The sequence below is a fragment of the Paraburkholderia graminis C4D1M genome, assembly GCF_000172415.1.
Lineage (GTDB): Bacteria > Pseudomonadota > Gammaproteobacteria > Burkholderiales > Burkholderiaceae > Paraburkholderia > Paraburkholderia graminis.
In genome coordinates this window covers 57,672-115,342 of record NZ_ABLD01000019.1, presented here as the reverse complement: position 1 = coordinate 115,342, position 57,671 = coordinate 57,672, and the positions used below count along the sequence as shown (strand labels likewise).

At 58.4% G+C, this 57,671-nt stretch carries 45 protein-coding genes and 2 pseudogenes (2 of these 47 cut by a window edge); 20 read left to right on the top strand and 27 right to left on the bottom strand.

Translation table 11 applies throughout. The annotated features are described in order from the left end of the window. On the bottom strand, positions 1-18 hold the 5' end (the start) of the coding sequence (locus BGRAMDRAFT_RS24525) for a DUF485 domain-containing protein (protein ID WP_006051563.1). 402 nt of this gene lie to the left of the window's left edge; only the first 18 of its 420 coding nucleotides appear in the window; it begins with the start codon at positions 16-18; its stop codon lies off the left edge, out of view. A gap of 156 nt (positions 19-174) precedes the next feature. Between BGRAMDRAFT_RS24525 and kce the strand changes: the two genes are divergently transcribed. The 5 genes from kce to BGRAMDRAFT_RS24500 all read left to right on the top strand — a co-directional run bounded on the left by kce (position 175) and on the right by BGRAMDRAFT_RS24500 (position 6,269). Then, a complete protein-coding gene (gene kce / locus BGRAMDRAFT_RS24520; RefSeq protein ID WP_006051562.1) occupies positions 175-1,107 on the top strand; it encodes a 3,5-dioxohexanoate:acetyl-CoA acetone transferase in 933 nt (310 codons plus the stop codon). Between the two features lie 67 nt (positions 1,108-1,174). Then, positions 1,175-1,756, top strand: coding sequence for a DUF302 domain-containing protein (locus BGRAMDRAFT_RS24515; protein WP_006051561.1), 582 nt, complete (start codon positions 1,175-1,177; stop codon positions 1,754-1,756). A gap of 40 nt (positions 1,757-1,796) precedes the next feature. Then, positions 1,797-2,795 carry a ketopantoate reductase family protein gene (locus BGRAMDRAFT_RS24510; RefSeq protein WP_232292357.1) on the top strand — a complete coding sequence of 333 codons (999 nt, stop codon included), beginning with the start codon at positions 1,797-1,799 and terminating at the stop codon, positions 2,793-2,795. Between the two features lie 102 nt (positions 2,796-2,897). Then, complete coding sequence (locus BGRAMDRAFT_RS24505; protein WP_006051559.1) at positions 2,898-4,085, top strand: thiolase family protein; 1,188 nt, start codon at positions 2,898-2,900, stop codon at positions 4,083-4,085. 549 nt (positions 4,086-4,634) lie between these two features. After that, positions 4,635-6,269 (top strand): MFS transporter, encoded by a 1,635-nt coding sequence (locus BGRAMDRAFT_RS24500; RefSeq protein WP_006051557.1) that lies wholly within the window; start codon positions 4,635-4,637, stop codon positions 6,267-6,269. A 693-nt stretch (positions 6,270-6,962) separates the two neighbouring features. Here the strand turns inward: BGRAMDRAFT_RS24500 and BGRAMDRAFT_RS24495 are convergent. The 4 genes from BGRAMDRAFT_RS24495 to BGRAMDRAFT_RS24475 all read right to left on the bottom strand — a co-directional run bounded on the left by BGRAMDRAFT_RS24495 (position 6,963) and on the right by BGRAMDRAFT_RS24475 (position 11,945). Further along, positions 6,963-7,436: an RES family NAD+ phosphorylase gene (locus BGRAMDRAFT_RS24495; protein WP_044021836.1), complete on the bottom strand. Its 474-nt coding sequence runs from the start codon at positions 7,434-7,436 to the stop codon at positions 6,963-6,965. Further along, on the bottom strand, positions 7,436-7,876 hold the full coding sequence (gene parS / locus BGRAMDRAFT_RS24490; protein ID WP_006051555.1) for a type II RES/Xre toxin-antitoxin system antitoxin: 441 nt from the start codon (positions 7,874-7,876) through the stop codon (positions 7,436-7,438). The genes BGRAMDRAFT_RS24495 and parS overlap by 1 nt, the downstream gene beginning before the upstream one ends. Positions 7,877-8,160: 284 nt before the next feature. Beyond that, complete coding sequence (locus BGRAMDRAFT_RS24485; protein WP_006051554.1) at positions 8,161-9,726, bottom strand: methyl-accepting chemotaxis protein; 1,566 nt, start codon at positions 9,724-9,726, stop codon at positions 8,161-8,163. Positions 9,727-11,495: 1,769 nt separating this feature from the next. Further along, a complete protein-coding gene (locus BGRAMDRAFT_RS24475) occupies positions 11,496-11,945 on the bottom strand; it encodes a MarR family winged helix-turn-helix transcriptional regulator (protein WP_006051552.1) in 450 nt (149 codons plus the stop codon). 1,342 nt (positions 11,946-13,287) lie between these two features. On the opposite strand from BGRAMDRAFT_RS24475, the pseudogene BGRAMDRAFT_RS24465 reads away from it, so the two are divergent. Continuing rightward, positions 13,288-14,487, top strand: a pseudogene (locus tag BGRAMDRAFT_RS24465) (IS3 family transposase). A gap of 130 nt (positions 14,488-14,617) precedes the next feature. Then, positions 14,618-14,963 (top strand): annotated as a pseudogene (locus BGRAMDRAFT_RS36180) (3-keto-5-aminohexanoate cleavage protein). Positions 14,964-15,627: 664 nt separating this feature from the next. Here BGRAMDRAFT_RS36180 and BGRAMDRAFT_RS35580 read toward each other — a convergent pair. The 3 genes from BGRAMDRAFT_RS35580 to BGRAMDRAFT_RS24450 form a co-directional block, all read right to left on the bottom strand. After that, positions 15,628-16,026 carry a hypothetical protein gene (locus BGRAMDRAFT_RS35580; protein ID WP_006051548.1) on the bottom strand — a complete coding sequence of 133 codons (399 nt, stop codon included), beginning with the start codon at positions 16,024-16,026 and terminating at the stop codon, positions 15,628-15,630. 110 nt (positions 16,027-16,136) lie between these two features. Further along, a complete protein-coding gene (locus BGRAMDRAFT_RS24455) occupies positions 16,137-17,525 on the bottom strand; it encodes an amidase (protein ID WP_006051547.1) in 1,389 nt (462 codons plus the stop codon). Further along, the gene (locus tag BGRAMDRAFT_RS24450; RefSeq protein ID WP_006051546.1) at positions 17,522-18,850 is read right to left on the bottom strand and encodes an MFS transporter; all 1,329 of its coding nucleotides are present in this window, start codon (positions 18,848-18,850) and stop codon (positions 17,522-17,524) included. The genes BGRAMDRAFT_RS24455 and BGRAMDRAFT_RS24450 overlap by 4 nt, the downstream gene beginning before the upstream one ends. 195 nt (positions 18,851-19,045) lie before the next feature. On the opposite strand from BGRAMDRAFT_RS24450, the gene gcvA reads away from it, so the two are divergent. After that, positions 19,046-19,987: a transcriptional regulator GcvA gene (gene gcvA, locus BGRAMDRAFT_RS24445; protein WP_006051545.1), complete on the top strand. Its 942-nt coding sequence runs from the start codon at positions 19,046-19,048 to the stop codon at positions 19,985-19,987. Positions 19,988-20,277: 290 nt separating this feature from the next. Here the strand turns inward: gcvA and BGRAMDRAFT_RS24440 are convergent, their stop codons facing one another. Together BGRAMDRAFT_RS24440 and BGRAMDRAFT_RS24435 are read right to left on the bottom strand one after the other, a co-directional pair. Further along, complete coding sequence (locus BGRAMDRAFT_RS24440) at positions 20,278-20,934, bottom strand: GNAT family N-acetyltransferase (RefSeq protein ID WP_052303216.1); 657 nt, start codon at positions 20,932-20,934, stop codon at positions 20,278-20,280. A gap of 334 nt (positions 20,935-21,268) precedes the next feature. Next, positions 21,269-21,868 carry a TetR/AcrR family transcriptional regulator gene (locus BGRAMDRAFT_RS24435; RefSeq protein WP_044021835.1) on the bottom strand — a complete coding sequence of 200 codons (600 nt, stop codon included), beginning with the start codon at positions 21,866-21,868 and terminating at the stop codon, positions 21,269-21,271. Between the two features lie 368 nt (positions 21,869-22,236). On the opposite strand from BGRAMDRAFT_RS24435, the gene BGRAMDRAFT_RS24430 reads away from it, so the two are divergent. Continuing rightward, positions 22,237-23,238 (top strand): LysR family transcriptional regulator, encoded by a 1,002-nt coding sequence (locus BGRAMDRAFT_RS24430; RefSeq protein WP_006051542.1) that lies wholly within the window; start codon positions 22,237-22,239, stop codon positions 23,236-23,238. 217 nt (positions 23,239-23,455) lie between these two features. Here the strand turns inward: BGRAMDRAFT_RS24430 and BGRAMDRAFT_RS24425 are convergent, their stop codons facing one another. The 7 genes from BGRAMDRAFT_RS24425 to BGRAMDRAFT_RS24395 form a co-directional block, all read right to left on the bottom strand. Then, complete coding sequence (locus tag BGRAMDRAFT_RS24425) at positions 23,456-25,063, bottom strand: amidase family protein (RefSeq protein ID WP_232292355.1); 1,608 nt, start codon at positions 25,061-25,063, stop codon at positions 23,456-23,458. Between the two features lie 263 nt (positions 25,064-25,326). Next, positions 25,327-25,728 (bottom strand): response regulator, encoded by a 402-nt coding sequence (locus BGRAMDRAFT_RS24420; RefSeq protein WP_006051540.1) that lies wholly within the window; start codon positions 25,726-25,728, stop codon positions 25,327-25,329. 438 nt (positions 25,729-26,166) lie between these two features. Beyond that, the gene (locus BGRAMDRAFT_RS24415; protein ID WP_006051538.1) at positions 26,167-27,288 is read right to left on the bottom strand and encodes an alkene reductase; all 1,122 of its coding nucleotides are present in this window, start codon (positions 27,286-27,288) and stop codon (positions 26,167-26,169) included. Positions 27,289-28,081: 793 nt separating this feature from the next. Next, positions 28,082-28,663, bottom strand: coding sequence for a TetR/AcrR family transcriptional regulator (locus BGRAMDRAFT_RS24410; protein WP_006051537.1), 582 nt, complete (start codon positions 28,661-28,663; stop codon positions 28,082-28,084). Between the two features lie 26 nt (positions 28,664-28,689). Next, positions 28,690-29,181 (bottom strand): DUF302 domain-containing protein, encoded by a 492-nt coding sequence (locus BGRAMDRAFT_RS24405; RefSeq protein ID WP_006051536.1) that lies wholly within the window; start codon positions 29,179-29,181, stop codon positions 28,690-28,692. A 61-nt stretch (positions 29,182-29,242) separates the two neighbouring features. After that, the gene (locus tag BGRAMDRAFT_RS24400) at positions 29,243-30,709 is read right to left on the bottom strand and encodes an amidase family protein (RefSeq protein WP_006051535.1); all 1,467 of its coding nucleotides are present in this window, start codon (positions 30,707-30,709) and stop codon (positions 29,243-29,245) included. Between the two features lie 595 nt (positions 30,710-31,304). Next, entirely contained in the window at positions 31,305-32,594 is a 1,290-nt protein-coding gene (locus BGRAMDRAFT_RS24395; protein ID WP_157140664.1) for a hypothetical protein, read from the bottom strand. Positions 32,595-33,398: 804 nt separating this feature from the next. On the opposite strand from BGRAMDRAFT_RS24395, the gene BGRAMDRAFT_RS35575 reads away from it, so the two are divergent. The 4 genes from BGRAMDRAFT_RS35575 to BGRAMDRAFT_RS24375 all read left to right on the top strand — a co-directional run bounded on the left by BGRAMDRAFT_RS35575 (position 33,399) and on the right by BGRAMDRAFT_RS24375 (position 36,044). Then, positions 33,399-33,932: a MarR family winged helix-turn-helix transcriptional regulator gene (locus tag BGRAMDRAFT_RS35575; RefSeq protein WP_322789605.1), complete on the top strand. Its 534-nt coding sequence runs from the start codon at positions 33,399-33,401 to the stop codon at positions 33,930-33,932. 203 nt (positions 33,933-34,135) lie between these two features. Continuing rightward, complete coding sequence (locus BGRAMDRAFT_RS24385) at positions 34,136-34,543, top strand: nuclear transport factor 2 family protein (RefSeq protein ID WP_232292354.1); 408 nt, start codon at positions 34,136-34,138, stop codon at positions 34,541-34,543. Positions 34,544-34,555: 12 nt separating this feature from the next. After that, positions 34,556-35,053: a nuclear transport factor 2 family protein gene (locus BGRAMDRAFT_RS24380; protein ID WP_006051531.1), complete on the top strand. Its 498-nt coding sequence runs from the start codon at positions 34,556-34,558 to the stop codon at positions 35,051-35,053. Between the two features lie 22 nt (positions 35,054-35,075). Then, positions 35,076-36,044 carry a quinone oxidoreductase family protein gene (locus BGRAMDRAFT_RS24375; protein ID WP_006051530.1) on the top strand — a complete coding sequence of 323 codons (969 nt, stop codon included), beginning with the start codon at positions 35,076-35,078 and terminating at the stop codon, positions 36,042-36,044. 724 nt (positions 36,045-36,768) lie between these two features. Here BGRAMDRAFT_RS24375 and BGRAMDRAFT_RS24370 read toward each other — a convergent pair. From BGRAMDRAFT_RS24370 to BGRAMDRAFT_RS24350, 5 genes are all read right to left on the bottom strand, one after another. Further along, positions 36,769-38,223, bottom strand: a complete 1,455-nt coding sequence (locus tag BGRAMDRAFT_RS24370; protein ID WP_006051529.1) for an NAD(P)(+) transhydrogenase (Re/Si-specific) subunit beta — start codon at positions 38,221-38,223, stop codon at positions 36,769-36,771. Continuing rightward, entirely contained in the window at positions 38,223-38,552 is a 330-nt protein-coding gene (locus tag BGRAMDRAFT_RS24365; protein WP_006047931.1) for an NAD(P) transhydrogenase subunit alpha part 2, read from the bottom strand. Before BGRAMDRAFT_RS24365 ends, BGRAMDRAFT_RS24370 begins: the two co-directional genes overlap by 1 nt. Positions 38,553-38,578: 26 nt before the next feature. Then, positions 38,579-39,721, bottom strand: a complete 1,143-nt coding sequence (locus BGRAMDRAFT_RS24360) for a Re/Si-specific NAD(P)(+) transhydrogenase subunit alpha (protein WP_006051528.1) — start codon at positions 39,719-39,721, stop codon at positions 38,579-38,581. A gap of 99 nt (positions 39,722-39,820) precedes the next feature. After that, a complete protein-coding gene (locus tag BGRAMDRAFT_RS24355) occupies positions 39,821-40,819 on the bottom strand; it encodes an NmrA family NAD(P)-binding protein (protein ID WP_006051527.1) in 999 nt (332 codons plus the stop codon). Positions 40,820-40,861: 42 nt separating this feature from the next. After that, on the bottom strand, positions 40,862-42,034 hold the full coding sequence (locus BGRAMDRAFT_RS24350) for an iron-containing alcohol dehydrogenase (RefSeq protein WP_006051526.1): 1,173 nt from the start codon (positions 42,032-42,034) through the stop codon (positions 40,862-40,864). Between the two features lie 207 nt (positions 42,035-42,241). Between BGRAMDRAFT_RS24350 and BGRAMDRAFT_RS24345 the strand changes: the two genes are divergently transcribed. From BGRAMDRAFT_RS24345 to BGRAMDRAFT_RS24335, 3 genes are all read left to right on the top strand, one after another. Beyond that, on the top strand, positions 42,242-44,044 hold the full coding sequence (locus tag BGRAMDRAFT_RS24345) for an acyl-CoA dehydrogenase C-terminal domain-containing protein (RefSeq protein WP_006051525.1): 1,803 nt from the start codon (positions 42,242-42,244) through the stop codon (positions 44,042-44,044). A gap of 45 nt (positions 44,045-44,089) precedes the next feature. Further along, positions 44,090-45,325: a CaiB/BaiF CoA transferase family protein gene (locus BGRAMDRAFT_RS24340; protein WP_006051524.1), complete on the top strand. Its 1,236-nt coding sequence runs from the start codon at positions 44,090-44,092 to the stop codon at positions 45,323-45,325. A gap of 77 nt (positions 45,326-45,402) precedes the next feature. Continuing rightward, a complete protein-coding gene (locus BGRAMDRAFT_RS24335) occupies positions 45,403-46,278 on the top strand; it encodes an SDR family oxidoreductase (RefSeq protein WP_006051523.1) in 876 nt (291 codons plus the stop codon). A gap of 1,087 nt (positions 46,279-47,365) precedes the next feature. Here the strand turns inward: BGRAMDRAFT_RS24335 and BGRAMDRAFT_RS24330 are convergent. From BGRAMDRAFT_RS24330 to BGRAMDRAFT_RS24310, 5 genes are all read right to left on the bottom strand, one after another. Next, on the bottom strand, positions 47,366-49,234 hold the full coding sequence (locus BGRAMDRAFT_RS24330) for an AMP-binding protein (RefSeq protein WP_006051522.1): 1,869 nt from the start codon (positions 49,232-49,234) through the stop codon (positions 47,366-47,368). A 74-nt stretch (positions 49,235-49,308) separates the two neighbouring features. Then, positions 49,309-50,445: a thiolase family protein gene (locus tag BGRAMDRAFT_RS24325; protein WP_006051521.1), complete on the bottom strand. Its 1,137-nt coding sequence runs from the start codon at positions 50,443-50,445 to the stop codon at positions 49,309-49,311. A gap of 84 nt (positions 50,446-50,529) precedes the next feature. Beyond that, positions 50,530-50,991, bottom strand: coding sequence for a MaoC family dehydratase (locus BGRAMDRAFT_RS24320; RefSeq protein ID WP_006051520.1), 462 nt, complete (start codon positions 50,989-50,991; stop codon positions 50,530-50,532). Between the two features lie 71 nt (positions 50,992-51,062). After that, the gene (locus BGRAMDRAFT_RS24315) at positions 51,063-53,156 is read right to left on the bottom strand and encodes a 3-hydroxyacyl-CoA dehydrogenase NAD-binding domain-containing protein (protein ID WP_006051519.1); all 2,094 of its coding nucleotides are present in this window, start codon (positions 53,154-53,156) and stop codon (positions 51,063-51,065) included. A gap of 211 nt (positions 53,157-53,367) precedes the next feature. After that, on the bottom strand, positions 53,368-54,063 hold the full coding sequence (locus tag BGRAMDRAFT_RS24310) for a TetR/AcrR family transcriptional regulator (RefSeq protein WP_006051518.1): 696 nt from the start codon (positions 54,061-54,063) through the stop codon (positions 53,368-53,370). Between the two features lie 308 nt (positions 54,064-54,371). Between BGRAMDRAFT_RS24310 and BGRAMDRAFT_RS24305 the strand changes: the two genes are divergently transcribed. From BGRAMDRAFT_RS24305 to BGRAMDRAFT_RS24290, 4 genes are all read left to right on the top strand, one after another. After that, complete coding sequence (locus BGRAMDRAFT_RS24305) at positions 54,372-55,190, top strand: ABC transporter ATP-binding protein (RefSeq protein ID WP_006051517.1); 819 nt, start codon at positions 54,372-54,374, stop codon at positions 55,188-55,190. 45 nt (positions 55,191-55,235) lie between these two features. Continuing rightward, positions 55,236-55,961 carry an ABC transporter ATP-binding protein gene (locus BGRAMDRAFT_RS24300; RefSeq protein WP_044021832.1) on the top strand — a complete coding sequence of 242 codons (726 nt, stop codon included), beginning with the start codon at positions 55,236-55,238 and terminating at the stop codon, positions 55,959-55,961. Between the two features lie 65 nt (positions 55,962-56,026). Then, entirely contained in the window at positions 56,027-57,295 is a 1,269-nt protein-coding gene (locus BGRAMDRAFT_RS24295; protein WP_006051515.1) for a branched-chain amino acid ABC transporter substrate-binding protein, read from the top strand. Between the two features lie 31 nt (positions 57,296-57,326). Then, positions 57,327-57,671 carry the start of a branched-chain amino acid ABC transporter permease gene (locus tag BGRAMDRAFT_RS24290; RefSeq protein ID WP_006051514.1) on the top strand. Its footprint extends 603 nt past the window's final position, so 345 of the gene's 948 nt are visible here — the first part of the coding sequence; it begins with the start codon at positions 57,327-57,329; its stop codon lies beyond the right edge, outside the window.

The window sequence follows — 57,671 nt, the reverse complement described above, 5'->3', positions numbered from 1 at the left end:
GTGACGCGCTGACTTCATTGCGCTGCGTCTCCCGTGTATGCGTTGTACTCGCGTAAACACCGTTGACAATGCGAGTATATACACGCAATATCGCGTCATCAAAGCAATTCGCATCACTTGGTGTAAACACCAACAGGACCTGCGCTGTCAGGTTGCAATCAATCAGGAGCCGCCATGAAAAAGCAGCGTAAAGTCATTGTCACTTGTGCCGTGACAGGCGCGATTCACACCCCTACGCTTTCCGACTACCTGCCGTATAAGCCCGAGGACATCGCAGAGCAGGCGATTGCCGCGGCCCAAGCAGGTGCATCAATCCTTCATCTTCACGCACGCGACCCGGAGACGGGCGCCCCCACCGGCAATCCAGAGATTTTCTCGAAGTTTCTGCCAGTTATTAAGGAACGTACGAACGCCGTCATTAACCTGACAACGGGCGGTAGTCCCGAAATGACAGTTGAAGACCGGCTCGCGGCAGCGCTCAAGTTTCATCCCGAGATGTGCTCGCTGAACATGGGCTCGATTAACTTCTCAATGCATCCGCTCGCTGGGAAGATTTCTGAATGGAAATTTCCGTGGGAGAAGGAATACCTACTGGCGAGCGAGGCATTCATCTTTCGCAACACGTTCCGAGACATCGCAAGAATCTATGAGTTGATGACCGACCACGGCACTCGGTTCGAACACGAATGCTATGACATCGGGCATCTATATAACCTCGCGTATTTTCTCGATAAGGGACTCGTTAAACCGCCCCTCTTTATTCAGAGTGTGTTCGGCATCTTGGGCGGAATTGGGCCTGAGGCGGACAACGTTGTATTCATGCGACGTACCGCGGACCGTCTTTTCGGTACTGACTACATCTGGTCCGTTCTTGCTGCGGGCCGCCATCAGATGCCGGTGGCAGCACAGTCGGCTCTTATGGGAGGAAACGTCCGCGTGGGGCTTGAAGACAGCCTGTATATCGAACGAGGCCAGCTTGCGAGAAGTAATGCGGATCAAGTTGTCAAGATAACGCGCATGCTTAACGAGTTCTCGCTGGAAGTCGCAACGCCGGACGAAGCGAGGGAGATGCTGCACCTGAAGGGCGGAGACAACGTTAGCTTCTGAGCAAAGCATCGCCTGTCGCGTAAAAAAATTAGGTACTCGAACCATCATCAGTAAGGAGATATTTATCATGCAGTCAACCGTCAACGTCGCGCGCCGATTGGCCACCCTTTGCCTGTCTGCATCCTTCTTCGCGAGCATGTCCGCCCACGCGGCAACCGTGGACGTTTCGGAAACGTCGATGGTCGTGCAACACGTGACTGTCTCTTCGAGCAAGCCTTACCCGGCGGTGATTGCGGACATTGAGGGCAGTCTCGAGAAGCTCGATGACCGCTATCGGAAAATGGCAAAGGAGAAGCGTACAGATGAACTTCAGACCGAACTCCAGAAGGCGGCGGGAAAATACGGCCTGATGATCCATTACACAGGCTCCTTCACCAACTGGTTGGCGCTTAAGGGTGTTCAAAAACGTGGAACTGAGTACTTTACCGGCAACATTTTGACGGCCGTGGAGATGACAAGTCAGAACATGGGTGCCGGTCTATATGCACCATTGCGCATCATGGTCTATGAAAACTCTCAGGGCGGCACGACCATCGAGTACGATAAGCCGTCGACTCTGTTGAGTCAGTACCACAGCGCTGCAATCGACGTACAGGGTCGGTCACTCGACGAGCGCCTCGCGAAACTTTGCAACGCAGTGCTTCAATAAACGGTTTCTGACGCACCTCTATCCGCCATCGGAAGGTGAAATGGCGGGTGTTATTCCTCGCGAGCGCGCGATTAACCCGCGCGATTGCCAATGTCTTCACGATGGTGATGAGATGCGAATTCTAGTGCTGGGAGCAGGCGCGCTGGGTGGATATTACGGTGCTCGGCTTTTAGAGGCAGGAGCCGATGTGACCTTCCTCGTCAGGCCCAAGCGCCAGGAGGTCCTACAGGCCAACGGGATTGCCGTGAAAAGTGTCTCCGGTGACACCCTGTCAAACGTCAAAACTGTACTCGCAGAGGATGTAGACGCCCGGTATGACCTAGTGCTTCTCACCTGCAAGGCCTACGACCTCAAGTCGGCTATTGCCTCCATTGCGCCCGCCGTTGCAGAAAACTCTGTCATCCTTCCCTTGCTTAACGGACTTGCGACTTACGACGCCCTCGACCGCCACTTCGGTCGTCACCGCGTGCTTGGTGGTATCGCCTACATCGCCACAAAGTTGTTGCCGAATGGTGATATCGCTCATCTGAGTCCTTTCGACAAGTTGATTATCGGGCCGCGCGATCCGGTCCAGACGGATGCGGCCCGGAAGATCTTCGAATGTTTTTCTCGGACCGCGGGGGATCGCACGCTGTCCGAACGGATTGAAGCCCAGCTTTGGGAAAAGTGGGTCATGGTTTGCGCAGGCGCCGCAGCGACTTGTCTGATGCGCGCGACGATCGGCCAAATCATGCATACGGCCAGGGGCGAGCACCTGATTCGGGCGTTGATCAGCGAATGCCAGCAAGTTGCACGCAGATCGGGATTTGCGCTTGAGGATGCCGCTGTCTGCAGCTTAGAAAGTTCTCTGCTTGATCCCGACTCAGCGTGGGCGGCTTCGATGATGCGCGATATTGACATTGGGGCGCAGCAGATTGAGGCAGACGCCATCGTTGGCGATATGATCCAGCGCGCAAAGCAGCACTCGATCGACACCCCTTATCTAGACGTCGCTTATTCGCACCTTCAGGCATACGGACTTCAGCGTACCGCATCGTAAATCGGCGCGACGATGCAGTCCGTTCCACGCCTCCAATAGGTTTGACGCACGCAAGAGCGTGCGTCGCTGTCAGCGCAGATATGCAGCACACGGAGAAATGATATGTTCAAAGACACGGAAATTGTATTGACCGCACCGGTTCGCACGGCGATTGGCGCGTTCAACGGCTCTCTGAAGGGCGTACCCGCCACCGACTTGGGTGCCTCAGTGGTGAAGGAGGTCCTTCGTCGAACCGGGTTGCCCGCTTCGAAGGTGGACTCTGCCGTCCTCGGCAACGTAATTCAGGCTGGTAACGGCATGAATCCGGCGCGCCAGGCATCTATTAAAGGCGGCCTTCCGGTGTCTTCCCCCGCCCTCACGGTCAACCGCGTATGCGGCTCTGGTGCGCAGGCCATCGTAACAGCCGCTCAGGAAGTGGCCCTTGGCACAGCCGCGGCTGTGATTGCCGGGGGGATGGAGAACATGGACAGAGCGCCCTATCTCTTCCCTGACGGCCGATGGGGCAGCCGCATGGGGAATACGTTGATCATTGATAGCATGCTGCGCGATGGCCTGAACGATGCGTTTTCAAACGAGCATTCCGGGTGGCACACTGAAGATCTGGTCAAGGAATACCGTATCAGCCGGGAGGCGCAGGATCGTTGGGCAGAACGTTCGCAGACCCGCTTTTCGAATGCCCAGGCAGAAGGAAAATTCAAAAATGAGATCGTCCCCCTTGAGATATCCCTCGGGAAACGACTCGTCGAGTTTTCTGTCGACGAACAGCCCCGCCCCGATTCGACGTTCGAGACCCTCTCGAAATTGCGGCCAGCCTTCAGGCCGGACGGCACCATTACGGCAGGCAACGCGCCAGGTCTGAACTCCGGCGCGGCGGGCATGCTCGTCTCTACCCGGGCCTTCGCTGACAAGAACAATCTTGAGCCTGCAGCGAAGCTGGTTGCATTTGCAGTATCTGCGGTCGAGCCGGGCATCTTTGGTATCGCGCCTGCTCCCGCAGTCGGGCTGTTGCTTGAGCGCGCGGGATGGCGCCTGACGGATGTCGATCGAGTCGAAATCAATGAGGCTTTCGCCGCTGTCCCGCTAGCCGTCATGAAACAGATTGGTCTGCCAGACGAAATAGTCAACGTGGATGGTGGCGCGATCGCACATGGTCACGCGATCGGCGCAACGGGCGCTGTACTCACGACCCGCCTGCTTCACTCCTTAATGCGCGATGGCTTGAAGCGTGGCATCGTCACGCTGTGCATTGGGGGTGGCCAAGGTATTGCGCTTGCGGTCGAACTTCTTTGACCCCTTCATGAGCAGCAAAGGATCACCGACTCGTTGACCCGACCGGGCAAACGACGCTGACGCGGGCATAAGACGGTAGCCGCAGAAGCCCCGTCAATGACTATTGCACGGTCTTCCTTTACGTTGACTTTCATGTTTCCCGCGCCCGTTGGAGTCCAGCCTTTCCGCCGCTGGGTGAGCGGGCGCTAGGGGTCTCCAGGATGAAGCGCTCGGAGTCCTGGTGTGGGAGCAGCCGACAACTCATATTGACGGACTTCCCGTTTTCATCGATCAACGGTGCAATGAACGTTGTCGGGTGGGCGAACGGAGGGCTCGGTCGATCCCTGGTCCCTTGCCTGCATAAGAATTCCAGCTCGCAGGGACTCGCTGAACATCGAGCACAAGGGTCGCCTTTAGCGGTATGTGCAAATACGCCGAACATTGGCGACGCAAACAATGGATGACCGGTTGGAGCCGTTGATCGTTGAACGTCGATCTGATTCATCAGCATCAGCATCAGCATCAGCAGCGGTTCGGAGGCGTCTATAAGTCGGGATTGGAGCACCTCATATGGATGAAAGATCACCTGCTCTCGGCGATTCCGCCAAAAAAGACCCGCTGAATAGCGCTCGCCGCGCAGGACTGAGGCACTGGTTGTCGACGCGAAATGCTCGAGTTCTGCTTTGCACATCTGGCGTATCTTTTATGATCATGCTGGATTCCAATATTGTCGCGGTATCGCTATCGACGATAGCTAAAGATCTTAACGCTAGCTTTACAGACATCGAGTGGGTCGTCAGCGCATACATTTTGCCGTTTGCGGCGTTCCTCATGCCTGCGGGAGCGCTCGCTGACCGATTCGGACGGCGCCGTTTGTTACTGACGGGCATGTTGCTCTTTACGGCTGCGTCCCTTGTTTGCGGCTTGGCGCCCAATTCAACCATTCTAGATGCCTCACGTGGGCTGCAAGGTGTTGGATCGGCAATCCAGCTCAGTGCCGCTCTGGCAGTGTTGGGTCATACTTTTCGCGGCGCCGAGAGGGCTCGAGCTTTCGCATTTTGGGGAACGCTCGTCGGAGTAGCTGTAGCGATAGGCCCTCTAATTGGCGGCTTTATCACGTCTACCGTCGGCTGGCGATGGGCGTTCCTAGTCAACGTTCCTGCTGGGGCCGCGCTGATCGCCGTCGGATTCTCGTCAGTCGACGAATCACGCGACCCGCACTCGCGAAAGTTGGATCTGGCGGGGATAACGTTTCTCGGAGGCGGACTGTTTTATTTGGTTTGGGGGCTGATAAACGCCAACGTTGACGGCTGGCCCAGCAGGCTAACTCTCGGCAAGCTGTCCGTCGCGACTGCACTGCTGTTTTGTTTCGTGGTCGCAGAACTGGTTCAAAAGCGCCCCATGGTTGATTTTTCGTTGTTTCGCAGGCGGACGTTCTTGGGCAGCAGTATTGCCATGCTTGGATTTGCGTCAGCGGCCCAAGTCATGATGACGTATCTGCCTTTGTACCTGCAGAATAGCTTCGGCTTCAATCCGGCTTTGGCTGGAGTTACCATGATGCCTTTCGCGCTCCCCTTATTTCTTCTTCCCCGTGTCGGGGCGAGTCTCGCTCGCAGCATGTCAGGGCGGGCCATTCTCACGATCGGCTTATGCATTGTTGCTTGCGGCAACCTCAGTACTGCGCTGGTGGTACATTTTGGTGGTTCGCTGAAGTTGCTCTGGATGGGAATGTTGATCACTGGTTGCGGGGCAGGACTGCTCAACGGTGAAACAACGAAGGTTTCTATGACAGTGATCCCGCCCGAACGCAGTGGAATGGCATCGGGAATTGGTGCCACGTTGCGCTTCGTTGGACTCTTACTCGGTATCACATTCCTTGGCGCGATCTTGGCGAGCGAGACAAGACGTCATTTCATACGGGCCGTAGCGAATGAAGGGCTCCCGCAGCTCGATGCGAAGACCATCGAACTGGTTATCTCGCACATTGTCGCCGGGGACACCGAGGGAAGTATCGTCCCAGCTGTGACAGATCAAGTGATTTATGTGGCACGCAACAGCTTTGAGCTTGGCTTTTCGTCGGTGTTGTTCGCTGCAGCCGCTGTTGCTGCAGTCTGCGCAATGCTCACTTACTTACTTGTCGATGTCTGGGAAACCGCTCCCCAACCTATGTCCTTACAAGGCGAATCCTCAACGGTTGTTGACTAACGGCAATCAATCGCGGCATTTTCGTATCACGTCCAATGAAGCGGCGTCCAGATTGCGATTCCATGACCGAAGCGCGTGCTTTCTTGGCCATTCAATGATATTGGCGGTCAGCGCTACGATTCACTTCGACCCGACGTCGTTTGAGAAGACGATGTGATGGATGGCTGCAGCGCACGTCCGATTTAGAGCGCGGAGCGGCCCGCCGAGGGCCCGAGCGCCACCCTTGAGAGGGTGAGCTAAGTTGTTGAATGAGCGTTCACTAGCGACCCATGGCGGGCGTTAGCAAAGGCGTCGAGGAGCAAACCACAACTCGCCTTACGCCGTTGGACGGTGTCCAATCGAGCGTCTGTATCGAGCGGAAATTACGAACTTGAAGGCGACGGACGCGCGTCATGTTTCCTCTCGGTTGGTCTGGCAGATATCCCAGCGCGACGAAAGCTGCCCAGGGACCTACGGGTATCTGACCAAATACATGTGACGCTATCCATTCCCGCTACTGATTCACCGCCAGCATCGATCGAGCTTGAAGGCGCGTTACGCGGCATAGCCGCTCGCCTCATCGTTGCATGTCGTATTGATTGGCGCTAACGCGTAACCGCAACGGCGCATCGGGCTTACGCCTAGTGACCAACACAATCTATGTCAACTCGGAAGGACGGACACCGCTAGATTGTACGCTGACCACCTTCTCGCCTAGTCCCGCGCCTGAGTGTGTCGCAACAGCCGCGTATCGGTCAGCCATTCTTCTCGCGCTCCAATTTCGACATCAACGAAATCGGCATGGTTAGGGTTGAGCAGATAGTTGGTTTCAGCCGGGACGACTGCACTGGGAACCGCCAGCACGGCACTAGTACGCATCTGCGACCATGTGTTCCCGATCTGCTGCAGTTCGCCCCTCGCTGATATCTCCCGCCAGTCGGCGGGCAGGCTGGCGGGATCAATACGTTCCACGAGTCTTTGTGGGAACCTGGCCGGAATCATCACATAGCGGGCGCGCAACGGTGAGTCTTGAACCAGCATCTCGAGGAGCGCCAGCGACTGCGTTTGAGCTGTATATACCATAGCGACGCCCTTAGGATTCCACCGGCCACCGTACAGCCTCGCGCCTTCTCCGGAAAATGCGGTGCTTGCATATCGCTCAGTGACTACCCGCCATACCGTGAGCATCACGCAAACACGCCATGCTCGATGCGTCCGAGCGTGTCCATCACACTGTCGGCGCCAATGTCGGTATCCACGAGGCTAAGCGGCGTCGCACCGTCCAGCGCGGAGGTTGCGGTCTTCAGCCACGCGAGCGCTGGGTCGAGACCGTCAAAAACCTCTGCAGCCCGCGCAACCACGCGCGCAAGCCGCAGCAGTTTCGCTGACTCCTCACGACTCAAGACGCCTTCGCGCTTGCGGCGTGCCAAGGTCCGCTCGGGAATATCGAGCGCCTGCGCCAACTCCGCTTGCGATAAGCCGATCGATCTGAGCATGGCGTCGAGCGCCTGCGACGAAATCCCATGGCGGACCACGTCCACCCACTCCAGACCCGATCGGGGAGCACGCGGGAACACAGTGCGGCCCCCGAGCAGCGAGTCCGCTGACACCCTTCCGCTATAACTCATGATCCACCTCCTGCCATTTGGCGTCTATTCTACACCAAAATGGCAGAACCGGTCCGTTTCATGCCGCCGGGCAAAGCAGTCTGCGTGATCGCCAAGCCAGCCCCGTGGCGATTTTTTTGGCCAACCATTCGCCGCGCTGCCCATTGCGTTGCATCTAGCCGACCTAACGCCAGAGCTAGGCTTTCGGTCGGCGAACCTGACGCGTCGCGGCAGGACCCGCGACTGCGTTGCAACAAGCTGTGCGGCCGCTCCACGATGGCCGGATCTCGGCGTGATAGGTCTGGCTATTTATCGACATCGGGCACCTTGAATACCGACACCACCTCGCGCAAAGAACGCGACTGAGCCGCCATTGATTGAGCCGCCGCCGAAACCTGTTCCACCAACGCCGCATTGCGCTGCGTCACCTCGTCCATTTGCGAGATGGCAACGGTCGCCTGTGCAATTCCCGAATGCTGTTCCTCGGATGCGGCGCTAATCTTTTTCATTAATTCGGCAACCCGTTCTACTGATTCCAGAATCTCACGCATTGTGAGTCCAGTATCTTCGACCAAGGCGCTGCCATCGCTGACCGTTGCGACGGCCTGAGTTATCAGGTCCTTGACCTCCTTGGCAGCCGAAGCGCTTCGTTGCGCTAGCGTACGCACCTCGCTGGCCACTACAGCAAATCCTCTTCCCTGCTCGCCAGCGCGCGCGGCCTCGACTGCGGCGTTGAGCGCCAGAATGTTTGTCTGGAAGGCGATGCCTTCGATCACCGAAATTATCTGCGTCACTTTCCCGGAACTGGTCGATATGTCGCTCATGGTCTCGACGACCCGGCCTACGATCGCCTCGCCGCGGCTCGCGGTTTGGCAAGCCTGCGAAGCGAGCAAATCGCCTTTTCCTGCGTCGTCTGCATTTCGCCGCACCGTCGCCGCTAGCTGTTCCATACTGGCAGCGGTTTGTTGCAAGGAGGCCGCCTGCTCTTCCGTACGCTGGCTCAGGTCAGCATTCCCCGTCGCGATCTCCGCAGAACTGATTGCAATGCTCCCGCTGCCAGCAAACACCCGCGCTACCGTCTCGCGAAGACCTTCGTTCATGCGCCCAAGCGACCCGAGCAGTAGGCTGATCTCATCTTCACCTTCCGCTTGTATCGTTGATGTCAGGTCGCCTTTTGCGACGCGTTCGGCTAATTGCACGGACTGTTGTAGTGGAATAGTAATAGACCGGGTGATGAGGAAGGCGATCGAGACACCCCCGATCAACGCAGCAATCATGAGGACGAGTGTCCATACGCGCGCGCTAACGAACGCCGCATTTGCAGCCTCAACTTCCCGCACAGAGCCCTCATGATTAAGCTTACTGTCCGCGTCTATGAACGACAGAGTAGTCGCAAAGCGCGAAACTCCTTCGCTGGCCGCAAGCTGACGGGCGCTGGACAAATTGGCGTCTGCTGACCCCATCAACCGTTCAATCTGGTCGCTCGTCTCAAGATAACGTGCCCAGGACGATTCGATCCCTTCGTAAAGCCTTCTTTCGTCGTCAGAGGATAGATACCTTTTATAGTTCTGCATCGCAGCCGCAAATCCGATCACGCCTGCCGCGCGACGTGCGTGCAACTCGCTAATCCCTTTTTCGTCTGCCGGAAGCAGTTCGCGCAGCGAAATGCGACGCACGTCATCGGCGCTGCGCCGGATCTCGCTCAACGCCTCTACACTAGGCAGCCAGTCTTCCGAGATGGCGCGTGTCCCGGCGAAGATCCGGGACGATTGCACCAAGCCAATGCAACCGACAGCCGTCATTAGCAGCAGTACAAGTGCAAAGCCGACACCGAGGCGCCGCCCAATCTTCATGTTCTTGATAAACGCCATCTTGGAAAACCTCGAGTTGAACCCATCGTGACCTCGATCTAAGGATGGGTCTTCGATCACTGTTGAGCTAATGCGGCTTCGGCAGCCGCTCGGCTAATACCAATCGGTCATCGAAACCCGTCGCCGGCCCCGTTCCATGGTCGGCGAGCCAGCTCAGATCTGTTCTTGGAAATGCAGCTTTCCGGGCGTTCTCATCAAGGGATAGCGCCGCATCTGCTGCATATAACGCTCACACCATGCTTGCCCTCTCCGCGCTTAAGCTGCGGACGACATACAGATTGCGCACCAGTGATACGTGTATATGCACGCATTATATCGTTAATTCGCCCACACCGGGGCCAGTTTCCAGCGTGAGACATTCCATTGCGATGCGGGCAAACCATGGTTGGCTACCCGTGAAGAGTTTTGCAACGACTGCAGCCGGTACGCGCAATAAGGGATCGCGCTACGACGGTCGCGTCTGCGCATCAGGTCGCGCGCATGCCTGATAACTGACGCGTTAGGGCATTTCTTGCGTCCCGCCGTTGAACTCTTGGCCCGGCAATACTTTTTGACACAGCCCGATGAAGGCCGGCTCATGATCCACCACATTGCTGGCTAGCAGTCGTATGGCCGCGCATCGCTATCTGTGCGCGCGAGCCTTGCGGTCGGCCTTGGGACGTTGCAACGCAAGCTCTAAGGCATGGCCTAAGCAATCACGCCGCACGGTAATCCGCCGGCTACGGAAGGCGCCGCTGCCCAGCCGCCAGGCCGCTAATGCCCTGCAATTTCGCGTTACTGCAGCGGCCGCACCGTAGCAAACTGGTGCCGTAATGAAGGCGCAGAGCACATGGATCTGTCAATAAGCCCACAAGTCCGCCGGCACTATGTCTTTGATAAGAGGATAGAGCAGGTCACGGAAAATCTCGACAGCGGGCAGCGGACGGTAAGCGATTGTCCGCTCCACTAGCAGGCCTGCGGCGTCGTCAACTAATATCTCAATGCTTTCAAGCAAGTGACCCTGTACGGAACCTCGCCATCTCAGAACCGTCGTGGCTGCGTCAATGCGGTATTCCGATACATACTGTCCGCCAATGCCCCGGGCGAGCGCCGACGCTGCCAGTACGGCCGAGACTATTTCTGCGCCCACTAATGGCCGGGTCAGCACCGGGGAATTGAAGACTACATTTGCGGCAAGTATTGCCCTTATATCGTCTGGGCTGTGTGCCCCGGATTCTCTGAGCGCTCGCAGTGCATGCATTTTTGGTCTCCCCACGGTTTGTCTCAAGGCGCGCCTACTTCAACGCAATCCTCGATCACGCACGCCACGAAGATCACCGCAAGTGTGCTTGCCGTCAATACGTTCTGTTACCTATATGTAAGATGCGAGGAGCCTCTTACGTAACACCCGGACGAAGGGGGACGCGTGGGATTCACGGGACGTCGCAACGTGAGCGGCGCTTTGATTTTATGGTCCGTTGCGGTTGCAATAAAGGCGTCGGCCCGGTCAGAAGTGCGCGGAGAGCGCCTGCGAAAACGGTGATGCAAGGTTCGCCACGCCGTCTTGGCCGCTCCATCGACCCCGGGCAGGCACCGTGCCGGCGCGCAACAGCGGTGCGAGAGATCGTGAATCCCATAACGACGGCCGATGCGGGACCAAGCAACCGCTGATTCGAAAGTCCCTCAGGGAAGGATCGCTTCGATTGCCGAGTCATCTGGATAACCGCTTTCTGCGTCGGTACTACCATCCGGTACGGCCCTCATTGTCGCGGCTCGCGCCGTTGCAACGCTCATTGAGGATGGCATGCGTTTTCCGCAGACAACTCTCGACCCACACTTACAAGCCGTTTCAGAGCAAATCGCAACTCTTTGGCTTCACGTTTACCCACCTTTCGCTCAAAACGTTGGTGCACTTGCTCCCACAACGGCAGGGCGCTAGCCAGGGCCTTCGCACCGGCAGGCGTCACGGTGACCAGCCTTTCACGCCTGTCCTCCCCGATGTCAACTTGCACGAGGCCCTCGCGCTCGAGTGGCCGCAGGTTTCTTCCAAGAGTGGTTCGGTCCATCGCCATCAGGTCGGCCAGCTCGCTTAGCGAAATCTCCCCCACCGCTGACGCTCGCGCGAGCATGGAGAATTGCGTCATACGCAAGCCGCTGGGCCTGAGCACCTCGTCATATGCCTGCGTCAGCGCACGCGTTGCACTGCGCAGAAACGAACAGTTACATTGAAGCAATTCCATCGAACGTCTCCGGGTGGTTGTGGCAACTTGGAACAGTATACGCGCATATGCATCCAGTTCGCACGCGTCCGAAAGGACCGGCACTTACGCAATCTCGCCGCCAGGCGGCGCCCCGTTATCTCCGCAAAAAGGCCGCGAGCGAGTCAATCAGATGACATGCCTTCTTGTCAACAGCATCGTCAATCCCTTCGGGGTTGTACCCAAGGTCGGACAGCACTTGTCGGATATGCTCACCAGGGAAGGCCGGGATTCCGAGGTGTTCGAGTGCATCTCACGAAGATTTCCAAGGCTTGCCCCGGTAAGCGAGCTGTACCCCTCGAGTAGTTGTCGCCCTCCCTTATGACGCCCCAGTATCTGGTCCGTTCCGACGGACCGAAGTCCTTGATATGGCGCAGATCCGCAAACGCAAGCTTGGCATAGGTGAACGGAGCACCCAGCGCCTCGACGCCACAACTCGGGATTAAGGAACCGCATATCGCGAGCAAAATGAGCACGCCGCATCGCGCCAATAGAGAGGCGGACCGCGAGGCTATCGATTACTCCTCATGCGACTGTGATCTTCCTTTTCGTACTCTCCTGAAGGATGGCGAGATCGGCGCCCTCCCCAACCGGGATGGCTCGCGCCCACATCGAACTTTGAGCTGGCCGCGATCTCATAGGCAGGCAACATAGTCGGAATTTATAGCTTGCTGTCTTAAACGACGCGGTTGATGTCATACATCGTCCGAGCGTTGAGGCGTCGCGCCGACGCCTCAACAACTCGGGCTCCTGGCCGAGCAACTTCTACGCGATCAATTAGGTTCCGAACGCCCGCGGTAAGCAGGTGAGCGCCGGGCGTCGCCGCTCCGATAAAGCTCTTGAAGATGCAGCCGCAACGATGAGATCGGAAGCGAAGGCAATTTCCAACTGCCCACCACCGACCGCAATCCCTGGAACGGAAGTGATAACCGAGATCGGCAACTGGTCGATTGGTCCACAGTACGAAAAACACCGACGAAATTTACTTCAGGCTTGAAGCCTCCCCGTCGACTATGAACACCTCCGTCCCGGGCGAAAATCGCCTTGAGTTTCTTCTGACTACCGTTGTCCGTGCGCTTTCGGCCTAGGCGCGCAGCACGAACTCAGCAGCACCTTCCACAGCACGATGTCCACCGGATTACGGGGAGCGAATTGCATGGCAATGACGGCGACGTTACATTTTTCTGAACCCACATCGGGTACGTTCTACCTTGTTGCGTCTGAACATTTTGGAGTAGCCCCTTGATTCACAGGACACGCGGCACCTCTTAAAATAAGAGGGAGTCTTGTGACTAGTTTTAAGCCTAGGCAAATAGTGGAAAGCATTGAAGTTTTGAGCGAACCAGAGCGTCGTCGGCGGCGCTCGGTGCAGGAGAGGGTCTCCATCGTCCACGAGACCATGGAACCGGGCGCAACGGTCTCAGCGGTTGCCCGGCGACACGGGGTGAACCCAAATCAGGTATTTGCGTGGCGCAAGCAATATCAGGACGGGAGCCTGGCAGCGGTGAAAGCTGGGGAAGCCGTGGTACCGGCTTCGCAATTGGCCGCAGCAATGAAGGAAATCAGAGAACTGCAGCGTCTGCTTGGCAAGAAGACGCAAGAGGCAGAGATACTGAAGGAAGCAGTCGAATATGGCCGCTCAAAAAACTGGATTGCGCGCTCGCCCTTACTGCCCGGGGACGACCAATGAAAACGGTCTGCGATGTTCTCGGCGTGGCGCGCTCTGCTTTGGCAGTTAGGGAAAGCCCGCCCTTCGGACTGGAAGGATGGCCGTCGCGCTCGGTATATCGACGACACGGACTTGGTTGCTGCAATCCACGAGCATGTGGCCGTCTTGCCCACATATGGGTACCGCAGAATCTGGGCGCTACTGCGACGTAGCCAGGAAATGGCTGGCGCGCCGTGCGTGAACGTCAAGCGGGTCTATCGTGTCATGCGCGACCACCAGTTGCTGCTGCGACGTCCCGGTCAACGACGTGACACCCGCCGCCATGATGGACGAATTTCGGTTGAGCAAAGCGATGTCCGCTGGTGCTCAGACGGCTTTGAGTTCCGTTGTGACGATGGCTCGCCGTTGCGCGTGACATTTGCACTGGACTGCCATGACCGAGAGGCCATCAGTTGGGCAGCGACGACTGGCGGCCATAGCGGCGACGTCGTGCGTGATGTGATGCTCGCAGCTGTCGAGCAACGCTTCGGCACGGCGCAGGCAAGCTCAACCATTGAATGGCTCTCGGACAACGGTTCTGCCTATATCGACCATCGCACGCGTAGCTTCGCTCGCGAGTTGGGTCTAAAGCCATTGACGACCCCGGTTCGTTCGCCGCAGAGTAATGGCATGGCCGAGCGGTTCGTGAAAACGATGAAGCACGATTACGTCGCCTTCATGGACAAGCCTGATGTGCCCACGGCGCTCGCGCATCTGGCCGCTGCCTTCGAGCAGTATAACGAGCGCCACCCGCACAAAGCTCTGAAATACCGCTCGCCTCGCGAGTTTAGACGGGCTGCGGCCTCATCAACCTAATGGTGTCCGCGTGTCCTGAATTGCAGGGGCAACTACACATTTCATGTCGATCCGTTATCGCCTTCGCTCAACGACGTCCACGTTGATCCGTAGCTAACACCGTTGACAATACGCGTATATACACGCAATATTGCTATCAAAGCAATTCGCGTCACCTAGCAAATATACCCCAGCGCGCTTCCGACTCTTCATGCGCCGCACGGCCGAGCGCCTATTTGACGACGAGCATATCTGTTCGGTACTCGCCGCAGGGCGGCACCAAATGCGTGTCGCGACTCAACCGGCCCTTATGGGCGGAAGCGTCCATGTCGGGCTGGAAGACAGCCTGTATATAGAGAGGACGCTTGGCAAGAAACAATGCAGACCAAGTCCGAGAGATCCGGCGATTTCTCTGCGAATTCTCGCTCGAGGTGGCGACGCCGGAGGAAGCCAGAACGATGCTTTCGCTACAAGGCGCAGGCAACATTAGCTTCTAAGTCCAGGTAGCTCCACAACTATGCTCCGTGGCGAGCACCGAGGTGGATGCTTCTTTGGCTCTCGGAAAGGTCTGCTTCAGATAGCGCAGCGAACGCACACTGCGTGTTGTGACCGTGATGACGTTCTCGGCTGCTATCTCGGAACGGGTGTACGCGGTTCACGCAACATATCGGTAATTCAAAGACGACATCAAATTTATTGGATCGTGACTATGTCGACGATAATCAGAAGGTGCGCGTCAATAGGGCGTTGGACCTTTAGAAGCCGCCCCAGAAATTTCGCCAATCCGCCTGCCAATTCGACCTCAGGTCCGGCGAGTTCGCAAATCCAAAATTTGCATTTCGACGATGCCTGTACCCGCCTCTTTGATGTCTTCTGCGAACGCCGAAGGATTGTCCAGCTTGCTTATCTATTGCGCGCTTGGCCGCTGACGTCGGAGAGCAGCTCGTCAATCAGCGGGCTACTGTCGGCGTTGCATGAACTGCTTCGAGGACACGCGGAGAGCATGGAGACGGATGAGACGGCCCTGCTGGTCCTCGCTATTACGCTAGCCGAGCACAGCGGACTGCCATCGGATGCTTCATCGACAATAGGCATCCGTTAGGCGTCGGCGCAGTTGGTTTCCCAGGCGTGAAACGTTCAGAACTGCCTACATAAAAACGATCACGCCCCCGACCTCTCGTCTTCAGACCACTCCGGGCTGTACCCACCTAGCGTCGGGTGGTACATTTCATCGCCGGCATGCTGAGTAAACTCGACGTTTAGACGGTCCTCGTGAAGCCCGAGGATTTCGATACAGTGCCGACAGAGCGATTTCGCGACTTCGAGCCGCAACTCAGCGGAGCGGCCCCTTCGGATGTCGCACATTAGAACTGCGACAGGTTGTGGGCGACCATCGATCATTCGCCAAACACCACCGTCTCCGCACTCCCTCACCGCGACACTAATGCGGCGGATGTCGACGCTCATCATGCTTGCATACGTTTCGCAAAGAAGCTGCGCAAGCCGGGCCTTCGCCTCTGACGGGTACTGACCGTTTACATCGAGCTGCAAATATGGCATCTGCCTACTTCCTATAAGTTAGGTTGGAGAGAAAGGGAAAACGAAAGCGTGCAGTCGCGAGCATCCCGATCGCCCCGAAGTGCTCGCTTATCTAGAAATTTACTTCATCGTCAAGCGCCCGCAATGATTGATTCGATCGCGTTGGCTACTTTCAGCAGCTGCCAGTCGCCGTCCCTGTGTCCAGCAACCATCAGACCGACCGGAGCTTCGCCTGGGCGGTGCACAGGCAGCGAAATAGAACAGCAGTCGAGAAAATTGAACGGGCCGGTATTCCGTAGCAGTTTCGTCCGGACAGCATCTTCGGCAGCCATACATTCGTCGAACGTCGGAGCGATCATTGAGGTCGTCGGAAGTAACAACGCGTCGAACCCTGACGTAGCGGCGTCGAACTCTCGCATGAGGCGGCGGCGATGTGAAAGCATCGACAGGTAGTCGGCAGCCAGTATCTGTGCTCCACTTCTCACCCGGGCGCTAATGTGGGGATCGTAGTCGGCGCCACGCCGCTCGAGCAATTCCCGATGCCATGCGTATGCTTCTGCTAATTGGATCACGCGATTGCCATTAAGCGCATCGACTTCGCGAAGTGCTTTGAAAGAGACTTGTTCTATCCGCGCCCCAGCTTCGGAGATTCGCGCACAGGCGCGCTCAAACGCGCGCCCAACTTCGATGTCCAAGTCGTCAAGCACTATTTCGCGAGGCACGCCGAAGGTCAATCCGCGGACGCCAACCATATCCAGAGGTACTGCGGCTTCGCCTGAAATGACTGCATGAATCGCGGCGCAATCAGCCACTGATCGGGCAAGCGGTCCAATCGAATCAAGTGTCGGCGACAACGGAACCGCTCCTGACAATGGCACCGTGCGTTGAGTAGGTTTGAAGCCGACAACCCCGCAAAGGGCTGCCGGCACACGAATAGAGCCAACCGTATCAGAGCCGATCGCGGCGGCAACCATGCCGTCAGCCACCGAGACCGCCGCACCGGACGACGAACCTCCCGGGATGCGATCGCGGTCCCACGGGTTTCCTGGCGTCCCAAAATGGGAGTTGAGCCCGACCACCGAGAATGCAAAGGGCGTCATGTTGGTACGGCCAATGAGCACCACCCCCGACGACCGTAGCCGAGATACCACAGGCGCATCGCACGCGGCTACCGGCATATCGTCGAGCGCGAGTGCACCAGCTCTCGTTACTTCCCCTTTAACGTCTAGTAGATCTTTTATAGACACCGGTATGCCGGCGATTGGCGAGGCCCGGTAGCCCGACCGAAGTAGCGTGTCCTGGGCGGCGGCGACGTCTCTTGCTTGCTCGCGCCACACCGTTGTGAAGGTGCGAATTCCCTCGCCCATGGGATCGTCGATCCGGGCAATGCACAGTTCAACTTGCTCCGAGCTGCTTGCCTGCCCGGCTTCCATCGCAGCGGATTGCGCCAATACCGTTGGATATTTACCGTCGTCGTGCGCCCCTCTGGGGGCGCTGATTTTAGATTGATGTTTCGTCATGAGGTTCTCTTGCCGTTGTCCGGAATTTCCGCCCGGAGTGCGTCAGGTGGCACATGAGCGGGCTTACGTTTGACGAATACACCTGGCACCACGGCTAACATCGCGATCATTCCGACGAGCGAGACTAATCCGGCGGCAAAAAACATTGCGTTGTAGCCATTAACCTTGACCAGATATCCGGTGAGCGTAGGAGCCGCGACAGACGAGATGTTCGCAATAAAGTGCGTCATACCGCTAAACGTACCGATGCGGGCGCGCGGGGCGGTATCCAACACGACCACCCAATACACTGCATTTGGCAAGGTGTTCAGTGCGTTCGCGATTGTCATCAGCGCGAGAACACCTGCTGCAGATCCCGCCTTCGGTATCAGCAAAAAGCACACGCCAGCAAGCAACAGGCAGGCGGCCGCGAACTGGCTGCGTGCAATCCGCAAGTCACCCGTTTTTGTCAATATCAAATCCGAGAGTCGGCCGCCGATCAAAACCGCAAGACACGATCCGAGCCATGGGATGACGCCGACGTACGAAAGAGATGAAAGACTATAGTGGAATTGGTTCTGAAGGTACTTTGGCGTCCATGTAAGCAGCAGAAACGTCACGTAAAGGAACGCAAAGTAGCCAATAGCGTTACATACCAATGTGCGACTTGAGAAAAACGAAAGCCAGCCCGGGATTTCTTCGTTCGAGTCCGGGAGGGGCGCTGTCGGCGAGACTGTTGGTCCATCATGCCGAATCTTTTGGAGTTCGGCGGCATTGACCCGGTGACTCTCTTCTGGACTATCCGTGAACACCCACGCAAATACAGCGATCAGGAGAAGACTGCCAGCGCCAAGTATCGCGAATGTCATACGCCAGTTGCCAGTAGCGGTAAGCAGTCCGACAGTGATGGGCGCCGCAAGCATTGCGCCAAACGGTGTACTCGCGAGTGCAAAAGACGAAAGCATTGCACGTTCACTCGGCGCCGCCCATCTCACAATTGTCTTGTTAATGCTTGAGAAGGCGGGGCCCTCACTAAAACCGAAGATGCTCCGCATGACTGCAAATCCGGCAAGAGCGCTGCCTCCGAAGAGGGTCAACCCGAGCTCTCCTGCAATGGCGGTGCCGCCCTCAAATATCGACCAAGCGACTCCTGCAACGATCCAGACCTTCCGGGCGCCCCATCGGTCCAGCAAAACACCACCGATTAGAGCTCCAAACATGTAACCGTATCCGAAAAATCCTAGTATTTCGCCCCACTGTGCGCTGTCGAATCCGAAAGCTCCGATAATGTGTTCTGACGCGAACGACAGCGCACCGCGGTCAACATAGTTCACAGTGGCGATCATGAACAGCAGTCCAACGACCACGAAACGAAAGCGCGTCGGTACTATGGTGCCTCTGCCTCCGGCGTAACTTCTTCCATCGCTTGTTTTCCGCACGAGTTATCCCTTCAGTGTATTGCGCTCCGGGCCCATGATAGGGGGGCTGCGATCACACATCCAACGATAAATATCCGTGCTAAACGTTACTTGAATTCACATATGCCTCGTCCTCATTTACCCTTGTCAGCACTTCGTGCATTCGAAGCGGCGTTTCGCCAACGTGGGTACAGTCGCGCCGCTGACGAACTTGGCTTGAGCCATGGAGCCGTGAGCCATCACATCAAGAGTCTCGAACAATCGTTAGGCGTGAAGTTGTTCCGCCGCGATGGCCATGTCATGGTGCCTACCGAGGCAGGCCAACGGCTGGCGCTACACGTTTCGGAAGGTATGTCGCGCCTTGCGCAAGGTATTGAAGAAGTCAGAGCGCGAAAACTACGCTCAAGGATTGTCACGGTCAGTGTTCTACCTGCCTTTGCTGCCAGGTGGCTCATTCCCCGGCTCGCGAGTTTGCATCAAAGCAATCCGGATATCGAAGTCAATATACGGGCTTCCGCTCTGCTTGCAGACTTCTCGCACGAAGGGGTGGACGTTGGCTTGCGATATGGACCTGGAAAATGGGATGGCCTCACGGCGGAGCTTCTATACACCGAGGACATCTTTCCAGTGTGTAGCCCACAGTTTTTGGAAAAGAACAATCTTAAGGAACCGCGCGACCTGCTGAAGGTGACACTATTGCGGGACCAACGCATACCTTGGTCGGTCTGGTTCCGCCATGTCGGCATGAACGACGATGTGCCGATCGCGGCTGGCTCGACTTATGGCGATGCAGGTTTACTACTGCATGCCGCGGCGGCGGGACACGGCGTGGCGCTCGCTCGCAGTGCCCTGGCAGACAACGACCTTAGCGCAGGGCTGCTCGTACGACCATTTCCCGAGAAGCTCGCCGCTGACTTTGCATACTATCTGGTTTATCCGAGCGACCGTTCTCTAAGAGAACCTGCGGCAGCGTTCCGTCAATGGCTGTTCATGCAACTGGGCCGAGCCCATCGCCGCCAGGATCATCGCGCGAGCTTCCCGTCGAAGGAAGACCGCGGTTTGTAAACACTTCTCGGAGACACAAACGTCCTGTGCACAAGACGGTCGCCGCACCCATGTGCATCGGCGCCGTCCCATCAGTCTTAAGCTTTTCGTTGAATCGGCAGACGGGGGCGCTTATAGAACAGATTCTTGCTGTGTCATCTTCTAGCGCCAACCGATTCTATTTTTTACAGCCGCGGTAGGAGGTCGGCCGCCGCAGCGATGTGCGTTTAGCCGCAAAAAAAACAGCCCTTCAGCGCCCTATCTCCGGGCTTTATCAATCACTATCAGAAGCCAACCGTCACTTTAGCTGCTCACGCTTTCTCTGACAGGCTTACAGCAACAATGGGCGTGACGCATCGCTCCGCAAATCCGAGTCGGCTATAGAGTGACACAGCTCGGCGATTGTCCTGGCGGACGTGCAGGAAAGCTGTATCCCCGCGCGCCACTATTCCTGCAGTGATCGCAGTTGTTACCATTTCCGCGAAACCTTTCCCCGAGTGCGCCGGATCCGTACACACGCTCGCTACCTCGACGTATCCCGGAAATGCGAGCCTTTCACCGGCCATAGACGCCAGTTTCCCACCCGATTTAATCCCAACATAGCGTCCCATGTCTATCGTACGACGTTCCATCGGCCCCGGCTTTGCGGCGCTGACCAACTGCAGCATCGCGCGCGTATCCATCTCCGTGAGTGTCAGCACGTCGGCCGTGTCGCAACTGCCGCGAAAGGTGTCAACCGTGCATGTCATTTGCACAAACGGGAAATACCAGTGAATCGTCCATCCATCAGGGAGCAGTTCCGGCGCAACCCCAACCAGACCGACGACTCCGTTAGCGGCAAGTCTGCCAAGCGCAAGCCATCCCCGCTCATTGGCAACATCAGCAAGTGCGGCGATTGGCGATACGTCAGCCAGGTAGCGCCGCGCGCACTCATGGCCCACCGAAATCGACCGGTGGTTGGTGGTCATAGCATGCCAGGCCGGATTATCCAGCACATGAGCCAAAATTAAGTCTCCCTTCAAACAGGCATACTGCGCCCCGCTTCATCGCTTCCAAAAAGCGCTGCCGTCGGCCAGTTGCCCTTTCCGTGGTCCCGAGCTTGCATGGACACGGGCCGCGGAGACAGCCTAGTGATGACAAGCGCGCCTCCTCAGCAGTGGCGGCGACGAAGGCTAGCGGTTAGCTCCCTCGACTACGGCGACCTTTGGCACTAATCCACTGCTCGTTTAAGTAAGGCACTAGCCGCGTTGCCGTCGATGAGTTGAACGTTTGCATAAACTGTTCAACTTCGCTTCAACTTTGTCAGGCTCCTTGCAGCTCCGGGCGTCGCAGACACGCATCCAGCGTTCGTCTGACCATGCGGATAACATGCTCAGAGTCCCGCTGGATCGCAGCACGGCTGCGGCCACACGACACCAATACTTGCCACATCATATGCAGCTCTATGCCAAGATTAATCCCGTCACTGGGAGCGATCGATCCTCCGATCTGCTCAAAACGAGCGAGATGTAAGTCACGCTGTCGGCATAGCGCCTGATGCAATTCTTCGAATCGTCCCGCCGCTTCCGTCGACAGCTTCAATATTGGGTCGCCAAGAATCGCATCATTAAGCACGAGTTCCCGTTGTTGCAGGAAGTAATTCATCACTAAGCGTTCGGGTCGTTGATCGGAGCGCAGAAGCAGGGCGGTCATCTCCCTATTGCGTTGCTCGCATAGCGTTCGTGCATAGGTCATCCAGACATCGTTCTTCGTCCCAATTGCCCGATAGATTGACATTTTGTAGGTACCAGCCTCCCTTGCAATTTCATCCATCGTGGCGCCGTGCAGGCCGGCTCGATAAAGGAAGGGACCTATCCTTTCAATCATTGATTCCCGCTCTTCGGCTGCGTCACGACTCTGCATACTGGCGTTTCCTCGGCTACATCTCTGCTTTTCAACTGAAGTCGCGTGGGGCGCATGGATCCGCGAACTGGCAGTGGCCACCATCGGCATGGGGGACGGATTCCCTCGGTTCGATTTGCCGCATCAACGGTGGAATAGTCGGCGCCTGCCTTCGTGGGATACACCGTGTGCACGATGGTACGGTGCAGCCGACGCCAAATCCCAGATCCGTATCGGCTCGACAATGCTGCTATAATACGTGCATATACACTTTCCTGTAAACCGTATGGGGCGGTGATACCTGCCCGCGTCGGCGGGTTCGGCATACGCCGTTAGATCCTCTGACGAGTTTTTCCACAGACATCCAAGAGCACTCTTTCGGCGCAGTTATGTTCAACCGTTTTCAGGCGATGGTTGTTTTTACCAGGATCGTGGAGACCAATAGTTTTTCGCGGGCCGCGGTCTCTTTGAATCTTCCTCGCGCATCAGCCTCGAACATCATCAAGAGCCTCGAGGCTCATCTCAGGGTTCGGCTCCTGTACCGCACGACGCGCCGCATTAATTTGACCGCAGAGGGCGCGCAATACTATGAGCGTTGTGTTCAGATCCTTTCTGACCTGGAGGAAACGGAATACGCGCTAACCAGTGGCGCGAGCGGGATTCACGGCACCCTGAGAATCAACCTGCCACCGGCCATTGGCAGAACCGTCATCGTGCCGCGGATCCATGAATTTTGCAGCATGTATCCCCAAGTGGACCTTAGAATCGGCTTCAGCGACAGACGTGTCGACCTCGTTCAAGAAGGCATAGACTGCGCAATCCGTGTAGGGCTGTTGGAGGACTCCAGTCTGATAGCCAGACAGTTCGGACACGTGGAAATGTTAACCTCGGCTAGCCCGCGGTACATACAACGGCATGGCTGTCCTCTCGAAATCGACGATCTTCCACGGCACTTTGCCGTTCACCTGCTTTCCGGATCCGGAAGAAACCTTGACTTCAACTTCGTTCGCAATGGCCATGCTGCTGAAATCCGCATACCAGGAACCGTTGCGGTCAGCGACGTTGATGCGTACATTAGATGCGGCCTTGACGGAATGGGGCTGATCCAGGTCCCCGCTTTCATGGTAAGAGAGCACTTGCGAAGTGGCGAACTGCTGGAGGTGATCTGCCATCACCGACCGCAACCAATCCCGGTTTCAGCGATATATCCAGCAAACCGGCACTTGTCATCAAAAGTGCGCGCGTTTGTCGAGTGGGCGGGGAGTCTTTTTGAAAACTACTTGAAACCACAGGCCAACGCAGTCCACCGGAGACGCACCGCCACTTCACATCTCGCAGGTATGCCAACTCCGTACAGCGCCGATGCGGACACCAGAACCCCCGTCACCTGAAAGGCTTGCTAGCCTTTGCCGCTGATCAAACGCTTACCGTCGCAACGCGGGACGATGGCAGTTGACGCTGCTTCGGACTGGACATCGCCGCAAGGGAGCAAGTCCGATTCCGGCTCGTGTATTCATCCCAACACCAAGCAGCGTCACATCATCTTCCCAAGAGCCGCAACGCTATGTGCATTCAGCGCGGTATCTGCGGCCGCCCGCCATGCAAAGATCAGGCCGAAACCGACGGTGGCCGCACAAAGCCAATGACCTGTTCGACACGTCGCGCAAGAGTTAATAGTGCTTTGTCGCTTCCACTGCTTGCGTCCAACTCGAACCCGAGCGGTAGGCCGTTCTCCGTCAGTCCCATAGGAATCGATATCCCCGGCAGTCCAGCAAAGCTAGCCGGATAGGTGTTCCTCGACAGAAAGACGTCGTTTACCGTCCGACCCGCAACCGTATATTGCCACTGCTCTGCAATGGTCGGAGCGGCGCACAGGGTTGTTGGAAACACAATCGCATCTGCGCGAGAAAAAACCTGACTGTCAAAGCGGCGTCGGACTTCTGGCCGGCGCCGGAAAAGAGCGTCTTTGTAGGCGACGTCCTCCGTGTAGCCGGCTCCCGTGGTCAGGACAAATCGTTGCCACCGAGTTTTGATATGCGACTCTAGCCCATCGTAAATCTCTTCGAACGTAAGGGGGATTTTCTGGTCTCGCAGGAAGGCCGTTACATCGGGCTGGGTATCATGAAAGAACAGCGCCCAGTTAGCCTCCTCGACCATAGGGCCGAAATCTGTGCCAAGATCGACTTCGAGGACACTGGCTCCCGCATCTTTCAGTTTAGAAATCGTGTCGTTGAAGACCTTTTCTACTTCCGCGTCGGCGCCGTCGAGATAATAGTGACGTGCGACCGCGAGTCTCGTGCCCTTTAAGCTTGCTTGAAGCCGTTGTGGGGACGAGTAATTCCCCGTCGCGATCGAGTCTAGCAGATCGCAATCCGACACCCGCCTTGCTATCGGACCGGTCGTATCCAATGTGTTTGAGATCGGCGCGACTCCACTTCCTGACCATCGGCCGGGTGTCGGCTTGAAACCAACGACGCCGCATAGCGCTGCAGGAACGCGAATTGACCCGACCGTGTCCCCACCCAGAGCTGCCGGGACCAGTCTCGCGGCCACGCTAGCTGCACCGCCGCACGACGACCCTCCGGTAATGTGAAGCACGTTGTACGGGTTTTTCGCCTGCCCGTAATGACCGTTGAGACCGGTGAGACCATACGACATTTCGACCAGGTTGTTCTTCCCGAGCACAACGCAACCTGCATCTTTCATAGCAGTCACGACCTTTGCGTCCGTCGCAGGCTTGAAGTCACGCGCCACGGCTGTCCCGAAGCTGGTGGGCAGGTCCATGGTCAGGTAGCTATCCTTGACGCCAATAGGCAGCCCTGGAAGTGCTCTTCTCTTCCCCGCGAGACGCGCCTTGTCGGCTGCTCGGGCTGCCGACAGTGCCTTGTCATCGTCGACGGTGATGAACGCATTAAGGGATGCGAATTTATGCGTACGTTCGAGCAAGACCTCCGTGTACCGCTCCGAGGTTAGCCGGTTGGTGTTGATAGCGCGCGCCGCCTCGAACAAGCTAGCTTCGTGCACTTGCGATACGTCTACCGACGACCCTGCCGGCTCGATCGCTGCGGCAGCGTACGACATACTGGGCCCGACCGCTGTGCTGAGCAAAACTGCCGATGTATCTCTTACGAAGCGACGTCGAGCAGGCGAATCGATCGTGCCAGGCTCATTCGGTTCGTCGTGAGTTGGTAGTGGGTTGGTCCGGGTCATTTTCATGTGATGGCGCCTGAGTTGACAATTGAATGCGGCGGGCTATTGCAAGTCGTTCGGCTTTCCGCGATCCGAGTGTGACACCGTCAAGATTTGATGTCAACGGAGGATCCGAATCGGAGCGGGTCAGCCCGACGGTCTGGTTTCCAATTGAATATGCAACCGCTGATGTAGCATTGCGTGCGTGAGGCATGGCGCGGCTCATGCGCCGCGGACAAAGGACTATTGTCGGTTAGGCCTGCGCTACATAGATGCCGTCGTTCGTCACATCAATATCTGAGGCCCGCCACACGGGCGGCTTTTCGACGACCATTGACGTCACGTTCAGCAACGATTCGGTCTATCTCTGATATCAACGTGGAGGCAGCAACGGGTTTGTGAAGGATCGCGTCACAGTACAGAAATGCAGGTGGACTTGGGTCATCCGAAACAAGGATGAAAACAACTTCGGCAAGCCGCCTGTCGTTGCGCAGGGAATAGCACAAGTCACATCCCGACATGTCCGGCATCTTGCGGTCCGCCACTACGACGTCGACCTCATTGGCCCGCAGAATGCCCAACGCGGCTTTGCCATTAGCAGCAGAGAATGTTGCATAGCCGCTCATCTCGCACATGGCCTGCCATGACGCGGCCACTCCATTTTCATCTTCCACCATCAGCACTGAAAGCACGACAGCCTCCTTAACATACGGTCTGGGAGCGAGATATCAGCTATCGCTGTTCGTAGGCGATATGGAACGCGCGGAACGCAAATTCGCTGAATCTCATTGCAGCAGTTAATCGTCTTGCGATCCTGCCGCTGGCTGAACACAGCACTGCTGCAGGCAGACATGACTCTTCTCTCTTCCGACCTTCAAAGGCATCTGGCGATGCTTCCAGTTCAGCACATCGCCTGAGGCATCGCCTCTTTGCAATCTCATGGCGGTTCAACCTGCTAAATCTGCACGATCTCCGTCATCGACAGAGGGATTCGCCGTCGCCGCGGTCGACCGACAGGGACATCGAAATAAAGATGAATAGGGCAAACGCAAAGTCAGGCCAGGCAAAGAACGCATATTCCATCGCTATTCGGTGCGTAGTCAGACAGCGCCTTTGTTTCTACCGGACGATCAGACCACGCCTTCGCCCTGAGACAGAAAGGGGTAATCCGTATAGCCTCCAGCGTGACCGCCATAGAAAGTGGCCCTGTTATAGCGATTCAGGCGTGCATCGCATTTGAGTCGCAATGGCAGATCTGGATTCGCAATAAATAACCGACCGAACGCTATCGCGTCGGCATGGCCGCTCTCGATCGCAGCCAACGCCCCATCACGCGTATAGTTGCCAGCGGCGATAAGCACCCGAGGCCAAACGGGGCGGAAAAGCTGAGACGCCGAAGGAACGTCCTTGTGATCGACCTCCGCCTGACCCGCCCCGCTTGCTCTCGGCTCGACCAGATGCAAATATGCCAAATTGAGGCTTGCGAGCCGTCGAATGAGATACGTATATAAAGAGACCGGATCAGTTCCGCCACTATCGTTCGCGGTTCCGAACGGGGACAGTCGAATACCGACTCTATCTTCACCCCACACCTCGGTCACTGCTTCGGCTACCTCAATCGCAAAGCGGCACCTATTTTCTACTGACCCGCCATATGCATCTGTGCGTTGGTTAGTCCTGTCATGAAGGAATTGTTCAATGAGATAACCATTCGCCGCATGGATTTCAATCCCATCAAAGCCAGCTGCCATTGCGTTTCGGGCAGCGTTGACGAAGTCCTGAACTACAGCAGCGACTTCTTTCGTCGATAGAGCACGAGGCTCCTCGTATGCCACACATTGGAAGTCAGCCGACATTCCATAGCCGCTCGCTGCGATCCCAGAGGGCGCGACTGGACGAGCGTCACGTGGCTGATGCGAGCGATGCGAAATTCGTCCGACGTGCCACAGTTGTAAAAAGATACGGCCGCCTTTCTGGTGTACGGCATCCGTCACTTTTTGCCACCCAGCGACTTGCTCAGAAGTGTAAATTCCAGGTGTCGCCGGCAGTCCGTGCGCAGTCTCTGAAACAGGCGATCCCTCCGAAACTATCAATCCTCCAGCCGATGCCCGCTGTCCATAGTACTCGGCGTTCAGTTGATGCGGGGTGCGTCCCGGGTCCTTCGCACGCATTCGCGTCAGCGGTGCCATGACGACCCTATGCTCGAGCTGAATGTTGCCGACCCTGAGAGGAGAAAAGAGCTGTTCTGGCATCTTAGGACTCCGTTGATTCTTGACCGAATGCGACGTGCTGAGAACTTTCACACATATACCGAAAGCGTGATACGAGTATATACGCGCATTATCCCGATCACAAGTCGATCTTCGACACGTGTCGCGACTTATCGTCGGCTCGCCGCGCCATGGAGAGCAAGGACTTGTGATAGCTCATAAAAATTAGGCTAGCGGATCGTCGGTTAGCGACTTTGGAAGGCGGCCTGTCGCGCTGCCGTCAGTCCTTCGAACCGTCGGACTCCTTGCAAGTTTGTCTGCGCTGTAGCTAGCCGGAAGACGCGAAGCGACAGCATCGAGGATCAGCGATGACAAGTTGTCCGCTTTGCGCATGGGCGATGCTGTGGAAGTTGGTTTGCCACGGCGCAATCACTGCGGTCAGAGTTATCCCTGGAGACAACGGGATGTACGCGCACCTAGTCTGCGGCTCACGCTTTCCGTCGGTCGAAACTTGGCGTGGACCGAATATCGGGAAGCGCGTAGCCAGTTGGAAGGATCTCCTTCCAGAAAGGACTGCCATGCATTAGATAGGAGGCGAAGAATTGCACGCAGCGAAGTACGCCGCCAACATCGCGCATGACCACCTGCATTGCTCCGAGGAAACCTTGAACGAGTGGACAGGAACCTCCGCGCTAGGCGCCTGCGCTGTTCATTGCGCGGAGGAGCAGAAACTGGATCGAGCTGCACGCTCCCAGCCGGCGACTGCGAGTACGTCCTTAAGCACCGAAACTTTGAAGTGGATCGGTCCGGAGCATCGGCATGCATCTCAAGGCCCTCAGTCGCACGGTTCTCCAGCAAGAAGGAGCGCTGCTTCGACCCCCGCTTCCAGGATTTGCTCGGCCCTTGCGATGCTCGGAACCGCCCGTGCCAATTGAAGGGTTCCAACCATTAGACCAAAGATGGCTGTCGCCCGACGATCGGCACGACTGGAATCAGTCTCGGGAAGCAATGCAGCCAATGTTGACACGAAGGAATTGAGCCCGTGCTCATAAGCCGTCCGGGTTGGCTCAGACTGCCGTGCGATTTCAGGGAGCAAAGCCGCCGACGGGCATCCGCATGAAGGGTCTGCCCGATGAGCCTGATTGAGATAGCTTCGGATTACTTCCTCGAGGCCAGCGCCCATTTCAACATTCTCTTCGAGGCTCTGCTGCCGTTCCGCGAGGGCACTACTTACCGCCTCTCGGACAAGCGCGTCCTTAGAGTCAAAGTGCGCATAGAAAGCGCCGTTGGTCAGGCCTGCCGCTCCCATGATCCCGCTGATGCCGGCGCCGGAAACCCCTTCGCTACGAAAGCATTTCGAGGCAGCCTCGAGAATATGCCGTCGAGTCGCGGCTTTGTGACCTTTTTCAAAACGCATCTTCTCTTCCTTGGTGCGCGCAGCCGTCAGCTTGCAGCCGCCTCCAACAAGGTTTGGAGGTCGCGATCGAGCTGACGAGCCACGATATTGACTTCTTCGCTGCCGAACTGGCCGAAAACCGAGGCCGGACGATCGTATTCAAACGTAGCACCGCGATCACCGCTGTCGTGTAGCAACACGCGAATGGGCGCATACAGCCCAGCAGATAATTGATGACGAGTCATCTTCGATGCGGTAAGCGGATTGCCAATATCGTACTGTATCGACCGGTGGCGCAGACCAGCAATAGCCAGCAATGCTCCGTGGTCACGCTGCCCGAAAATTGTTAGCGGAGGAGATGCTAGCAGTTCTTGCAGTGCGCGCGTGCTTTCACCGTACCTCAGGAGAGTAAAGATGCCGTCATCGATTTGGGGCGCCAAGCTCTCGAGCTTGCCTCGCACGTCATCGAAGGCATTCGTCGATCTGATGGTGACATGCTCGATTGAAATTGTATGGGTGGAACACTTTGCATTGCCCATCTGTTGATCCTCGGTTCACTGGTGTGAGGGTAGCCCCTTTGTTCGGAAAGGGGCGGCGGCATCAAAGCGTCGGCGGCATAGTGCCCAAGATGCGCTCGATATGGCGACTAAGGCTCAAAAGCGCCCGGTCGCTGCCTAACGGCGCGTCGAGCTCAAGACCAATCGGAAGACCGGCGCGAGAGAGGCCCGCCGGTAGGCTGATACCTGGAAGACCAACGCTGCTAGCCAACAAAGTGTGGTTCGCCAAAGCGAGCGTGCTCACTTCCTGGCCGGCGATGCGAAGCCCCTCTTGCTCTCCGATCAAAGGCGCCGTGCAGGGTGTGGTCGGCTGTAGAATGGCAATGGCCCCCTTACTTACGAACGCCTGTTTCAGCCTGCGCTGGATTTCGGGACGACTCACACTGAGTGCAACCTTGTAGTCCTGCACGGATGTAGCACCGGGACCGCTGGGCAACACCATGTACTCCCACGCTTGGCGAAGCTGCGGCTTCAGGCCCTCGTAGATCTCGGCGAAAGTGGTCGGGATACCATGCAAACGCAGGAAGTCCGAAATGGCGCCTTGCGTCTCGTGGGCGAAAATTCCCCACGTAGCTGTCTGGATGAGTGAGTTGAAATCTTCCCCGAGATCGATCTCGAACACCTCCGCGCCGGCGTCCTTCAACTGGCGTACCACCTCGCGGAATCGCTCCCCGACTTCCGGGTCCACCAACTCCAAAAACTGTCGGGGCGCGAACGCCAGCCGAGCTCCGACGAGGTTGGAGTTCCGCTCGACGGACTCGGCAGTCTGATCGCCGGTCACGACTTGGTCCAACAGTATGCAATCCTCAACGCTACGTGCGAATACACCCGTGGTATCGAGAGTGTGGGAAATCGGTGCGACGCCGTTACGAGGCCAGCGTCCCGTAGTCGGCTTAAACCCGACGACGCCGCACAGCGATGCTGGCACACGAATGGATCCGACTGTATCGCCTCCCAAGGAGGCGGGCACTATCCCGGCGGCCACGGAGGCTGCCGAACCGCTTGACGACCCACCCGTAACACGCTCCAAGGCACGCGGGTTCTTGACTTGGCCGAAGCGCTCGTTATGCCCGGTCAGCCCATAGGACATCTCTACCAGGTTGTTCTTGCCGAAGACGAGAGCTCCTGCATCCTTAACGGCGCGGACTGCATCGGCATCCTCAGTGGGGACGAAATGCGCCAGGCGTTCAAGGCCGATGCTTGTGGCAAGCCCCGCCGTCAGATAGCTGTCCTTGATCCCAACGGGGACGCCCAGTAGGGGAGCCTCCACTCCTGCGGCACGCGCCTTGTCCGCGTCTTTCGCAGCCTGGAGCAAGGCGTCTTCGTCAATGGCGATGAAAGCATTCAGGTCAGCATGCGCTCGAGCCTGGTATAGCAACGCGCTGGCGTACGACTCTGAGGTCATATCACCACTGCGTATCGCATCCGCAGCTGCAGCGAGCCCGAGTGAGGCCAACTCCAGCACGTGTGATCCGGAAGTTTCAGTTGAAGCGGCGATCTTATCGTTCATATGTCCTCACATAAATAAGGTGACGCAGTGGTACGACCTCAACAAGAAGTTCGTCACCACCTTAGTCATTACGATCATAATATAGCATTACGCTCGTAATGCAATCGCTTTTTCGCCGACTGTCGCTAAGCGCGGCAAGTCGTCGACAACATCAACTTGCGGATATGGACTGTCAGGGCTGCATCAAAAGGTTTACCTGGTGATGTGCGATGACGATATCCATTGGAAACATTTGTCAGCAGCCGGGTCGGGAACAAAGCAAGCTCAGAATTGGATTCACGCGACAGAAAACCCGGTCGGCCAGCACCAGTGCTTGCAGGAAGAATGAAAAGATTGCCCCTCGCCGTTAGGACGATAGGTTTTCGAAGCTGCTGGATTTCAGAAGATGATGTGGGCAACCTTCAGCGGATTTCAGACTGATGCGCCGTCGCCACATGCTGGAGCAGACTTGCAACCGGATTGCTTCAAGCAGGACTTTGGGACCAGCAGCCAGGCATCGGCTCGAGCGCCACCTTGTGGACTTGTCCTTTTAAGTGCTCGCGGCGGCAATTCGTTTCCCGCCCGCACAGACTGTGACGCGTGATGCCCCGACCCATCAATGATATGTGCCCGGAGTCGCTGCGGTCTCAATTCGGATGTCGACGTTATTTGAACGTAGCAGTGCGGTTTTTGCCGCAGCGAAGTTGGTTCCGTGCGACCGTTGTTGTCCTTCGGGATAGAAATCGTGAGGCCGATCTGCCATGAATAGCCGGAGTGCGAGAATAGCGAGAAAGTATCCACTAATGGTCGTGGCCGCGTCGGCGTACTCCCGCAAAGCGACGGTGGCGAAACGCGATGCCATTTCATTCTTCACGCCTTGGCTCAACACTGGCTCCGTCAGCGTGCCGCTCGCGATCCAGGAACACAGCAAACTTGTGCTGCCTAAAGGGTCATTAACAGCGAGGTCAAACGAGCGCATGAGCGCGCGGACAAAGTCCTTATCGACACTGAGTTCGAGTTCGGTTAACGCCGCTTTAACTCGGGGCAGGATGCTGGAGGATACTTCGGAGTAGCTTATCGCAAAGCTGGCGAGGCCCAAAACGGCATCGAAGGTAGTCAGACGGTCGGTCGAATTCTCCAGCCGTGCGAAGTACACATCCACGGCTGCCAGCCCCATCCACGTCGCGGCTAAAGCACTCTGGATCGCCGGCACCAGCATCCGCTCCCGGGACAGAAACAGTGACGGCGTCCACGTCTTGAGCCGTGGGAGCGTCGCCAGTTCGCGAAGCCAGGGCGCACCCGTCGCCGTGCTCGAGAGTGACATCAGCAGTCTCAACGACGATACGACATTGTGGTAGTCGTTAAGGGCTGTCGTATGGCGCGCTGACCTCAACTTAACCTGTCGTTGAATGGAATTACGGGTTTCGTCGACAGCAGCCGCCATGGCGGCAATCCATTTGTAGGCACTGGCAGCAAGCAAATGCCTCCACCGGAACAGATCCGAGAAGTCCCTCCGGGTAAACGTCTGCGGCGAGCCCAGAGCGCGAACCATCAGGTTCTTGGGAGCCGATAGATAGCCCTGCTCCGCTAAGAACTCAGCGAGTCCCTGTCTGACCTTTCGAGGACAGTCCTCAAGGATGGTGACCGACAAACAGCCCGTGGCGGCATCGATAAGCGGGACGCTGTTCACTCCGTGCCGGCCGGCAATCAGTCCCGGCCCGTTTCGCGAGAAGACCAACCCTCGATCACCGGCTCGGTGCGTGAAGTCGGCGTCGCCAATAAGCAGGCCCCACAACCGGGGATTTTCTTCCAAGCCTGAAGCAATCGCCACCCGCTCAGTCATGACATGCTGTGCCTCCTCGAGCACAGCACTAAGGCTCTGGCTCACCATATTTTTCGATTCCAATCGCGGTTCGGTGCAAACAGGATGATCGTAGCGTGTCGGGGCCACAGGTACCACCCTAGCTACGAGTGAATAGGTCGATCGTGCTGTGCGGCGGGGCGCGCGCATGCCGTCTTGGTTACGGCTCGCAGTGGTCGCGCCACCCCTGTCTCAGTGTGAGCTGCCGCTTAAAGCGCCGCCATACTGCGTTGGTTCGACAGTAGCGACTGGCGCCACACAACGCCGGGTCGAGCCGAAGTTCACCTGCTAGATATTGGGCGCATATACACGTTGTGTCAACCGCATCTTCCTTTTCACAAACGACCTCGCCTTCTTAAAAGAAGTGCGATACATCGGACCTTCTCCGAGATGACCCAACGCACGGTCATAGCGTGGCAGATTCGCGTTCACCCCCGATCCTGGCGGCTGAACCGAGTCCGGAAACACCTGTGGTCGTCTCGTGCCTGGACACAATAGTTATTCCAGCCTCCATCGCGCCGGGGAAGGTTGCTAACTTCTCAGTATCAGGCCGCGCGTTGCCAAACGCAGCACCGAGCTTATCGCGACCGCGACTGTTCTGCGGAAAAGAGAATTCATAAAGTTTGCATCAACGGCTTGGGGCGCCTGCCTACAGACCGCGAAACACACAGTGATATGCGCCGCCCCACAGCCGGTCACTAGACCCTAAGTTACCAGGTCGTTGTCGGTCCTCGGTCTGAGCAAGTCCGCCATCGTCGACTTCGACGACATAGCGTTGAGTCAGTGGAACTAGCCTACCAGCGACGGCTGCGGTCAATTATGTGAATCCCTGCGTCAGTTGTGAACAAGATGTCGCACCGGTGCAATAGCGACAGTTTGACAATAGTCTTATATGCCCATAATATGGCTGCTCTCACGTTTAACTTCGAGCCAACCATGGCGGAACCTGCGTCGGCAATTAATCCGGGCGTTTGTAACAACACTGCTTTACGCAAAGCTGCGCGGCGTGTAACGCGCTTCTACGACGCCTGCATGGCTGAGACCGGTCTGCGCGCGACGCAGTACACGATCTTAAGTCTGCTTGCGTCCCGAGGGCCTACGACAATGGCCGTCCTCGCCGACTTGTTATCGATGGATCGCGCTACCATGGGGCATAACCTACGGCCACTGGAGCGCGACGGCTTGATCACGATACGTGTCGGTCGCGAAGACAGACGTGAGCGGGAGGTGGCACTGTCCCATGCTGGCAGGAGCACGGAAGCAAAAAGCAAGCCGTCATGGCAGAAGGCGCAAGCTTGTTTCGAACAGGAATTTGGCAGGGACGACGCCTTGGCAATGCGCCGGCTAATGGCACGTATCGCGGAACTGGACTTGTCTAGTTAGAGCCCTCGCCTGTAGCGAACTATCAGACATCATGTGGTGAGAGTATCCCGTGCTCTCATCGAAAAACATGAACATACGGGCATATGAGGCTTGTTACAATGATCAGTGGACCTTCAACCGCACGCCGCAGCATCGCCAGTGCTGTTTGCTTCTCGTTACTTCTCGCCATGACTCCGGCCCGCGCGGGCGCAGGTGCAGGTGCAGTGAGCCCGCGTGACATGCAGGAGATTCGAGATCTCTTTTCAAGCCAAACCAAAGCCGAAACCGACCACGATCTCGCCGCGCTGAATGAAATGTTCGCATCTGGTTATCCGGGGCAGCCGGACCCGGTCTCTTTTGTGGCCCGCGCGTATCGTTTCTGGGGTAAGGATGCCGTCATTGCACATTTCCAAAAAGCCTTCGCGGGAACGTGGAGCGTAGAACCGGATGAGACCGCGGTTCGCCTGATCCCGCTCAACGACGAGACAGTGCAGATCTATGCACCCACCCGGGTGACCATCGGCGCGCCTGGCAAGGCCGCCGCGACGTCGGTCTTCCTGATCAACGAGTTCGCGGTTCGCACGCCATCAGGTTGGAAGATTGCCGCCGTGATTCCAGTGCCGGCACAATAAGAGGAAGGGATTATGGGTGCGCGTAAAGTTGTTGCTTCGCTAGTTATTGCCACCTTGTGTGGCGCCACCGATGGACCCGCATTCGCGGCGCCGTCACAACAGTTCACCGAGGCTGACCGGGCACAGGTCAAAGACGTGCTTCTACGGCAGGCCGCTGCGGCTTCTGCACACGACATAGCCGCATTCGAGCAGGTGTTGGTTTCCGTCCCGCCGGGCCACCAAGATCCCATCGTTATGGTAGCTCGCGCCTATCAGTTTTGGGGGAAGACTGCTCTCATTAATCATTTCAAGGAAACGTTCAAGGGCGTATGGAAATTTGAGCCAGACGTACAAGCGATCAAAGTCATTCCCCTCACGCCTGATGTTGCACAGATCTATGCCCCCACACAGATCACGCTTGGCGCCTCCGACGCCTCCGCGAGAACCGCACCATTTCTTGTTTATGAAATAGCCGTTCGGACGCCCGAAGGCTGGCGGATAGCCTCGATTGTGCCAGTACCTGCCCGCTAACCATATCTCAAGGAGCGCACGCATGAAAGCTGCTGTCTACTACCAGAACGGCGGGCCTGAGGTATTCCGTTACGAAGATGTCGCAGACCCTGTCTGTGGTCTAAACGATGTCATCATCAGAGTGGAATCAATCGCAATCGAGGGTGGCGATCTGATCAACCGCGAACTTCGGCCGCTTGCGAAGATTCCCCACATCGTTGGCTATCAATGCGCTGGCACGGTGGACGTGGTAGGCAGCGAGGTGTTTGATCGGCGCGTCGGGGACCGAGTTGTGGCTGTCCTCCCTTGGGGGTCCCACGCGCAGTATGCGGTGGCACCGGCAGCCGACACGTGGATTGTTCCCGAAGGTCTTTCCATCGACATGGCCGCCGCGATCCCCGTCGCTTGGGGCACCGCCTACGAGTGCCTGTTCACCGCTGGCAGGCTTGAAAACGCCAACACAGTATTAATTCACGCTGGCGCGGGTGCGCTGGGACTTGCCGCAGTTCAACTCGCCAAGCGCGCCGGCGCCAAGGTGTTTGTGACCGCGTCCGACGATTCGCGCCTCAATCAACTGAAAGCCTTCGGCATGGACATAGGCATCAACTACGCGGTTGACGATTTTGTAGGGAAGATAATGTCCTACACAAGCGGGCGCGGCGTTGACCTCGTTGTAGACAGTATCGGGGGAAAAACTCTTGCCAGCAGCATCCAGTCGTTAGCATATGGTGGCCGAGCAGTCACTGTAGGCGTCTCGGGTCGGGATAGTGAAAAGCTCGACCCTGTGATGCTGTGGAGAGGTAACAAAAGCCTGCACGGTGTCTACTTTCCAAGTTGCCTGGATGCGGAGCATCAACGCGTGCACTACCGGGTGAGCGAGATACTCGAGGCCGCCGCAAGAGGTGAAATCAGCGTGGTCATCGATCGCACATTTCCGCTCAAGTTCGCGCAGGAGGCGCACCAGTACGTACAGAGCCGACGTGCATTTGGACGAGTCCTGATGCGCCCATAGTCGCCTAATTGACTTGTAGCGACTGCCGTGATCGCTGCGATGCACATGCCCGTCAGCATTCGGGCTATGTCCATCTCTAAGTTAGCCGTGGATCTAAGAATTCGCAAATGGAGACGCTGCGACGTATACGTGCAACACGGGCTGCACCGGTCGCATAGTAACAGTCAGCGCGGCGCCGCCCGCCGCTATATCGGCCTTCGGTGGACGTTGCCCATCGGGAAGGAGGCAGCCGGATCCTGACGGGGAGAAGCGATAGTGAGCGGTGAGTGCAGAGCAGATCGATCAGTCCACAGAGACACTGGCGGCGTTGAAAGATTGAGACTGACTGCGCTCGTCGCCTCGCCCGCCGGAATAAAAGCGAGATGGCCGTCCTGGTGCAGATCGATGCTTGGCCGCTAGGAGCTGACACCTTGGCGCGCTTCATGGTGGCATTTTTCCGCCATTTGCGTCGCCCAGAGGCCACCTAGCGACGCCGCATCGGTCACTTCGCGCGGATCTGTTGGTAACGGTAGCCATCGCCTCGTGCTCCCAACGCCCGATGCCTGCGCCGCCCGACGCGTGGGCCCGAACCGAGCTGTTATTCGTTCAGTGTCCCGGCCGAGATCGGCGTCGCACTGATGACAAGATCGGAACCGGGTACCTAATCACGGAAACAAGGCAAACGACATTGCGCGGCTTTTGTCGCGGCGGATTCAACAAGCCATCTATCGGAACTGATCACAGCTCAGTCGACCGCCTTCACCATATCTTCGATCACCTTCTTGGCGTCGCCGAACACCATCATCGTCTTGTCCATGTAGAAGAGATCGTTGTCGAGGCCGGCGTAACCCGCGGCCATCGAGCGCTTGTTCACGATCACCGTGCGCGCCTTGTAAGCCTCGATGATCGGCATGCCCGCAATCGGCGACTTGGGATCGTTCTTCGCGGCCGGGTTCACCACGTCGTTCGCGCCGAGCACGAGCACCACATCGACCTGGCCGAACTCGCCGTTGATGTCGTCCATCTCGAACACCATGTCGTACGGCACTTCGGCTTCGGCGAGCAGCACGTTCATATGGCCAGGCATCCGTCCCGCCACCGGGTGAATCGCGTACTTGACCTCAATGCCCTTCTCGACGAGCTTGTCGGTCAGCTCCTTCAACGCATGCTGCGCGCGCGCCACCGCAAGGCCGTAGCCCGGCACGATTACGACCGTTTCGGCGTTGCCGAGCATGAACGACGCATCGTCGGCGGAACCGGATTTCACCGGACGCTGCTCGGCCGAGCCGCCCGCTGCCGCCGCGCCCGCCTCATTGCCGAAGCCGCCCAGAATGACGTTGAAGAACGAGCGGTTCATCGCGCGGCACATGATGTACGACAGAATCGCACCCGAGGACCCAACCAGCGAGCCCGCGATGATCAGCATCGGATTGTTGAGCGAGAAGCCGATCCCCGCCGCCGCCCAGCCCGAGTACGAGTTGAGCATGGACACGACGACCGGCATATCCGCGCCGCCGATCGGAATGATGATCAGCACGCCGAGCACGAACGCAATCGCCGTCATGACGATGAACGGCAGCCACGACTGCGTAAAAAAGAAGATGATGCCGCAGCCGAGCATCGCGATGGCGAGCATCAGGTTGATCAGGTGCTGGCCTGCATATACCACCGGCGCGCCTTGAAAGAGGCGAAACTTGTATTTGCCCGAGAGCTTGCCGAACGCGATCACCGAACCGCTGAAAGTAATCGCGCCGACGAACGTGCCGATAAACAGCTCGACGCGATTGCCGTAAGGCAGAAACCCCGGCACCGGATACTCGGGATCGACGAGACCGAACGCAGCCGGCTCCGACACGACCGCGTACGCAATGCAGACCGCCGCGAGACCGATCAGCGAGTGCATGGCCGCGACGAGTTCCGGCATCTTGGTCATCTCGACGCGCGCGGCGACAAACGCGCCGATAGCGCCGCCGATGATCAAAGCGACCAGCAGCAGCCCAAGGCCCAAGCCAAGATTCGATCCGAGCGCGGTGGCCTGCTTGGCGATCAAGGCAATGGTCGTGAGAATCGCGATTGCCATCCCGACCATGCCGAACGCATTGCCGATGCGCGCGGTCTTCGGATTCGACAACCCCTTGAGCGCCTGAATGAAGCAGACGGACGCGATCAGATAAAGCAGCGTGACGACGTTCAGGCTCATTACGCGTTCTCCTTGCTCTTGTCGGCGATCAGCTTCTTCGGCTCTTTCTTGCGGAACATCTCCAGCATTCGCCGCGTGACGAGGAAGCCGCCGAACACATTGACCGCCGCGAGCGCGACGGCGAGCGTGCCAAAGAACTTGCCCGGCGTGCCGAGCGTGAGGCCGGTTGCCAGCATCGCGCCGACAATCACGATCGCCGAAATGGCATTCGTCACGGCCATGAGCGGCGTGTGCAGAGCCGGCGTGACGTTCCAGACCACGTGGTAGCCGACGTAAATCGCCAGCACGAAAATGATCAGGTTGATGACGGTGTGGTTGAGCACTTCCATCGCCGTTTCTCCTCGGTGGATTCGTTTTATGCCTTGCGCGCGACTTCGCCGTCGCGGGCAAGCAGCGTGGCGGCGACGATGTCGTCGGCGAGGTCGATATTCAGCGCGCCTTCCTTCGTCACGATCAGCTTGAGGAAGTCGAGCAGATTGCGCGCATAGAGCGACGAAGCGTCGGCGGGCACCATCGATGCCAAATTCGTGTAGCCGACAATCGTCACGCCATGCTTGACGACCACCTTGTCAGCTTCGGTCAGCGGACAGTTGCCGCCGCGCTGCCCTTCATAGTCCGCGCCGCGGCCCACGGCAAGGTCGACCAGCACGGAGCCGGGTTTCATCGCCTGCACGGTTTCGACTGAGATCAGCGTCGGCGCCGCGCGGCCGGGAATCAAGGCGGTCGAGATCACCACGTCGGCCTGCTTCGCGCGCTCGTGGACGAGCGCCGACTGCCGCTGCAGCCACGAGGGCGGCATGGGCCGCGCATAGCCGCCGACGCCTTGCGCGGCTTCGCGCTCTTCATCGGTTTCGTAGGGCACGTCGAGAAACTTCGCGCCAAGCGATTCGATCTGCTCTTTCACGGTCGGACGGACGTCGGACGCTTCGATCACGGCACCGAGGCGCTTGGCCGTCGCGATTGCCTGCAAGCCCGCCACGCCCGCGCCGAGAATCAGCACGCGCGCGGCTTTCACGGTGCCGGCCGCGGTCATCAGCATCGGCATGAAGCGCGGGTACAGCGTCGCCGCGAGCAGCACTGCCTTGTATCCGGCGATGTTGGCCTGCGACGACAGCACGTCGAGGCTTTGCGCGCGGGTCGTTCTGGGCGCGGCTTCGAGCGCGAAAGCGGTAACGCCGGCGGCAGCCAGTTTTAACGCATTCTCTGCATTGAACGGATCGAGCATGCCGACGAGCACCGCACCGCGCTTGAGGAGCGGCAGTTCGGTTTCGGTGGGAGACTGGACCTTGAGGACGAGGTCGGCGCCGAAAGCGGTGGCGGCGTCGACGAGTTCAGCGCCGGCTGCGACATATGCGTCGTTCACAAAGCTCGCATTAATTCCGGCACCGCTCTGCACGAGAACATGATGGCCCTGCTCGACGAGTTTTCTTGTCGTCTCAGGCGTCGCGGAGACGCGGGTTTCGTGCGCGCGCGTCTCAATCGGTATCCCGATTTTCATATGTCGATGGACTCCGTGATGAGAATACGTCATCTTTCGATTGACGACGCATGGGCCGCGTGACCTGCTAACGCACGAATCCGCGACCCTGCCCGCTTCTTAGCGATCGTTTTTATGCTGGTCGGTGTCGCTGGTTTGCGCATGCGGCGTTTCGTTGGGGGATGGCTTTGACGCCGTGAACGCCGTTGCGTTTTTTCTCACAAAATCCTGCACGCTAACAGGTGCCTGCCCTGTCAGATCAAACACGTCGCTGGACATTCGGTCGTAACGCCCCGCACGATGCAGATCAGCCATGGTCGTGAGGTGATTGACGAGATGCAGCGGCAGACCCCGTTCGAGCAGTTTCTCGCGCCACGGTCCCACCGCTATGTCCTGATAGGTGATCGGACGTTCCAACGCCTTCGAGTATTCTCCGGCGTAAAAGTCCATATTGTCCGAGTGCGGCCCCGTCAGGTGATACGTCTTGCCGATATGCGGTTGAGGATTTACCAAGAGTTCAACGACCACACGCGCGACGTCTTCTGCGGCGACAGGTGAGGTCTTACCCCGGCCGAATGGCAACCGGATTTGATCGAACTGCTTGACCGATTGCGACGAGAACATCATGAAAAAGCCTTCGAGAAAAACCGTTGGCCGTAGATGTATAACAGGCAGTCCTGACCAATCAAGCGCCTGTTCGGCGAGCCAGTGCAACTTGTGCTGGGGACTGTCGGTTGTCTCCGTGATGCTCATTTGCGACAGCGTCATCTGCGACATGTTCACGAACGCTTTAACGCCGTGATGTTTTGCAACACAAGCGGCATTGATCGTCGCGGCCAGATACAGGTCGGAGACTGACATGCCGAAGTACATGACCTCGCAGCCCTCGACCACGCGATGCATTGCATCCAGATCGAGCAAATCGCCCGTCACCACTTCAGCGCCCATTTCCCGCAGTGCCAACGAACGATCATCCTCCTTGCGCACCATCGCCCGAACTTTTTTACCCTTTTCCAGCAGCAACTCAGTGACGGTGCGGCCAACCGCGCCTACGCGCCCGGCAGCCCCCGTTACCAGAATCGGTTTCTGATCCGACATATCAAACTCCTCTTGAGCCATCTCTACTCCTCTGTGTCCCGACAGAACAGAGGAGCCGAACGATCAGGCTGCCAGGTTCAAAATCTCGAGCACGCCTGCCGGCTGATTCACCGGGCGCGGATTGCTGAAGATAAAGAACTCGGTCATCGTGTTCTCTGCGACGAGCTCGAACTGATCGGGGCCGACATTCACTTCGCGCAGACTAGTCGGCAGGCCTAGCGACTGGCAAAACGTTTTGAACGCAACTGAGGCGGACGCGCCGGGCTGGCCGAGCGCCTTTGCCAGCGACGCCTGAGCGTCAGCCGTAAAAGGAAGGTTATATTCAAGAATGCCGGGCATCATCACCGGCGTGCATAGAAAGTGCGGCACACCGCAGGTGCCTCCAAGCACGTGCCCGATCGCGTGACTTGCGCCCATGGGCACGCGAGCCTGCAGTCCGAAAGAACAGAGCCACGAGGCCACCTGACACTGGTTAGCCGCTTCAAGATCATTGCGGTCGTTGCGCGCGAGCGGCAGCCATTCGCGCATTAGTTCGATGCCGCGCAACACCGCAGCATCGACGAGCGGATTGCCCTGCGGCGAACAAAGCGCTTCGATTGCGTGATCCATCGCACGCGTACCAGAACCCAGCAGCAGCGACTCGGGCGCATAGGGCAGAAGTTGCGGATCGAGAATGATCGCGATCGGCATCATCTTCGGGTGATAGAACGTCTGCTTCAGCTTTCTGCGCGCATCCGTGACGAGGCAACCGGCGTTGTACTCGCCACCGGAAAGAGTCGTCGGAATCGCAATCATGCGTACCGTCGGCCCCTTGTAATTGCTGATCTTGCGACGGCCGTGCTCGTCGAGTTGCACCTCGAAACCGTCCAACCCATCTTCATCGAGAATCTGGTGCTCGAGGCAAAGGGTCGTAATCTTGGCAATGTCAACTACAGAGCCGCCGCCGATAGCGACTATCAGGTCTGCTCTTGCGTCGAGCGCGGCGCGCGTAGTCTCGACCGCGCCCTGCCTTGTGGTGTGCTGCGCGACGCCGTCGAAGACACCCGCGCAGCGTTCGCCCAGCGCTGACACGATTTTGGCGATCTCGGGAGTGGTCGTATTCAGTGTCCGGCTGACGATCAAAAACACCCGCTTCGCGTCCACCCGTTCGACTTCCGCCATTAGCGTTGCGGCCGCTGGCCGGCCGAACGTGACGCGTTCCATTGTCGGGAAAAGATGTGTGCCCTTCGTTCGCATGACGTTCCTCCTAAGTTGTCCGTGATCGGAATCAGCCGCCCTGTTCGCCGGATTCGACGCGACAGCCGCATTTCCATGTAAATCTCCTCTTGCACTGTCAAGTATCCGGAGATAACATAACACTGTCAAGTTTAATAATTTTGGACCTGAAAACCGCCGGGCACAGGCGTCAGGCTGAACTACAAATCAACGTTTCTTGAGACAACCATGCCAGGTTTCGACGCCCCCATACGAGAACTTCGATTTCTACTCGAAGACGTTTTCCGGTTTGACGAGAAGACGGCCAAGCTCCCCGGTTTCGAGGACGCCACACTCGATGTCGTCATGGCCATTCTCGACGGCGCGGCGACGTTTGCGCGCGAGGTGCTCGTTCCCATCAACCTGCCCGGCGACAAGGAAAGCTGCCATTTCAGCGATGGCTCGGTACGCACACCCCACGGCTACAAGGCCGCTTACAATCTTTATTGCAAGAACGGCTGGCCCTCGCTCGCCTCGTCGCCCGAGTGGGGCGGTCAGGGCCTCCCGCCTTCCGTCGCCCTCATGGTGCGGGAGTTCATCGCCTCGGGCTCCATGGCGTTCGGCATGTATGCGGGTCTATCGCAGGGCGCGTACCGTGCCATTCTCGCGCACGGCACAGATGAACTGAAGGCCACTTACCTGCCGAAGCTCGTCGACGGATCGTGGACCGGCACCATGTGTCTGACCGAGCCCGATAGCGGCTCGGATCTGTCACGTCTGCGTACACGGGCGGAACCTGACGAGCAAGGCAGCTACCGTATCACCGGTACGAAGATTTTCATCTCCGGCGGCGATCACGATCTCACAGAGAACATCGTTCATCTTGTGCTGGCGCGCCTGCCCGATGCACCGCCCGGCACGCGCGGCATCAGCCTTTTCGTCGTGCCGAAGCTGATCCCCGACTCCGCGACGGGGGAGGTCGCGCCTGATTCGGACAATCTCGTGTCGACCGGAGCGATTGAGCACAAGATGGGCATTCGCGCGTCTGCTACTGCCGTGCTGAATTTCGAAGGCGCGCGCGGCTGGATGATAGGTCAACCCAACGGCGGGTTGCGAGCGATGTTCACGATGATGAACTCCTCGCGAATCGGGGTGGCCGTGCAAAGCGTCGGCGTGTCGGAGATCAGCTATCAGAACGCGCTCGCCTACGCGAAAGAGCGACGGCAGGGCAAAGCGCCAGGGCACTGCGGCGAACAGCGCGCCACGCCGGATGCGATCATCGATCATCCCGACGTACGCCGCGCACTGCTCACGATGAAGGTACTGGTCGAGGGGATTCGCGCACTCTATGTCGAGTCTGCAATGCTTCTCGACGTGCGCGCGTCACAACCGGATTCAACCGAAGGCGAAGCCGCGGAAAGCCGGCTCGCGCTTCTGACACCTGTTCTGAAGAGCTTTATTAGCGATTGCGCGGTGCAAATCACCGATCTCGGTGTGCAGATTCATGGCGGTTATGGCTACGTGCACGAGACCGGCATGGAGCATCTGTTTCGCGACGCGCGCATCGTGCCGCTCTACGAAGGCACGAACGGCATTCAGGCACTTGACCTCGTCACTCGGAAGATCGGTCTGGAAGACGGTCGCGTGCTCGACGCGTGGTTAGCTTCGACCGATCAGGTTATCGCGAGCGCGTCCAACATCGAGCCACTTTCGCACCTGGTGTCTGCCCAGCGTCGCGCCGTTCAGCATCTGCGCGATGCGACTGACGCATTGCGTGCGTGGAGCAACGGAAACGAACTGGATCAAGCCGGCGCTGCCACGGACTACCTGCGGCTGTTCGGACTCGTCGCCATGGGCGCCGTCTGGCTGCGCATGGCCGAAGCGTCCTCGGCGGCCCGCGAGCGGGAACCTCATCTCGCGTCCTTCCATAACGGCAAGATCGGTGCAGCAACGTTTTATTTCCAGCGTCTGCTTCCCGAGTCCGACTGGCGCTTCGACAGCGTGATGCAGGGCGCCCGCACCCTAATGACGCTGGGCTCCGCCGATTTCTGACGCGTCCGTAGGCACGGCACGCTCTTACCCCTTTCGAGGATTCATATGTCTACAGATACCACTCACGGTCCGCTCTCCGGTGTACGCATCCTGGACCTCGCGAGCATTGTGCTCGGTCCCCTTGCAACGTTGACGCTGGCCGGCCTCGGCGCGGAGGTCATCAAGATCGAAGCCCCCGACGGCGACAACGTGCGGGAAGCCGGCGTCATGCGGCACGACTCGTCGGGAGACGAGCACGTCAAGATGGGACACGTGTTCATGCACAACAATCGCGGCAAGAAGAGCATCGTGCTCGACCTGAAGCGCGCGGAGGCGCGCGACGCGTTGCTTCGTCTGGTCAAAGATGCCGATGTTTTCCTATCGAACGTTCGGCCGGCGGCAATGAAACGGCTCGGACTCGACTATGACGCGCTTGCGAGCGTCAACCCCCGACTTATCTACGTCACGGCGACCGGCTACAGCCAACGCGGACCCTACGCCGACCGGCCGGCCTATGACGACCTCATCCAGGGCGCTACGGGCATCCCGTGGCTTATGCAGCAATATGGGGGCGGAGAACCTGTCTACGCACCTGTGTCGCTGGCCGATCGTGTCACCGGCCTGCACGTCGCCTACTCCATCAGCGCTGCACTGTTCTCTCGGGAACGCAATGGTTTAGGCCAGCAAATCGAAGTGCCGATGTTCGAAAGCGTCGCGCATTTCGTGCTCGCTGATCACATGTCAGGAAAAACCTTCAAGCCCGCCGAAGGCGAGGCGGGCTATGACCGGTTGTTGTCACCCGATCGACGTCCGTACAAAACCGCCGATGGCTACCTGTGCGTCCTGATCTACAACGACAAACACTGGCGCGAATTCTTCCGCGCAATCGGCAAGCCGGAGCAGTTCAGCAACGACATCCGCTTCTCTACCCAGCGCAATCGCTCGCGCAACATCCGCGAGGTCTATGCATGGGTTGCATCCGTCATGCCAAGCCGTACCACCGCGCAATGGCAGGCGTTGCTGGACGAGGCCGATATCCCCTATCAGGTGGTCAATTCAATGGACGATCTCCTGAACGACCCGCATTTAAATGCGACCGGCTTCATCGGCGAGGAAACGCATCCGACCGAGGGCCGGGTGTGCACGCTGGGCAACCCGACCGTCTGGTCGGGAACGCCGTTGCCGCCGCTCGCGCCCGCGCCAAAGCTCGGCCAACACACCGCGGAGCTCCTGGAAGGAATCGGTTATTCGCCGGAAGAGGTCGACCGCATCATCGGTAAACGCTCAATCGCCATGGAGTAGCTGGCAGCGTCCACCGTCGCGGCATCTCCCGCGTCATTGACCATTCACTCAACATCGACTGTTATCGAGGGATTCACATGTTCAAAAATGATCTTCTCAAGGGCAAGCGCATCCTGATCACCGGTGGCGGTTCCGGTCTGGGTAAGGAAATCGCTGCACGCTACTTGGAGCTCGGCGCAGATCTGTACATTTGCGGACGACGCGACGTGGTGCTGAACGAGACCGCCGCGGAGTTGATGGACCGTTTCGGCGGATCCGTGAAAGGCTACGCGGTCGACATTCGCAATGCGGAAGCAGTCGATCAGGTGGTCGGCGAAATCTGGAAGGACGGCCCACTCACCGGTCTGGTCAACAACGCCGCCGGCAACTTCGTCAGCCGCACGGAAGATCTGTCCTCGCGCGGGTTCGATGCCATCGCGAACATTGTGCTGCACGGCACGTTCTACGTGACGCAGGCGGTCGGAAAACGTTGGATAGAAGGCCAACTGCCCGGAAGCGTGGTGTCCATACTCGTGACCTGGGTGATGAACGGCGGCCCGTTCGTGGTTCCGTCGGCGATGTCCAAAGCGGGCGTCAATGTGATGACGAAATCGCTCGCGGTCGAATGGGGACGCCACCAGATTCGCCTGAACGCGATCGCTCCGGGTGTATTTCCGACCGAAGGCATGAGCAAGCGTCTTTACCCAGGGCGCGACGACGCCGGCCGCTCCGAAGGCAATAGCCCGATGGGACGCGCGGGATACATGTCCGAGTTGCAGAACCTTGCGACTTTCCTGATGGCGGATGGCTGCGAATGGCTAACTGGCCAGACGATGACGATCGACGGCGCCAACTCGCTGGCGACCGGCGGCAATTTCTATCACTTCAAGGACTGGACCGATGCGGATTGGGACCACGCGCGCAATTCGATCCGAGAGCTGAACGACCGCGATCGCGCAGCTCGCGCCGTGTGATCGCGTTCACCGGTCTTGCAGCAAGACTGCGGCGCGATGCGCTAATGCCGTTCAGTCAAGGTCTTTTCGAAGGTACAGACCGGAGTGCCGCCAAGGTCGGATTTTGACGACCCGGGCGCCTGCGCGGCCGGATCGTTTTTCATTGGACGGGACTTCACCCGGTCCGGCAAACGCCGAAGGCATGCGGAAATTTTGCGAAGGCGCGCGTAAGGGCGGTCCGCAGAGTTCCTGCTGGATAGTATGGTGGGCTCGCGTGAAACTGGTGTCGGTTGGTGGGAGTTTCCCTCACCTGCGGCGCTGGCGATCTCATGCCGAATCAGGTTGTAGGCGATCAAGGCACCGCATGTTTCGTGATACGCCCGTTCGACGATGCGGTCGTCCAAGGTCAACCTCGAACTCTATATCGATTGCTTGAACGCCCCAGTAGCTGGTTTCGATCTGCCGGCGACTCTCTCAGCACGCGACGATATCTGCGTCTCTGTAGCGTCGGCGATCCCGAAGCAGAGTCAGCGGCACGCGTTCGCGTCCACGCGCGTCGAGAGTCAGATCTCCCGTGCTTTCCAAAAAAATCCGGCAAAGCCAGCCCCTTCTTGCGCGCCTGCGGTGAGACGCGCATGCACACCGCCGCATGGTCAGCAGTGCCACAAAGCACTTCCCGGCAGAGATTCGCTCGCCCCGGAATCAGGAAGTGACGATTGGGCGCGGTGCCGTCAGGCCACACAGCATTTCTGCCACTCGGGGCGGGGATATCCGACTAACCGGCGCAGATCGGCCTGCTCCTGTGCTCCGATAACGTAGGTCAAGTGGTCCGCGAACATCGCGTCGAAAAGTTAACAGTTCGGCGCAACGTTTGCGACCTTACCTGCAACAGAAACAAGACGCCGCTTAGTCGCCGAACCGCATTAGGAGCGAGGCGCCGTTTTTTCGTTCGTCGACGATCGTCGGCATACATCTTGACGAAGAGCTTCGCGAGCCTGCGCGATGCATCACCTTCGCGAAAGAAAAATACGTCCACCTGCGGTGGCCGTACATCGATTGACACTAGCGGCGCAGGGGCGCTGTCCACGCCGCTGTCCTGCTCAGACGTTCATAGACCGGCCACCACGTGCGTGGGCCGCGGGATGGCAAACAATGTTGTGATAGCCTCTGCGCGTCGCTCCATGACTGCACGCTGGTTGATGCTTCCCTTGTCCGTCAGCTCATAGTGTTGCAGCGAAGGCGGCTCGGCCAGCAGGATTAGCCGGGCGATACACATTGACGCCCCCTTCTGTCCTTCGTTGGCGGCACGCAGGCGGCGCTGGAGTTCCGCAAGTAACGCGGGATGCTCCGGCAGATCGTCTACGCTGTGGCCGCTCAGTTCCGGTAATGCTTGCGCGCACGCAGCGGGGTCGTGCCACGCCAGCACGCCGAGTGTGTTGTCGCCGTCGTGTACGATCACCGCTTCCTTAATCAACGGGCCACACGCGTTGAGCAAACGGGTACGTAATGCGGCTGTCCTCACCCACGTGCCATTTGCAAGTTTGAAGTCTTCTGCGAATCGACCGGCAAAGCGTAGACCCGCGACCGGGTTGTCCGGATTGACGAAGCGCACCGCGTCCCCGAGAATATAGAAGCCTTCATCGTCGAACGCCGCTGCGGTCTGCTCCGGAGCATTGAGATACTCACGGACGATATTCGGCCCCTTGATACGCATTTCGTAGCGGTCCGGCAGGTTCGTGTCCGCTATCAACTTCAGTTCGATACCGGATAGCGGCAAACCAATACAGCCGACGTCGTCGACGGCCCAATACTGCGTGACAGCCGGCCCTGAGCTTTCCGTGGCGCCGAACACGGATGTCAGCACGACGCGCTGGCCTGTCGTGCGGACCGCGACCGCCTGAAAGCGGTCGTAGACGCTGCGTGGAAGTACCGCACCGCCGTAGTAGACGTAAGCCAGCCGCGAAAAGAAGTGAGCGGCGAACTCAGCATCGCGTTCCAAGGCGTCGATCAGCATCGACAGCCCTGCCGGTACGTTGAAGTACAGCGAGGGCGCGACTTCCGCGAGGTTCTTCAGCGTCGCGTCGAAACGGCCGGGCAATGGGCGGCCATCGTCGATATACAACGTCGCACCGAACCGCAGAATCCGGTTCAGCACGATGTTCCCGCCCATCACGTGGTGCCAGGGCAGCCACTCGAGATAGACCGGTGCATAGTCGGGGGCCTGTTCGAAAATGCTGACCGTCATCTCCTGCGCGGCCGCGAGATTGCCGCGGCTCTGGACGACGGCTTTCGGCATCCCTGTCGATCCAGATGTGAACATGTATTTCGCTGGCAAATCCGGATCCAGACTTCGGTGCCGTGACTCGACATCTGGATCGATAGCCGTGCTCGCAAGATCGGAGAAGCGCAACATGCCGGGGCGGACATTCTCGACCGCCACCACGCGTTCGGGCGCCACGTCGAGCGCCGCCACCGCGCCAGCGAAACGCTCTGCGTCCTCGACGAAAACCATGTGTGGCTGGACGAGCGACACCGCATTACGTAAGCGCGCGTAGTTGCCGCCGATCAGCGAATAGGCGGGCGACACCGGCGACACGGGCACACCAGCATACAGCGCGCCCCATGTCATCAGGGCCTGCGCGATTGAGTTTTCCGACAGAATGACAAGCGGCGCCGTCGTGCCGCCACCGTGCCACAGCAATGCCGAGGCAATCGAACGCACGGCATTCCATACCTCGCTCACGCTCCACGAAATCCAGTCACCGTTTGCGTCCCGCTGCGCGAGCATCGGATTGTTCGGCCGAACCCGTGCCCAATGTTCAAGCCAATCCGTCGTGCACGATTTCACAGCGGGCAAAAACTTGCCCGACTGCACTATCAGCGTGCCGTCCGGGCGCCTCTCGATATCGACTGAAGGCTTGCGAAAGCCCGGCTCGCGGAATGGCAGTTCCGTGAGATCCGCAACCGTTGACGTCATATAGTCCTCTGATCTTGTCCCGTCGACGCACTTATCACGTCGCTCAGCGTTTCCTGTTTGACCGCGCGGCGCGATTAGAGCGCCTCGAGAATCGTGGCGATACCCTGCCCTCCGCCGATACATTGCGTTGCCAGCGCATAGCGTCCGCCGTTGCGTTTGAGCAGCGACGCGGCCTTGCCGACTAGACGCGCACCCGTTGCGCCAAGGGGATGGCCGATCGCAAGCCCGCCGCCGTCGAGGTTGACACAGGCCGGCGACAGTTCGAGCTCGCGCATGCACGCGACGGCCTGGCTTGCAAAGGCCTCGTTAATTTCGATGACATCGAGTTGAGAGGCGTCGATAACGGCGCGCTGCAACGCCTTGCGGGTGGCCGGAATGGGGCCGATGCCCATCAGTTCGGGTTTGACCGATGCGACCGCCGCGGACTTTAATCGAGCGAGCGGTTCGAGGCCATGTTCGCGGGCAAACGCTTCCGTGCAGATGAGCGTGGCGGAAGCGCCATCGGTCAGCGGCGACGACGTGCCGGCTGTCACGCTACCGTCATCCCTGAATACCGGCTTGAGACCAGCGAGCGCCTGCGCGTTCGTGCCCGGTCGGATGCAGCCATCCTCGGCGACACGGCCATCCGGCGTTTCGATCGGCACGATCTCATCCTTGAATCTGCCTTGCTCCCGCGCCGCAGCCGCCTTCGCATGGGACGCGACGGCCAGCGCTTCCTGAGCCTCACGACTCACCTCGTAGAGACGCGCAACGTTCTCCGCGGTCATGCCCATGGACGTGTAAACCTCCTTGCAGTCGCGTTCGAGCACCGGATTGGGCGATTTATTGAAACCACCCTGCGGCACGCGCGACATCGACTCGACGCCGCCACAAATAAAGGCGTCACCGAAGCCGAGCGCGATTTGCCCGGCGGCATAATGAATCGCGGACATCGACGATCCGCAGAAACGGTTAATTGTCGCGCCGGGCACGTGCTCGCCAATGCCAGCGCGAAAACTCACGATACGCGCGATGTTGTGCCCCTGCTCCGCCTCGGGATACGAACAGCCCAGCACAAGATCTTCGATCAACGCAGGATCGAGCCGCGTGCGTTCGAGCAACGCAGCCACGACTTGAGCCGCCAGATCGTCGGGGCGCACGCCAATCAGACCGCCTTTGCGCGCGAGATGGAAAGGCGATCGGGCAAAGCCCGCTATTACAACATCGTTCATTGCACTTCTCCTGACTGAAAGCCAGTGCGGCTTGCGACGCCCGGCATATTCGGAATCCGTATCCTTTGATCAGAAAACCTTCGGCTATTTCGGGTCGTCGGCCGGGCGGCGCGGAATGCTGGTAAGCCCATACAGCCGCATGACGAGTTCATCGCGTTGATTCTTCAGGTCGATGCGTCCTTTCGCGATACCGCGTTTCGGCTTATCAGGATGGGTGATGATCTCCACCAGCTCACGTTCGACATATACGACATCGCCGGGTCGCACCGGCAGGAGCCAGCGCAACTCGTCCGCACCAACGCCCACGATTGGCGTTTCGCCGAATAAACGAGCGCGCACGCACAGTTTCATTGCCACCGCGGCGAGATGCCAGCCGCTCGCGATCAGCCCGCCAAACGGACCCGCTTTTGCCGCCTCCATATCGGTGTGAAATAGCTGCGGATCGAATTTGCACCCGAAGTCGATAATGTCCTCGGCGTGGAGGGTCATTTTTTCGCTCGTCCATTTTTCGCCGACCTTCAGGTCTTCCAGATATCGCCGCGTCATAGGTGTCGCTTCCCGCGCTCCGCGCGCTTCGTGCATTATTGAGGCCCGCTGGGCTGCTGAACGGGCTACCGCTACTCGAAGCGCGCCCCTCGCTGCGCCAACTTCACGAGCAGCTCGGCGGGCTGCCATTGGCCGCCCTGATAGCCGCTTTGGAATTGCCGAATTCTTGTCAGCACGGTATCCAGCCCCAGCGTGTTCGCGTAGTACATCGGGCCGCCACGCGTCACCGGGAACCCATATCCGGTCGCGTAGACCACATCGATATCGGATGCCCGTTGAGCGACACCCTCCTGCAGAATCAATGCGCCTTCATTGATCAACGCGAGCATCAGCCGATCAACGATTTCGTGTTCACCTACTGCGCGCGACGGCACGCCGATCTCTTGCCGGTAAGCAGACACTATCGCGGCGGCTTCGGGATCGGAAATTCGCTTACGGCTGTTCTGCTCATAGCGATACCAGCCTTTGCCGCTTTTCTGACCCAGACGCCTTGCTTCGCAAATGCGATCTGCGACGCGCGAATACATCATGTCAGGACGCTCGACATAACGGCGTTTCCGGATCGACCAGCCAATGTCGAGGCCGCTCAGATCGCCAACTGCGAACGGCCCCATCGCCATACCGAAACGTTCCATGGCCGAGTCGATCTGCTCGACAGTGCAACCTTCGTCGAGCAGGAACAGCGCCTGTTGCAGATAACGCTGCAACATCCGGTTGCCGATAAAACCGTCGCAAACCCGAGACATCACCGCCGTCTTTCTCAGCTTGCGGGCGATCTGCATGACGGTGATCAGCACTTCGTCGGAAGTCATCCGGCACCGCACCACCTCGAGGAGACGCATCACATGCGCAGGGGAAAAGAAGTGCATGCCGACCACATCCTGCGGCCGACTCGTCACGGCCGCGATCGCGTCGATGTCCAGCATCGACGTGTTCGTCGCCAGAATCGCGTGCGGCGGTGCGAGCCTGTCAAGTTCGCGGAAGATTTGTTGCTTGATGTCGAGTTGCTCGAAAGCCGCTTCCACGACCAGATCGACGTCGCTCACTGCGGAGGGAAGAGAAACCGTCGGAGCGACGAATGCAAGCCTACGGTCGCGCTCGTCAGCACTAATGCGGCCTTTCACGACGTCGGCATCGAACACGCCACGAATGATCGACATGCCGCGTTCCAGCCCTTCAGTGCTTGCATCGATGAGCGCAACCCGGATCCCCGCATTCGCGAAGCAGACCGCAATGCCGGCGCCCATCGTGCCCGCACCGACAATGGCCGCGGTGCGGATATTGCGCGGTCGTACATCGGCGGAAACGTCCGCGATCTTCGCGGCGTTGCGCTCGGCGAAAAAGTTATAGCGTAGCGCTTTAGACTCGGGTGTTTCGAGCAGTTCGAGGAATCGCGCACGTTCGAATTGGCGACCTTCTTCGAAGCTCAGTTTGGTCGCTGCCACGCAGCAATCGACGATATGGAGCTTTCCCTTATGGCTAAGGTAACGCTTGTTGATATCGTCGCGCAATTGATCGAACAGATCAGCGGGCGCCGTGTCCATGCGGACGCGGAGTTGGCTCGTCCTGCGCAATGGCGCGCCTTCGGCGACGAGTTGGCGTGCGAAGCTCAACGCATCGTCGAAAAGATCGCCATCCGACAAACGGTCGACAAGGCCTTGCCGGTGAGCCGTCGCCGCATCCACCGGCGAGCCGCTGAGCATCATCCTGGCGGCGTGCTCCATGGGCACTAGGCGCGGCAAACGTTGCGTGCCGCCCGCGCCCGGCAGGAAACCGAACGTCACCTCGGGCAACCCGAGCTTCGCATCGGCGCCCGCGATGCGGTAATGCATCGCCATGGCAAGCTCCAGGCCTGCGCCGAACGCAAACCCGCCGATGGCGGCAATCAGCGGCTTGCTAAGCGTGTCACAACCTTCGATCAATTCGGGCATGGTGGGCGACGACAGCTGCGCGGCCGTATTGAACTCGCGAATTTCCGCGCCACCGCAAAATGGCCGTGCGCCGCCCGTAAGGATAATCGCCGAGACATCGTCGCGGGCCGCAGCATGTCGCAGCTGGTCCTGCAGCGACCTACGCTGCAGGGCCGACAAGCTGTTGACCGGCGGGTTCTGAAAAGTCACGACGGCAATGCCCTCCGCGACTGAATAGGCCGACTCCATGTCCATCTCGTCTCCTGATTATTGCAACGCGGGGTAGCGTGTTGCCGCTATCGATGAGGACAAGCCAGGCGGCTTCATCGATCTGCGCTGCAATTCATTGTGACAGCGTCAAGTTTGAGTGTCAACAAAGCCGTACAGACGTGCGAAAAGGAGGCGAAGAGAAGGGTTCAGATCAACGAAGGTCGGGGCGGCGATGCGTCGCGCAAGGAAGGGCGCCCTACCTCCTCGCGCGCCCGCCGGTGCGCGCTGGTGCGGGTGCATCAGCCTCAAAATGCGGCATTTTCAGGCCGCCAAGCAGCAAGTTGGTTACGCCGGTGCAGACCTCTTCAATCATGTCGTCCGGAACCTGGCACAGACCGCTCTCGCGATCGGAAAGCAGCGTAGCGAGCCCGTGCATACCCGACCAGACTGCAATCGCGGAAAAGCGCGGCGGGCGGCCATCTTCCGCATGATCGGCCATGAATTCGGCGATGGTGTTATTCAGGAACTGAAACGAGCCCGCGCTGGCTTCCATTAACTCCGGGTATTTACGCTTGTCGGAAACTCGCGGGCCGAACATCAGATGGAAAAGCTCAGGCTGCTCCAAGGCGAACTTGACATAGACCCGCATGATCACGCGCAGCCGGCGCTCTTTGGTCATGCCGTCTTTAAGCGCAGCAAGGCGCTCGCTCATCAATCGATGGAATCCCTCGGTTGCGATCGCCGCCAGAAGCCCCTCCTTGTCGCCGAAATGATGCGTGGGAGCGGTCTGTGACACCCCGGCCGAACGCGCCACCTCACGCAAGGACAAATCGGCGGCGCCGCGCAGTGCCAGCAAGGCGATGCCACGTTGCACCATTTCCTCTCGCAGATTGCCGTGGTGCCACGACACTTTTTTGGAGGGTTCGATATCGCCGGATACAGAAGAAGACATAAACTTTTCACTGAAATATTAGGGGCCACTGCGGCAGACAGCGTACTCATATTCGTATCTTACCCTCTTGCCGGACGCGAACGAAGCAATAGCGCAGTGAACGCTCTGCCATCACATCGCGCGAAAGATCTCCCGAACAGGTAACCAGGGGAAATCCCCGACGGAAAAGTCATTGCAAGCTTGTCCCTCGCTCCCTATGATCCTATTAACTTGACACTGTAACGTTGTCCTACGCTTCGGCCCGCCAAAGTTCGGCTACTGAAACGTAATCGGCATGGACGGTTTGCAGCAGGCTTAGGGTTCTGAAAATGACAGAGACGCACACAGGATCGCATCAGTTCCCGGCCGCCCTCGCGCTTGCTGGGTTGAAGAAGGCTTTTGGCCCCACCGAGATCATCCGCGGCGTCGACTGGTCGGTACCACAAGGCGAGTGCCACATCCTCATCGGTCCGAACGGAGCAGGGAAGTCGACGTTGTTTCACCTGATCAGTGGCCGATATCTCGCCACCAGCGGCACCATTCGTCTGAACGGTACGGACGTCACGCGGTACGGAGCAACGCGTATCAGCCGTGTCGGGCTTGGACGAAGCTTTCAAACAGCAAATATCTTCGGTCGCATGAGTACGTTCGAGAATGCCCGCATCGGCGCGCTGCGCGCGGTCGGTCATGGCGCATCGTTCCTGCGACCTCTGCCGCGCGGTGGCGCAGCGGACATCCGCGCGCTCGAAGTGCTCGATGAAGTGGGACTGCTCGATAAACGCAACGAACCGGCAGCACTTCTCTCCTACGCGGATCAGCGCGCGCTCGAAATTGCACTCGCGCTTGCCGGCGGCCAGAAGGTCCTGCTGTTCGACGAACCGACCGCCGGCATGAACAAACAGGAAACGCGCAAGGTTATCGACCTAATGCAAAGACTGCGCGCGGCCGACCGGGAGCGCACCATTGTGATCATCGAACACGACATGGACGTAGTGTTCGAACTTGCCGACCGGATCTCCGTGCTGGTTTACGGAGAACTCATCGCGACTGACACCCCCGCTGCGGTTCGGGCGAATAGAGCGGTACAGGAAGCCTATCTCGGCACGCCTGCCCCGTCCGCCGCAACTCATTCCCACCCGAAGCGCTGAACCATGAATGCATCCTCCCACCCGCACGTGGCAAAGAGCGCCAACATGACGCCGCTTTTCAGTGCCAGCGATATCGTCGCCGGATACGGACAAAGCCGGGTATTGCACGGCGCAACCATTCATGTGCGCCGAGGGGAGACCGTCGGACTCCTGGGCCGCAACGGCGTCGGCCGCTCGACGCTGCTTAAAGCGATCATGAAGCTGCTACCTGCGAGCGGTGCGATCGAAATGGATGGCGCGCCGCTCGGCGAGGCCAAGACCCATGACATGTCGCGCGCGGGGATCGGCTACGTCCCCGAAGACAGGGCAATCTTCCCGGATCTAACCGTGCGCGAGAACCTGTCGGTGGGACTGCCGCAACGCGGCCGCGCCGGATCGGCGGCGCGCGAACGCGCGACGTGGACCGAAGAAGAGTTCTTTGCGATGTTTCCGAACCTCAAGCGGAGAGCAGACGTTGCTGGTGGGGTGCTTTCCGGAGGCGAGCAGCAGATGCTGACCATCTGTCGCACGCTGATGATGCAGCCGCGCCTGATCCTGGTCGACGAACCGACCGAAGGCTTGAGCCTGTCGATGGTCGACCAGGTCGCACAGCTCCTGAGGGAAGTCGCACGGCGCGGCGTAGCCGTGCTGCTGGTCGAACAGAAGCTAACTATCGCGCTCGGCTTGTGCGACCGCATTAACGTGATGGGCCATGGCCGCATTGTCTTCGACGGGAGTGTCGACGAATTCGAAAATAATCCTTCCGTGCGTGCCGAATGGCTCGAGGTTTGATCAAACACCCTGTCGATAAAGCAGGCGGCTATTCACAGCGATGGCTGCGTCAGAGGAGATCCACGATGTTGCAGAAATTCCGTCCCGTCCTGCGCCGATCGTTGAGCGCGTGCATGATCGCAGCACCCTGCGCGCTTGGTGCGCTTGGCATTTTTCCCGCGCCCGTTGCGCACGCTGCCCCACCGGTCAAGATCATGGTCATCGAACCGATGTCCGGCCCGCAGTCGTCCACCATGGAAGCGTCTGCAAAGAATCTGCAATATGCCGTCAAGCGCGACAATGATGCGGGCGGTGTTCTCGGATCGAAAATTGACCTCCAGTTCTGTGACGACAAGTTCAGCCCGAAAGACGGAAAAGACTGTCTTGACAGAGCGATTGGCAGCGACACCCACTTCGTGATGCAGGGCATCGGTGCGAATGTCACGCTGACGTTGGTCGACGCAATTGAGAAATACAACGCGCGTAATCCTGGCAAGGAACTCATTCTGATCAATTGGGCCGGCCTGGATGAAGAAATGACCGGGAAGTACTGCTCATTCTGGCACTTCCGCACTGACGGGCATATCGGCATGAAGATGAAAGCCGCTGTCCTCTCGCTCGATCCGTCGGTCAAGCGCGTGTACCTGATAAACATGGATTACTCCATGGGCCAGAACGCGGACGCCGCCACGCGCCGCCTGCTGAAACAGTACCGCCCCGACATCCAGATCGTCGGCAGCGAACTGCATCCGCCCAACCGGGTTCAGGATTTCACGCCGTATGTCGCCAAGATCAAGGCTGCGAAGCCGGACGTGATACTTACGGCTAACATCGGCACCGACCTGAGCAGGCTGATTCGGGCGGGTAACGACATCGGCCTCGATGCACGCTGGTACACCGTCTACGCCTCGCAACACGGACAGGTTACGACGATCGGCGCGAAAGGCGTCGGCAAGGTGTATCAGGCTTCTGACTCGATCATGAGCATGAACAACCCGGTGATCGACAAGCTGGTTGAACAGTCGCGCGCCGACGGCTACGGTGATTTCGAAAGCGTGCGGCTCTATCGCGGCTACCTGTTTCTGACAGACGCCATTCGTGACGCGAAGACAACGCAGCCGCTCGCAGTGGCGAAGGCGATTGAGAAGACAACAGTCTCGATCGGCGATTACAAAGCGACGATGCGCGCGTCCGACCATCAGGCGCAATTGCCGATGAACCTCTCGGTAGTCACCGCAGACGCCAAGTTCAAACAGGAAGGTACGCCGTGGGGTTTCAAGTTGCTGAAGAGTTTCCCCGCCGCTGAAATGACCGAGCCCACCGACTGCAAGATGAAGCGGCCGCCCGGAGCCTGAACGGGTGCCTGACAATCAACGGACGATAGACATGCAAACTCTCGCACTGGGACTGTTCAATGGCATCAGCTACGGCATGCTGCTGTTCCTGATGGCAGCCGGCTTGACACTCGTTCTCAGCATGCTGGGTATGCTTAATTTCGCGCATCCCGCGTTTTACATGCTCGGTGCGTACTTCAGCTACACGTTCGCGCAGTTGCTCGGACTCGGCTACTGGTGCGGACTCTTCGCGGCTCCGCTGTGTTGTGCGCTTATCGGCGGTCTCGTCGAGCGATATCTATTGCGACGGGTCATTCAGTTTGGCATTTTGGGGCCGCTGTTACTGACGTTCGGCCTTGGCATCGTCATTGTCGAATCCGTGACGCTGTTATGGGGC

Bases quoted from the DNA above. Each gene is read 5' to 3' on its own strand.
- BGRAMDRAFT_RS24415 (WP_006051538.1), bottom strand. From the start codon at position 27,288: ATGCCAGAACAGCTCTTTTCTCCTCTCAGGGTCGGCAACATTCAGCTC.
- BGRAMDRAFT_RS24300 (WP_044021832.1), top strand. From the start codon at position 55,236: ATGACGCCGCTTTTCAGTGCCAGCGATATCGTCGCCGGATACGGACAA.
- BGRAMDRAFT_RS24375 (WP_006051530.1), top strand. From the start codon at position 35,076: ATGAAAGCTGCTGTCTACTACCAGAACGGCGGGCCTGAGGTATTCCGT.
- BGRAMDRAFT_RS24365 (WP_006047931.1), bottom strand. From the start codon at position 38,552: ATGGAAGTGCTCAACCACACCGTCATCAACCTGATCATTTTCGTGCTG.
- BGRAMDRAFT_RS24440 (WP_052303216.1), bottom strand. From the start codon at position 20,934: ATGACCACCAACCACCGGTCGATTTCGGTGGGCCATGAGTGCGCGCGG.
- BGRAMDRAFT_RS24380 (WP_006051531.1), top strand. From the start codon at position 34,556: ATGGGTGCGCGTAAAGTTGTTGCTTCGCTAGTTATTGCCACCTTGTGT.
- BGRAMDRAFT_RS24485 (WP_006051554.1), bottom strand. From the start codon at position 9,726: ATGGCGTTTATCAAGAACATGAAGATTGGGCGGCGCCTCGGTGTCGGC.
- BGRAMDRAFT_RS24370 (WP_006051529.1), bottom strand. From the start codon at position 38,223: ATGAGCCTGAACGTCGTCACGCTGCTTTATCTGATCGCGTCCGTCTGC.
- BGRAMDRAFT_RS24405 (WP_006051536.1), bottom strand. From the start codon at position 29,181: ATGGGCAATGCAAAGTGTTCCACCCATACAATTTCAATCGAGCATGTC.
- BGRAMDRAFT_RS24305 (WP_006051517.1), top strand. From the start codon at position 54,372: ATGACAGAGACGCACACAGGATCGCATCAGTTCCCGGCCGCCCTCGCG.
- BGRAMDRAFT_RS24505 (WP_006051559.1), top strand. From the start codon at position 2,898: ATGTTCAAAGACACGGAAATTGTATTGACCGCACCGGTTCGCACGGCG.
- BGRAMDRAFT_RS24355 (WP_006051527.1), bottom strand. From the start codon at position 40,819: ATGGCTCAAGAGGAGTTTGATATGTCGGATCAGAAACCGATTCTGGTA.
- BGRAMDRAFT_RS24475 (WP_006051552.1), bottom strand. From the start codon at position 11,945: ATGGAATTGCTTCAATGTAACTGTTCGTTTCTGCGCAGTGCAACGCGT.
- BGRAMDRAFT_RS24335 (WP_006051523.1), top strand. From the start codon at position 45,403: ATGTTCAAAAATGATCTTCTCAAGGGCAAGCGCATCCTGATCACCGGT.
- BGRAMDRAFT_RS24315 (WP_006051519.1), bottom strand. From the start codon at position 53,156: ATGGACATGGAGTCGGCCTATTCAGTCGCGGAGGGCATTGCCGTCGTG.
- BGRAMDRAFT_RS24455 (WP_006051547.1), bottom strand. From the start codon at position 17,525: ATGACGAAACATCAATCTAAAATCAGCGCCCCCAGAGGGGCGCACGAC.
- BGRAMDRAFT_RS35580 (WP_006051548.1), bottom strand. From the start codon at position 16,026: ATGCCATATTTGCAGCTCGATGTAAACGGTCAGTACCCGTCAGAGGCG.
- BGRAMDRAFT_RS24410 (WP_006051537.1), bottom strand. From the start codon at position 28,663: ATGCGTTTTGAAAAAGGTCACAAAGCCGCGACTCGACGGCATATTCTC.
- BGRAMDRAFT_RS24435 (WP_044021835.1), bottom strand. From the start codon at position 21,868: ATGCAGAGTCGTGACGCAGCCGAAGAGCGGGAATCAATGATTGAAAGG.
- BGRAMDRAFT_RS24515 (WP_006051561.1), top strand. From the start codon at position 1,175: ATGCAGTCAACCGTCAACGTCGCGCGCCGATTGGCCACCCTTTGCCTG.
- BGRAMDRAFT_RS24345 (WP_006051525.1), top strand. From the start codon at position 42,242: ATGCCAGGTTTCGACGCCCCCATACGAGAACTTCGATTTCTACTCGAA.
- BGRAMDRAFT_RS24450 (WP_006051546.1), bottom strand. From the start codon at position 18,850: ATGATCGCCACTGTGAACTATGTTGACCGCGGTGCGCTGTCGTTCGCG.
- BGRAMDRAFT_RS24500 (WP_006051557.1), top strand. From the start codon at position 4,635: ATGGATGAAAGATCACCTGCTCTCGGCGATTCCGCCAAAAAAGACCCG.
- BGRAMDRAFT_RS24510 (WP_232292357.1), top strand. From the start codon at position 1,797: ATGGCGGGTGTTATTCCTCGCGAGCGCGCGATTAACCCGCGCGATTGC.
- BGRAMDRAFT_RS24350 (WP_006051526.1), bottom strand. From the start codon at position 42,034: ATGCGAACGAAGGGCACACATCTTTTCCCGACAATGGAACGCGTCACG.
- BGRAMDRAFT_RS24310 (WP_006051518.1), bottom strand. From the start codon at position 54,063: ATGTCTTCTTCTGTATCCGGCGATATCGAACCCTCCAAAAAAGTGTCG.
- BGRAMDRAFT_RS24295 (WP_006051515.1), top strand. From the start codon at position 56,027: ATGTTGCAGAAATTCCGTCCCGTCCTGCGCCGATCGTTGAGCGCGTGC.
- gcvA (WP_006051545.1), top strand. From the start codon at position 19,046: ATGCCTCGTCCTCATTTACCCTTGTCAGCACTTCGTGCATTCGAAGCG.
- BGRAMDRAFT_RS24330 (WP_006051522.1), bottom strand. From the start codon at position 49,234: ATGACGTCAACGGTTGCGGATCTCACGGAACTGCCATTCCGCGAGCCG.
- BGRAMDRAFT_RS24340 (WP_006051524.1), top strand. From the start codon at position 44,090: ATGTCTACAGATACCACTCACGGTCCGCTCTCCGGTGTACGCATCCTG.
- BGRAMDRAFT_RS24320 (WP_006051520.1), bottom strand. From the start codon at position 50,991: ATGACGCGGCGATATCTGGAAGACCTGAAGGTCGGCGAAAAATGGACG.
- BGRAMDRAFT_RS24400 (WP_006051535.1), bottom strand. From the start codon at position 30,709: ATGAACGATAAGATCGCCGCTTCAACTGAAACTTCCGGATCACACGTG.
- BGRAMDRAFT_RS24360 (WP_006051528.1), bottom strand. From the start codon at position 39,721: ATGAAAATCGGGATACCGATTGAGACGCGCGCGCACGAAACCCGCGTC.
- BGRAMDRAFT_RS35575 (WP_322789605.1), top strand. From the start codon at position 33,399: ATGTCGCACCGGTGCAATAGCGACAGTTTGACAATAGTCTTATATGCC.
- BGRAMDRAFT_RS24325 (WP_006051521.1), bottom strand. From the start codon at position 50,445: ATGAACGATGTTGTAATAGCGGGCTTTGCCCGATCGCCTTTCCATCTC.
- BGRAMDRAFT_RS24430 (WP_006051542.1), top strand. From the start codon at position 22,237: ATGTTCAACCGTTTTCAGGCGATGGTTGTTTTTACCAGGATCGTGGAG.
- BGRAMDRAFT_RS24425 (WP_232292355.1), bottom strand. From the start codon at position 25,063: ATGAAAATGACCCGGACCAACCCACTACCAACTCACGACGAACCGAAT.
- kce (WP_006051562.1), top strand. From the start codon at position 175: ATGAAAAAGCAGCGTAAAGTCATTGTCACTTGTGCCGTGACAGGCGCG.
- parS (WP_006051555.1), bottom strand. From the start codon at position 7,876: ATGAGTTATAGCGGAAGGGTGTCAGCGGACTCGCTGCTCGGGGGCCGC.
- BGRAMDRAFT_RS24495 (WP_044021836.1), bottom strand. From the start codon at position 7,436: ATGCTCACGGTATGGCGGGTAGTCACTGAGCGATATGCAAGCACCGCA.